Source organism: Paenalicyclobacillus cellulosilyticus (assembly GCF_014647315.1).
Taxonomy (GTDB): Bacteria; Bacillota; Bacilli; order Alicyclobacillales; family Alicyclobacillaceae; genus Alicyclobacillus_J; species Alicyclobacillus_J cellulosilyticus.
Genome location: NZ_BMOY01000003.1, coordinates 55,709 through 113,379 on the forward strand (window position 1 = coordinate 55,709; position 57,671 = coordinate 113,379).

General features: G+C 64.8%; 53 protein-coding genes and 1 pseudogene (1 of these 54 cut by a window edge). 44 read left to right on the forward strand and 10 right to left on the reverse strand.

Features of this window, described 5'->3' with window-relative positions; genetic code table 11:
- Nucleotides 1-16 precede the first annotated feature (16 nt).
- From bshC to murA, 13 genes are all read left to right on the forward strand, one after another.
- Nucleotides 17-1,654: a bacillithiol biosynthesis cysteine-adding enzyme BshC gene (gene bshC, locus IEX97_RS01705; RefSeq protein WP_188880771.1), complete on the forward strand. Its 1,638-nt coding sequence runs from the start codon at nt 17-19 to the stop codon at nt 1,652-1,654.
- Nucleotides 1,655-1,879: 225 nt separating this feature from the next.
- Nucleotides 1,880-2,311: a division/cell wall cluster transcriptional repressor MraZ gene (mraZ, locus tag IEX97_RS01710; RefSeq protein WP_188880772.1), complete on the forward strand. Its 432-nt coding sequence runs from the start codon at nt 1,880-1,882 to the stop codon at nt 2,309-2,311.
- A 20-nt stretch (nt 2,312-2,331) separates the two neighbouring features.
- Nucleotides 2,332-3,306: a 16S rRNA (cytosine(1402)-N(4))-methyltransferase RsmH gene (rsmH, locus tag IEX97_RS01715; protein ID WP_188880773.1), complete on the forward strand. Its 975-nt coding sequence runs from the start codon at nt 2,332-2,334 to the stop codon at nt 3,304-3,306.
- A gap of 15 nt (nt 3,307-3,321) precedes the next feature.
- A complete protein-coding gene (locus tag IEX97_RS01720; RefSeq protein ID WP_188880774.1) occupies nt 3,322-3,699 on the forward strand; it encodes a septum formation inhibitor in 378 nt (125 codons plus the stop codon).
- Between the two features lie 18 nt (nt 3,700-3,717).
- Nucleotides 3,718-5,928: a PASTA domain-containing penicillin-binding protein gene (locus IEX97_RS01725; protein ID WP_188880775.1), complete on the forward strand. Its 2,211-nt coding sequence runs from the start codon at nt 3,718-3,720 to the stop codon at nt 5,926-5,928.
- 156 nt (nt 5,929-6,084) lie between these two features.
- Nucleotides 6,085-8,049 (forward strand): stage V sporulation protein D, encoded by a 1,965-nt coding sequence (locus tag IEX97_RS01730; RefSeq protein ID WP_444541803.1) that lies wholly within the window; start codon nt 6,085-6,087, stop codon nt 8,047-8,049.
- A gap of 34 nt (nt 8,050-8,083) precedes the next feature.
- Nucleotides 8,084-9,586 carry a UDP-N-acetylmuramoyl-L-alanyl-D-glutamate--2,6-diaminopimelate ligase gene (locus IEX97_RS01735; protein ID WP_229776226.1) on the forward strand — a complete coding sequence of 501 codons (1,503 nt, stop codon included), beginning with the start codon at nt 8,084-8,086 and terminating at the stop codon, nt 9,584-9,586.
- Between the two features lie 11 nt (nt 9,587-9,597).
- Nucleotides 9,598-10,563, forward strand: coding sequence for a phospho-N-acetylmuramoyl-pentapeptide-transferase (mraY, locus tag IEX97_RS01740; protein ID WP_188880776.1), 966 nt, complete (start codon nt 9,598-9,600; stop codon nt 10,561-10,563).
- Between the two features lie 61 nt (nt 10,564-10,624).
- Nucleotides 10,625-11,989 (forward strand): UDP-N-acetylmuramoyl-L-alanine--D-glutamate ligase, encoded by a 1,365-nt coding sequence (murD, locus tag IEX97_RS01745; protein ID WP_188880778.1) that lies wholly within the window; start codon nt 10,625-10,627, stop codon nt 11,987-11,989.
- A 30-nt stretch (nt 11,990-12,019) separates the two neighbouring features.
- Complete coding sequence (gene spoVE, locus IEX97_RS01750; RefSeq protein ID WP_188880779.1) at nt 12,020-13,129, forward strand: stage V sporulation protein E; 1,110 nt, start codon at nt 12,020-12,022, stop codon at nt 13,127-13,129.
- A 20-nt stretch (nt 13,130-13,149) separates the two neighbouring features.
- Nucleotides 13,150-14,250, forward strand: a complete 1,101-nt coding sequence (gene murG / locus IEX97_RS01755) for an undecaprenyldiphospho-muramoylpentapeptide beta-N-acetylglucosaminyltransferase (protein ID WP_188880781.1) — start codon at nt 13,150-13,152, stop codon at nt 14,248-14,250.
- A 182-nt stretch (nt 14,251-14,432) separates the two neighbouring features.
- Nucleotides 14,433-15,356: a UDP-N-acetylmuramate dehydrogenase gene (gene murB, locus IEX97_RS01760; RefSeq protein ID WP_188880782.1), complete on the forward strand. Its 924-nt coding sequence runs from the start codon at nt 14,433-14,435 to the stop codon at nt 15,354-15,356.
- A gap of 4 nt (nt 15,357-15,360) precedes the next feature.
- A complete protein-coding gene (murA, locus tag IEX97_RS01765; protein WP_188880783.1) occupies nt 15,361-16,614 on the forward strand; it encodes a UDP-N-acetylglucosamine 1-carboxyvinyltransferase in 1,254 nt (417 codons plus the stop codon).
- Nucleotides 16,615-16,710: 96 nt separating this feature from the next.
- On the opposite strand, the gene IEX97_RS01770 is transcribed toward murA, so the two are convergent.
- The 6 genes from IEX97_RS01770 to IEX97_RS13890 all read right to left on the reverse strand — a co-directional run bounded on the left by IEX97_RS01770 (nt 16,711) and on the right by IEX97_RS13890 (nt 21,273).
- Nucleotides 16,711-17,058: an IDEAL domain-containing protein gene (locus tag IEX97_RS01770; protein WP_188880784.1), complete on the reverse strand. Its 348-nt coding sequence runs from the start codon at nt 17,056-17,058 to the stop codon at nt 16,711-16,713.
- An 86-nt stretch (nt 17,059-17,144) separates the two neighbouring features.
- Nucleotides 17,145-17,471 carry a cytochrome o ubiquinol oxidase subunit IV gene (locus IEX97_RS01775; protein WP_188880785.1) on the reverse strand — a complete coding sequence of 109 codons (327 nt, stop codon included), beginning with the start codon at nt 17,469-17,471 and terminating at the stop codon, nt 17,145-17,147.
- 1 nt (nt 17,472) lies between these two features.
- Nucleotides 17,473-18,093: a cytochrome (ubi)quinol oxidase subunit III gene (locus IEX97_RS01780; protein WP_188880787.1), complete on the reverse strand. Its 621-nt coding sequence runs from the start codon at nt 18,091-18,093 to the stop codon at nt 17,473-17,475.
- 3 nt (nt 18,094-18,096) lie between these two features.
- Nucleotides 18,097-20,061, reverse strand: a complete 1,965-nt coding sequence (qoxB, locus tag IEX97_RS01785) for a cytochrome aa3 quinol oxidase subunit I (protein WP_188880788.1) — start codon at nt 20,059-20,061, stop codon at nt 18,097-18,099.
- A gap of 64 nt (nt 20,062-20,125) precedes the next feature.
- Entirely contained in the window at nt 20,126-21,007 is an 882-nt protein-coding gene (locus IEX97_RS01790; RefSeq protein WP_188880789.1) for a cytochrome c oxidase subunit II, read from the reverse strand.
- 143 nt (nt 21,008-21,150) lie between these two features.
- On the reverse strand, nt 21,151-21,273 hold the full coding sequence (locus tag IEX97_RS13890) for a hypothetical protein (protein WP_268238302.1): 123 nt from the start codon (nt 21,271-21,273) through the stop codon (nt 21,151-21,153).
- Between the two features lie 244 nt (nt 21,274-21,517).
- Between IEX97_RS13890 and IEX97_RS01795 the strand changes: the two genes are divergently transcribed.
- From IEX97_RS01795 to IEX97_RS01880, 19 genes and pseudogenes are all read left to right on the forward strand, one after another.
- Nucleotides 21,518-22,303 carry a cell division protein FtsQ/DivIB gene (locus tag IEX97_RS01795; protein WP_188880791.1) on the forward strand — a complete coding sequence of 262 codons (786 nt, stop codon included), beginning with the start codon at nt 21,518-21,520 and terminating at the stop codon, nt 22,301-22,303.
- Entirely contained in the window at nt 22,300-23,022 is a 723-nt protein-coding gene (locus tag IEX97_RS01800; RefSeq protein WP_188880792.1) for a DUF881 domain-containing protein, read from the forward strand. Before IEX97_RS01795 ends, IEX97_RS01800 begins: the two co-directional genes overlap by 4 nt.
- An 11-nt stretch (nt 23,023-23,033) precedes the next feature.
- Complete coding sequence (locus tag IEX97_RS01805) at nt 23,034-23,774, forward strand: DUF881 domain-containing protein (RefSeq protein ID WP_229776228.1); 741 nt, start codon at nt 23,034-23,036, stop codon at nt 23,772-23,774.
- A 60-nt stretch (nt 23,775-23,834) separates the two neighbouring features.
- Entirely contained in the window at nt 23,835-24,194 is a 360-nt protein-coding gene (locus tag IEX97_RS01810; protein ID WP_188880837.1) for a small basic family protein, read from the forward strand.
- 140 nt (nt 24,195-24,334) lie between these two features.
- Nucleotides 24,335-25,564, forward strand: a complete 1,230-nt coding sequence (gene ftsA / locus IEX97_RS01815; RefSeq protein WP_188880793.1) for a cell division protein FtsA — start codon at nt 24,335-24,337, stop codon at nt 25,562-25,564.
- 94 nt (nt 25,565-25,658) lie between these two features.
- On the forward strand, nt 25,659-26,738 hold the full coding sequence (ftsZ, locus tag IEX97_RS01820; RefSeq protein WP_188880794.1) for a cell division protein FtsZ: 1,080 nt from the start codon (nt 25,659-25,661) through the stop codon (nt 26,736-26,738).
- 230 nt (nt 26,739-26,968) lie between these two features.
- Nucleotides 26,969-27,853, forward strand: a pseudogene (gene spoIIGA / locus IEX97_RS13475) (sigma-E processing peptidase SpoIIGA); the annotation flags it as partial.
- Nucleotides 27,854-27,935: 82 nt separating this feature from the next.
- Nucleotides 27,936-28,625 carry an RNA polymerase sporulation sigma factor SigE gene (sigE, locus tag IEX97_RS01825; protein WP_373289363.1) on the forward strand — a complete coding sequence of 230 codons (690 nt, stop codon included), beginning with the start codon at nt 27,936-27,938 and terminating at the stop codon, nt 28,623-28,625.
- Between the two features lie 245 nt (nt 28,626-28,870).
- Nucleotides 28,871-29,650 carry an RNA polymerase sporulation sigma factor SigG gene (gene sigG, locus IEX97_RS01830; RefSeq protein ID WP_188880796.1) on the forward strand — a complete coding sequence of 260 codons (780 nt, stop codon included), beginning with the start codon at nt 28,871-28,873 and terminating at the stop codon, nt 29,648-29,650.
- Between the two features lie 148 nt (nt 29,651-29,798).
- Entirely contained in the window at nt 29,799-30,098 is a 300-nt protein-coding gene (locus IEX97_RS01835) for a YlmC/YmxH family sporulation protein (RefSeq protein WP_188880798.1), read from the forward strand.
- A 17-nt stretch (nt 30,099-30,115) separates the two neighbouring features.
- A complete protein-coding gene (gene pgeF / locus IEX97_RS01840; RefSeq protein ID WP_188880800.1) occupies nt 30,116-30,928 on the forward strand; it encodes a peptidoglycan editing factor PgeF in 813 nt (270 codons plus the stop codon).
- A gap of 183 nt (nt 30,929-31,111) precedes the next feature.
- A complete protein-coding gene (locus tag IEX97_RS01845) occupies nt 31,112-31,801 on the forward strand; it encodes a YggS family pyridoxal phosphate-dependent enzyme (protein WP_229776230.1) in 690 nt (229 codons plus the stop codon).
- A gap of 10 nt (nt 31,802-31,811) precedes the next feature.
- Nucleotides 31,812-32,105, forward strand: coding sequence for a YggT family protein (locus IEX97_RS01850; RefSeq protein ID WP_188880802.1), 294 nt, complete (start codon nt 31,812-31,814; stop codon nt 32,103-32,105).
- Nucleotides 32,106-32,109: 4 nt separating this feature from the next.
- On the forward strand, nt 32,110-32,895 hold the full coding sequence (locus tag IEX97_RS01855) for a YlmH family RNA-binding protein (RefSeq protein ID WP_188880803.1): 786 nt from the start codon (nt 32,110-32,112) through the stop codon (nt 32,893-32,895).
- Between the two features lie 142 nt (nt 32,896-33,037).
- Nucleotides 33,038-33,535 (forward strand): DivIVA domain-containing protein, encoded by a 498-nt coding sequence (locus IEX97_RS01860; protein ID WP_188880804.1) that lies wholly within the window; start codon nt 33,038-33,040, stop codon nt 33,533-33,535.
- A 188-nt stretch (nt 33,536-33,723) separates the two neighbouring features.
- Complete coding sequence (locus IEX97_RS01865) at nt 33,724-34,992, forward strand: extracellular solute-binding protein (RefSeq protein WP_188880806.1); 1,269 nt, start codon at nt 33,724-33,726, stop codon at nt 34,990-34,992.
- Entirely contained in the window at nt 34,992-36,449 is a 1,458-nt protein-coding gene (locus IEX97_RS01870) for a GGDEF domain-containing protein (protein WP_229776240.1), read from the forward strand. The genes IEX97_RS01865 and IEX97_RS01870 overlap by 1 nt, the downstream gene beginning before the upstream one ends.
- A gap of 82 nt (nt 36,450-36,531) precedes the next feature.
- A complete protein-coding gene (locus IEX97_RS01875; protein WP_188880808.1) occupies nt 36,532-36,840 on the forward strand; it encodes a DUF5665 domain-containing protein in 309 nt (102 codons plus the stop codon).
- A gap of 77 nt (nt 36,841-36,917) precedes the next feature.
- Nucleotides 36,918-37,472 (forward strand): TraR/DksA C4-type zinc finger protein, encoded by a 555-nt coding sequence (locus IEX97_RS01880; protein WP_188880809.1) that lies wholly within the window; start codon nt 36,918-36,920, stop codon nt 37,470-37,472.
- Here the strand turns inward: IEX97_RS01880 and comA are convergent.
- Nucleotides 37,424-38,314: a phosphosulfolactate synthase gene (comA, locus tag IEX97_RS01885; protein WP_229776232.1), complete on the reverse strand. Its 891-nt coding sequence runs from the start codon at nt 38,312-38,314 to the stop codon at nt 37,424-37,426. The genes IEX97_RS01880 and comA overlap by 49 nt on opposite strands.
- Here comA and lspA point away from each other — a divergent pair.
- The 9 genes from lspA to pyrE all read left to right on the forward strand — a co-directional run bounded on the left by lspA (nt 38,274) and on the right by pyrE (nt 48,803).
- Nucleotides 38,274-39,008 (forward strand): signal peptidase II, encoded by a 735-nt coding sequence (gene lspA / locus IEX97_RS13480; RefSeq protein WP_229776234.1) that lies wholly within the window; start codon nt 38,274-38,276, stop codon nt 39,006-39,008. The genes comA and lspA overlap by 41 nt on opposite strands.
- Entirely contained in the window at nt 39,005-39,967 is a 963-nt protein-coding gene (locus IEX97_RS01895; protein ID WP_373289365.1) for an RluA family pseudouridine synthase, read from the forward strand. The genes lspA and IEX97_RS01895 overlap by 4 nt, the downstream gene beginning before the upstream one ends.
- Nucleotides 39,968-40,185: 218 nt before the next feature.
- A complete protein-coding gene (pyrR, locus tag IEX97_RS01900; RefSeq protein WP_268238303.1) occupies nt 40,186-40,743 on the forward strand; it encodes a bifunctional pyr operon transcriptional regulator/uracil phosphoribosyltransferase PyrR in 558 nt (185 codons plus the stop codon).
- Nucleotide 40,744: 1 nt separating this feature from the next.
- A complete protein-coding gene (pyrB, locus tag IEX97_RS01905; protein ID WP_188880811.1) occupies nt 40,745-41,665 on the forward strand; it encodes an aspartate carbamoyltransferase in 921 nt (306 codons plus the stop codon).
- Complete coding sequence (locus tag IEX97_RS01910; RefSeq protein ID WP_188880812.1) at nt 41,662-42,954, forward strand: dihydroorotase; 1,293 nt, start codon at nt 41,662-41,664, stop codon at nt 42,952-42,954. The genes pyrB and IEX97_RS01910 overlap by 4 nt, the downstream gene beginning before the upstream one ends.
- Nucleotides 42,947-44,071 (forward strand): carbamoyl phosphate synthase small subunit, encoded by a 1,125-nt coding sequence (locus IEX97_RS01915; protein WP_188880814.1) that lies wholly within the window; start codon nt 42,947-42,949, stop codon nt 44,069-44,071. Before IEX97_RS01910 ends, IEX97_RS01915 begins: the two co-directional genes overlap by 8 nt.
- Nucleotides 44,055-47,312 (forward strand): carbamoyl-phosphate synthase large subunit, encoded by a 3,258-nt coding sequence (gene carB / locus IEX97_RS01920; protein WP_188880816.1) that lies wholly within the window; start codon nt 44,055-44,057, stop codon nt 47,310-47,312. Before IEX97_RS01915 ends, carB begins: the two co-directional genes overlap by 17 nt.
- On the forward strand, nt 47,312-48,115 hold the full coding sequence (gene pyrF / locus IEX97_RS01925) for an orotidine-5'-phosphate decarboxylase (protein ID WP_188880817.1): 804 nt from the start codon (nt 47,312-47,314) through the stop codon (nt 48,113-48,115). Before carB ends, pyrF begins: the two co-directional genes overlap by 1 nt.
- A gap of 7 nt (nt 48,116-48,122) precedes the next feature.
- Nucleotides 48,123-48,803 (forward strand): orotate phosphoribosyltransferase, encoded by a 681-nt coding sequence (gene pyrE / locus IEX97_RS01930; protein WP_229776236.1) that lies wholly within the window; start codon nt 48,123-48,125, stop codon nt 48,801-48,803.
- Between the two features lie 131 nt (nt 48,804-48,934).
- Here the strand turns inward: pyrE and IEX97_RS01935 are convergent, their stop codons facing one another.
- Both IEX97_RS01935 and IEX97_RS01940 read right to left on the reverse strand, forming a co-directional pair.
- Nucleotides 48,935-49,558 (reverse strand): Rieske (2Fe-2S) protein, encoded by a 624-nt coding sequence (locus IEX97_RS01935; protein WP_188880818.1) that lies wholly within the window; start codon nt 49,556-49,558, stop codon nt 48,935-48,937.
- Between the two features lie 183 nt (nt 49,559-49,741).
- Complete coding sequence (locus IEX97_RS01940) at nt 49,742-50,989, reverse strand: Glu/Leu/Phe/Val family dehydrogenase (RefSeq protein ID WP_188880843.1); 1,248 nt, start codon at nt 50,987-50,989, stop codon at nt 49,742-49,744.
- A 175-nt stretch (nt 50,990-51,164) separates the two neighbouring features.
- Between IEX97_RS01940 and IEX97_RS01945 the strand changes: the two genes are divergently transcribed.
- Complete coding sequence (locus IEX97_RS01945; RefSeq protein ID WP_188880819.1) at nt 51,165-52,619, forward strand: DUF2254 family protein; 1,455 nt, start codon at nt 51,165-51,167, stop codon at nt 52,617-52,619.
- 9 nt (nt 52,620-52,628) lie between these two features.
- On the opposite strand, the gene IEX97_RS01950 is transcribed toward IEX97_RS01945, so the two are convergent.
- Nucleotides 52,629-54,485: an Rqc2 family fibronectin-binding protein gene (locus tag IEX97_RS01950; protein ID WP_188880820.1), complete on the reverse strand. Its 1,857-nt coding sequence runs from the start codon at nt 54,483-54,485 to the stop codon at nt 52,629-52,631.
- A 185-nt stretch (nt 54,486-54,670) separates the two neighbouring features.
- Here IEX97_RS01950 and IEX97_RS01955 point away from each other — a divergent pair, with 185 nt between their 5' ends.
- Nucleotides 54,671-57,400 (forward strand): calcium-translocating P-type ATPase, SERCA-type, encoded by a 2,730-nt coding sequence (locus IEX97_RS01955; protein ID WP_188880821.1) that lies wholly within the window; start codon nt 54,671-54,673, stop codon nt 57,398-57,400.
- A gap of 143 nt (nt 57,401-57,543) precedes the next feature.
- Nucleotides 57,544-57,671 carry the 5' end (the start) of a YicC/YloC family endoribonuclease gene (locus tag IEX97_RS01960; RefSeq protein WP_188880822.1) on the forward strand. Its footprint extends 751 nt past the window's final position, so 128 of the gene's 879 nt are visible here — the first part of the coding sequence; its start codon is at nt 57,544-57,546; its stop codon lies off the right edge, out of view.

Below are 57,671 nucleotides of genomic sequence, written 5' to 3' on the forward strand. Positions count from 1 at the left end.
AGGAGGGGGCTTCCCTTTGCAGTGGCGTGTGCGGACCGAACCGACCGGCAATGCGCTCACCGATATGCATGCGGCCTCGTTCGCGAGTGTCGCGCACCTGTACGACGGACAGGACCCCAAGCGGCGGGAGACGTACGCCCGGCGCGCTGAGGAGATTGCCCCCTGGTTCTCGGCCGCCCATCGGGCGGCGCTCGCCGATGCGGTCTCGGGTTACCTGCGGGAACTGGGCGCCGGGCCGGCTGCTTTGGCGCAAGCCGAGAAACTGCGCCATCCGGAAGCGGTGGCGGTCGTGACGGGCCAGCAGGCCGGGTTGTTCACCGGGCCGCTGTACTCCCTGTACAAAGCGCTCTCCGCCGTGGGGCTGGCGGAGCGCCTGGAACAGGAACTCGGCCGGCCGGTGGTGCCGGTGTTCTGGGTGGCCTCCGAGGATCACGACTGGGCGGAAGTCAACCACGCCTATGTGATCGACAGCCAAGACGAGGTGTGCCGCATCCGCCTGCGTCCCGATCCGCCGCTGCACCAGATGGTCTATCACACACCGCTCACCGAGGCGATGGTCGACGAGGTGTTGTGTGAACTAAGGCGCCGTCTTCCGGCGGGGGAGGAGGCCATCGAAGCGGCGGAGTGGCTGCGTGCGGCTTGGCGGCCGGGGGAGTCGCTTGCCCCGTGGTTTGCCCGGGTGTTGCTGCATCTTACCGGCGACCGGGGATTGGTGGTGCTCGACCCGTGTCTGCCGCCGTTGCGGCGGCTCATCGGATCGGTCTGGGTGCAAACCTTGTTGCGATGTGATGACGTCATCGCGGATGTGGACGAAGCGTACGCGGAAGTGGCGCGCGCCGGTTTCCAGCCGAACGTGGTGCGGGACGTGTCCCACTCGATGCTGTTCTACGTCCACCATGGCCAGCGCTTCGCCCTGGAGCGTGTGCGATCCGGCGTCTTGCGCGCGCGCGGCCTGGGCATGGAACAATCGGTGGACGCCTGGGCCAAGCTGGCGGAGGCTGACCCCACCGCCTTCAGCGCCAATGTGCTGTTGCGGCCGGTGGTGCAAGACCATCTCATACCCACCCTGGCGTATGTCGGCGGCCCGGCGGAGATTGCGTATCACACGCTGGCGCGCGGCGTGTTCCACGCGCACGGGCGGCGCCTGCCTCCCTTGCTGCACCGGCAGCGGATGGTGCTCTTGCCGCCGACGGTGGTGCGGAACGCGCGCAAACTCGGCCTTCGCTTGGACCGTTTGTTGGAACCGCGGGACCTGGTCGCGCCGGCGTTGGCCGACCTGGGTTTGCGGGACGTGACGGAGGCGCTGGCGCGCATGCGCCGGGAGACGGAAGCGCGCTGGCAGCGCTTTGGCGAGGCGTTCGCTCATCTCGGGCCGCAGATGCGCGATATGGCGGCGCATCAGATGCGCAGCGAGTTGTACCTGGTCAACCGCATGGAAAGCCGGAGCGCTCGCCTCATCCAACAGCGCCACGACGCGTATCTGCGGCAGTACCGGCACATCGAGCGTTGGCTGTGGACGGACGGACAACCGCAGGAGCGCCGGTTGTGTCCGGTGGCGGTCTGGGCGCGGTACGGCCTGCGTTCATTGACCGGGTTGCCGGCATGGGGAGATTACGACCTGCCCTGTCCCGTCTATGAAGTGGAGTTGCCGTGATGAACCGGCCGGATGCATGCCATCGCCCAGCCGGTGGCATGGGACGCGAAGGCGGACGGCGCCGGCCTGAACCCCGCCTTGCGGGTTCAGGCCGGCGCATTTTTTGTGACAAGTGGCAGGAACATGGTCCCCCGGAGCAGGAGTTTGCCCATGCGGCGCGAATTGTAAGTCACGTGGTGGAAAGTGGTGTGAAGTGGGGGAAAGTGGGGCAGGGGGTGAGGCCGCATGTTCATGGGGGAGTACCAGCACGCCCTCGACGACAAAGGCCGCCTCACCATTCCGGCCCGCTTTCGGGATGGCCTCGGTGCCACGTTTGTGATGACGCGCGGCCTTGACCCCTGCCTGTTCGTATACCCGCTGCCGGAGTGGCAGACGCTAGCGGCCAAGTTGAAGCAGCTGCCGTTGACCCGCGCGGATGCGCGCGCATTCGTCCGGTTCTTCTTTTCCGGCGCGACGGAGTGCGAGCTGGATCGGCAGGGGCGTGTGCTCATCCCGCCCGGTCTGCGGGAGTACGCCCAGCTGGAAAAAGAGTGTGTCGTGCTCGGGGTGTCGAACCGGGTCGAAATCTGGAGCCAGCGCTTATGGGCTTCCCAACAGGCGGAGGCTGCCGCCAACTTCGCCGCCCTCGCCGAGGGCTTGGTCGATCTTGATCTGTGATGAAGGAGCGATGACGGGGCGTGTCATCCTTCGCGCACACGAGCGTGCTGTTGGCGGAGACCATCGCGGGCATCGCGCCGCGCGACGGCGGCACCTACATCGACTGCACCCTCGGCGGCGGGGGGCACAGCGAGCGCCTGCTCGAGGCGAGCGCCCCGTCCGGGCGGTTGTTGGCCATCGATCTCGATGCCACCGCCATCACCCACGCCCGGCAGCGCCTCGCCCGCTTCGGAAACCGCGTGACGTTCGTGCAGGGCAACTTTCGCCTGGTGGCAGCGTACGCGGCCGCTGCGGGATTTGTCCCGGCGGACGGGATCGTCTTCGATCTCGGCGTCTCCTCGCCCCAGTTCGACGAGCCGGAGCGGGGGTTCAGCTACCGCTTCGACGCCCCGCTCGACATGCGGATGGACCCGCGGCAACCGGTGACCGCGGCTGAATTGGTGCAGACGCTGCCGGAAACGGAACTGGCGCGCATATTTGCAGAGTACGGCGAGGAGCGGTTCGCACGCCGGATTGCCCGCGCCATTGTGGTCCGGCGGCAACGCCGGCCCATCACGACGACCGGCGAGTTGGCGGAGTTGATTAAGTCGGTCGTGCCCGCTCCGGCCCGCCGCAGCGGGCCGCACCCGGCGCGGCGCGTGTTTCAAGCCTTGCGGATTGCGGTCAACGACGAACTCGGAGCGCTCCGCGAGGCGTTGTCCGGCGCGTTTTCCATTTTGGCGCCGGGCGGCCGGATGGCCGTCATCTCGTTTCACTCGCTGGAGGACCGGATGGTCAAGCAGGCGTTTGCGTCGTGGTGCCAGGGTTGCGTCTGCCCGCCGGACTTTCCCGTCTGCCGGTGCGGCCGAACGCCGCAAGCCCGATGGGTGGTACGCCGGCCTGTGACGCCGACGCCGGCGGAGGTGGCAGCCAATCCGCGTGCCCGCTCGGCGAAGTTGCGGATTGTGGAAAAGCTGACGGCCAGCCCGCCACCGGCCCAAGGTGACGTTGGCTAGAGAGGGGTTTTGGACATGCTTGCGACCAGACCGCGCTGGACCGAAGGGACAGCGGCGGAACGCGCTGTGGACATCGCGCCGCAAAGGCGCAGCCAATCCCAGACGGAACCAGAGCGGCGTTTCGGCCGTGTGTCGATGTTCTTGTGCATCGGCGGGGCGACGGCGGCGCTTTGGTTTCTCGCCGTCAACGGCGCGCGCATCGACGCGCTGAACGACCACATCGCGGCGCTGAAGGCGCAAAAGGCAAATCTGGCGGCGGTCAACGCGGCCCTCACCGCCCAGGCGGACACGCTCGCCCAGCCGTCGCGCATCCTCGATGTGGCCATGCATCGCCTGCACATGCACTACGCGACGCCCATCGCCATTCAGGCGGGCACGCATGCGGCCCGCTGACGAGGCGGTGACCCGTCGGTGAAGCGCGGACAGGTGATTCGCGCGGCGCGGCCGAGCCGCCACCGCGGGCGCGTGCGCTTGCTGCAAGGCGCGCTCTTGCTCGGTTTCGCGGCCGTCGTCGCGCGCCTGATCCAGGTGCAGTACGCGTTCGGGCCGGTGTTGTTGACCCACGCGCGCGAGGCGGAGACAGCGACCGACGTCCTGCTCGCCCCACGCGGGGCCATCCTGGACGCGGCAGGTCATCCGCTTGCCTACGACATCCCCGCGTTCATGCTCGACATCAAGTCGGGCGCGTTTCCCGACAAGCTGGCGTTGGCAGAGCGGCTCGCGCCTGCGCTCGGCGTGGCGCCGAAAGACCTCGTCCCGTTGCTGAGCACGCCGTACGCCTGGGTGCGTTGGCCGCATCCGGTGTTGGAGCCGGTGAAGGCAAAGGTCCTCGCGTCGCTCAAGGGCTGGCGTGACGGTGAGGGGCATTTGGCGGAACAGGACGTGACGTTCACGCCCACCGAGCAGCGGTTCTATCCGAACGGCTCCTTCGCAGCCAACGTGATTGGCTACGTGAATGCGGACGGCCGCGGTGCAGGCGGGATTGAAGCGGAATACGACCGGTACCTCGCGGGCCGCAACGGGTTGTATACGTACACGCGCGACGGGGACGGCTTTCCCATTGCGTCGAGCGTGCGGATCCTTGCGCCGGCGGAGCCGGGCAAGGACGTGCAATTGACCATTGATCCCGTCATCCAAGGATTCGTGGAATACGAGATGGACGAGTTGGTGCGCAAGTATCATCCTGCCCACGCCGCCATCATCGTCACGAATCCGAACACGGGGGCCGTCCTCGGCATGGCGAGCCGGCCGACGTTCGATCCGAACCGCTACGCGGCCGCGAACCCGGTGGCGCTGTCGAACAACTGGGCGGTCAACACCGCGTTCGAACCCGGTTCGACGTTCAAGGTCCTCACCCTGGCGGCGGCGCTCGCCACCCACACCATTTCTCTCAACGAGACGTTCCAGTCGGGTCACATGACGGTGCTCGGCCATCGCATCAATGACTGGAACTATACCGGTTGGGGCGTCATTAACTTCCAGCAGGCACTGGAATATTCGAGCAACGTGGGGTTTGCGACCATCGCCCTGCGGCTCGGTTGGAACAACCTGCTCCATTACATGAAGGTGTTCGGGTACCTGGACAAGACCGGGATTGACCTGCCGGCGGAGGCGAGTTCGCTCGTCTTTCCGCCGCAAGAGCGGGGTTTGGTCCAACTGGCCACCTCCGGGTTCGGGCAGGGCATCGCCGTCACGCCGATGCAACAGGTGGCGGCCATCGGCGCCATTGCGAACGGCGGACGGCTGATGCGGCCGTACGTGATGCAAAAGGTGATCGATCCGAAGACGGGCAGGGTGGTGGCGGAGAACCGGCCGACGGTGGTCAATCCGCAGGTGGTGCCGCCCGACGTCATCCGCGCGTTGCAAAAGACGCTTGTCCTCGACGTGTCGGACGGGATCGACAAGACCGGGTACCTGCCCGGGTACGACGTGGCGGGCAAGACCGGCACGGCCAACGTGGTCGATCCGAAGACCGGAACGTATTATAAGGACCGTTTCATCGTCTCGTTCATCGGCTACGCCCCCGGCTGGGACCCGAAGGTGGAGGTGTTTGTGACCGTCTATTGGCCGAAGACGGCGGCGTGGAACGAATGGGGCAGCACCATTGCCACGCCGGTGGCGAGAAAGCTGCTCCAGGAGTGTCTGCAGTACTACCGCATCCCGCCGCGGGGCAAAGCGGGCGTGGCAGCGGCGACACCTGCGGGCAGCGCGATCAAGTACGTGCAGACACCGAACCTCGTCGGGCAGAGCACGAGCGCCGCGCAGGCGGTCGGCAAACGCCTCGGGCTCGCGGTGGAACCCATCGACGGGCCCGGGACGGTGATCCGGCAGTGGCCGGCGCCCGGCGTCGAGGTGGAACAGGGCAGCAAGATGTACGTGGCGACGGCGGACGGTCCGGGGCACCGCCTGCTGATGCCCGACCTGACCGGACTGTCGATGCGGGACGCGGCAAACGTCTTGGCGACCATCGGCGTGCGGCTTGCTGCGCACGGCCAAGGCTTCGCCGTGCAACAGGCGGTCGCACCCGGTGCGGTGGTGTCGCCCGGTGAGACGGTGGCCGTGACGTTTGCGCCGTTTGCGCCCGCGCAAACCGGTCAAACCAAGGGGAAGGGCCACGGTTGACCGCAGAAGCGGTCGCGCGGCTTTTTGGCGCAGCGCGGCTTTTTGGCGCAGCACAGCGCGCTTGGCCCCGTGCGCGGCCCGCTCAGTCTACGCGGGACGCCCGTTGCATAGGATGGTCCTGGACAGGGATGGACAACGGGCGTGGAGGCGAGAGCGGTGCGGGTGACGCGGGGAATGATGCGGCGGCGGGTGGTGCTGCTGTTGTTCTGCCTCCTCGGGGCCATTGGGGGGCTCATCGGCCGCTTGGCGTACATCCAGGTCTTGCAAGCGCCGTGGCTGCAGGGTCGGGCGCACCGGCTGTGGAGTCGGCAGATCCCGCTGCAGCCGGTACGGGGCAGCATCCTCGATGCCGAAGGGCATGTCCTGGTCTACACGGCGACGGCACCTTCGGTCATCGTCATCCCGGCGCAGGTCAAGGACAAGGAGAAAACGGCGCGGCAGCTCGCCGACGTGTTGCGCATGCCGTACGATAAGGTGTTGGCGCTGGTGCGCAAGCGCACGCTCATGGTCTACGTGTCCCCGGGCGGGCGGCGCATCCGCGACGAACAGCTTGCCGCCATCCGGCGACTCAACCTGCCGGGCGTCTACATCACGGAAGAGGGGAAGCGGGCTTACCCGTACGGCGCGCTCGCCGCGCAGGTGCTCGGTGTCACGGGAGCCGACAACCAAGGGTTGACGGGCGTGGAGAAGCAGTACGACCGGCAACTGCGGGGCCAGCCAGGCTCCATCACCTTCTTTGCCAACGCCAAGGGCGAGCGGATGCCTGGTGTCGGCGAGGACTACGTGCCGCCTGTGGACGGCGAGGACGTGGAGTTGACCATCAACGCGGCCATCCAGCAGTTCGTGGAGCGGGAGATTGAGCGTGCGGTGGCGGTCTATCACCCGGACCATGTGACGGCCATCGTCGAAGACCCACAGACGGGCGCCATTCTGGCGATGGCCAACTACCCGAGTTTCAATCCCGCCGACTGGCAAGCGTATCCGCAGGAAACCTACAACCGCAACCTGGCGATCTGGCAGACGTTCGAACCTGGGTCCACGTTCAAGGTCATCACCCTCTCCGCCGCGCTCCAAGAGGGAAAGGTCAACCTGAATGACCGGTTTTACGATCCCGGTTACTACGAGGTGGCCGGGCGGCGCATTCGCTGCTGGAAAGCGGGCGGTCACGGGTCGCAGTCGTTTCTGAACGTGGTGGAAAACTCGTGCAACCCGGGGTTCATCGCGTTGGGAGAGCGGCTGGGCAAGACGGCCCTGTTCCAGTACATCAAGGCGTTCGGGTTCGGGCAGAAGACCGGGATTGACCTGCCGGGGGAAGGCAACGGCATCCTGTTTCCCTTAAACCGCGTCGGGCCGTTGGAGCTTGCGACCACCTCCTTCGGACAGGGGGTATCGGTCACGCCGATTCAACAGGTGATGGCCATCGGCGCGGTGGCCAACGGGGGCCTGCTGATGAAGCCGCACGTGGTGCAGGCGTTTCTCGATCACGACACCGGCCGCGTGGTCGGGCGCGTCCAACCGACGGTCGTCCGCCGCGTGATCTCGGAGCAGACGGCCGCAGAGGTGCGAAGTGCGCTCGAGAGCGTGGTGGCGCAGGGCAGTGGCGGCAACGCGTACCTCGACGGTTACCGGGTCGCGGGGAAGACGGGTACGGCGCAGGTGGCGAAAAACGGACGGTATGAACCCAACCACTACATCGTCTCGTTCATCGGGATGGCACCGGCGGACCACCCGCGGCTCGTGGCGTACGTGGCGGTCGACCACCCGCGCCCCAAGGACAACGTGGTGTTCGGCGGCACCATCGCCGCCCCCATCGTCGGCAACATCTTACGCGACAGCCTCACTTACCTCGGCGTGCCGAAGCGCGCAGGCGGCATTCCGAAGAAGGTGCGCTGGGGCGACGTGGTCATGGTCCAGGTGCCCGACTTCGTGGGCATGACCATCGGCGATGCGCAAAGGACGGCCATCGAGAGCGGCGCCCAGTTGCGCACTCAGGTGTTGGGGACGGGAAAGTACGTGGTGGCACAGTCGCCCCAAAGCGGCACCAAGGTTCCGGCAGGATCTGTCATTCGGTTGTATCTGGGCAATACGCCGGTCGTTGACAATGGTGTGCGAAAGCAATAGATTGGGCATGATGAATGGCTAGGAGGTCTGGGCGGTGCTACTCTCGCAACTTACGCGCGGCCTGTTGTGCTGCCGGATGGTCCACGCACGGGACGTGGAAGTCACATCTCTGGCAGACGACTCCCGTTTGGTCCAACCTGGTGCCTTGTTCATCGCCCTGCGCGGCGGCGGGATCGCCGACAGGCACCTGTTCTTGCGCGACGCCGCGGCGCGCGGCGCGGTGGCGGCCGTCGTGGAGGAGCCGCAAGCGGACATCCTGATGCCGCAACTGGTGGTGCCGGACACCCGCGGCGTGGCGGGCATCCTCGCCAGCCGTTTCTACGGCCATCCCTCCCGCCGCCTGCGGGTCATCGGCGTGACCGGGACCAACGGCAAGACCACCACCACGCACCTCATCGAACGGGTGCTGACGAAAGCCGGCTACACGGTCGGGCTGCGGGGCACGGTGGGCAAGCGGATCGCCGGGGTGACGACCGAGGTGGGGACGACGACGCCCGAGGCGGTCGAGATGCAGGCGACCCTGGCCGAGATGGTCGCCGCCGGCTGCCAATACGGGGTGTTCGAGGTCTCATCGCAAGCCCTCGACCTGAAGCGGGACGCCGGCACCCGCTACCGCACGGCGGTGTTCACGAACCTCACCCAGGACCACCTCGACTACCACGGCACGATGGAGGCGTACAAAGAGGCCAAGGGCAAGCTGTTCGCCCGGCTCGGCAACACCTACAGCGACGATCCGGCGCAGATGGCGTACGCGGTCGTAAACGTGGACGACCCGCACGCCGACTTCTTCATCGGGCAGACGGTCGCCGAGTGCATCCGCTTCGGGATGCGCGCCGATGCGGACGTGCGCGCGCAGGATGTCGTCATCCGACCGGACGGCGTGTCGTTTCACGTCGTCACGTTCGCGGGCGAGGCGGACGTCCGGATGCGCTTGACCGGCCGTTTCAACGTCTACAACGCCCTGGCCGCCATCGCGGCCGGGTTGGCGGAGGGCGTGCCGCTCGACGTCATCGCGGCGGCGCTGGCGGAAGTGGAAGGGGTACCGGGCCGGTTGGAGCCGGTGGATGCGGGCCAGCCGTTCACGGTGCTCGTCGACTACGCCCATACCCCGGACAGCCTGGAGAACGCCCTGCAGACGGTGCGGGAATTCGCGCAAGGGCGGGTGATCACCGTCGTCGGGTGCGGCGGCGACCGCGACCGGACCAAGCGGCCCGTCATGGCGCGCATCGCCTGCGCCTACAGCGATTTCGTCGTGTTCACGAGCGACAACCCGCGCACGGAAGACCCGGAAGCCATCCTGGACGACATGGTGGCGGGTCTGTCCGTGCCGGACGCCGGCCCGTTGCGGGGGACATGGGTGCGGATGGCCGACCGGCGCCAGGCCATCGCCTGCGCCCTCACGGCCGCCCGGCCCGGGGACGTCGTCCTCATCGCAGGCAAGGGGCATGAGACGTACCAAATCATCGGGCACACCAAACACCACTTCGACGACCGCGAGGTGGCGCGGGACGTGTTGCAGTCCCGGCAGTCGCGGTAGGAGGTGTCCCGGTGGACGCACAGGCGTTGTGGATCACGTCGCTCGTGGCGTTCGTCATCGGCGCGCTGTTAGGCCCTGTCTGCATCCCCGTGTTGCGGCGGCTTCGGTTTGGGCAAAGCATCCGCGACGAGGGCCCGCAGCATCACAAGAAGAAGGCGGGCACCCCGACGATGGGGGGTGTGATGATCATCCTGGCGGTGGGGTTGACCACCGCGAAGTTCGCCCTCACCAGCGTCGAGACGGCCATCCTGCTTTTGGCGACGGTGGGGTTCGGTCTCATCGGCTTCGCAGACGATTTCATCAAAGTCGTGAAGAAGCGCAACCTGGGTCTGACGGCGAAACAGAAGCTGTTCTGGCAGGCGGTGGTCACCGCGCTGTTGTTCGGCCTCTTGTGGTGGCACAACGGCGGCCGTCCCTTTACGGTCGACGTGCCGTTCTTCCACTTCGCGGTGTCTCTGGGCGGGGCATATTTGTTATTTCTCTTTCTCGTCCTGCTCGGGACGACCAACGCCGTCAACCTGACGGACGGCTTGGACGGGCTGTTGTCCGGCACGGCAGCCATCGTGTTCACCGCGTACGGCATTTTCGCGTATTGGCGCACGGAGTACGACGTGGCGTTGTTCTGCGCGGCGATGGTCGGCGCATTGCTCGCGTTTCTCTTGTACAACCGTCATCCGGCGAAGGTGTTCATGGGTGATACCGGATCGCTCGCCATTGGCGGCGCGCTCGCCATGGTGGCGGTATTGACCCACAGCGAACTTGGCCTCATCCTCTTTGGATTGGTGTACGTGTGTGAAGCGTTGTCGGTCATCATCCAGGTGGTGTCGTTCCAGGCGTTCGGGCGGCGGGTGTTCCGCATGAGCCCGCTTCATCACCACTTTGAACTTGGCGGTTGGTCGGAGTGGGAAGTGGTGTGGTTGTTCTGGATGGCGGCGTTTCTCAGCGCGTTTGGGGCGCTCATCCTGTTGTCGCGTTGACGGCGGGCGTCGTGCGCCTGCGGGCGGCGCACGGCCCTGGCGCAGGTCCGGGAAAGGGAGGATGAACATGCGGCCGGTGGCTGGCGAGCGGATCCTGGTGATGGGCTGGGGCAAGAGCGGTGAAGCGGCGGCCAGGCTGCTGCTTGCGCACGGCGCGCGCGTGACGGTGACCGAGCAGCGGCCGCGGCAAGCGGACGATCACGCCGCGAACGAGCTGGAGGCGCTCGGCGCCCAACTGGTGTTCGGCGAACACCCTTTGTCGTTGTTGTCTCCACCGCCTGCGTTCCTGGTGAAAAACCCTGGCATCCCGTACCATATCCCGTTTGTCCAAGAGGCGATGCGCCGCGGGATCCCGGTGGTCACCGAGGTGGAGGTGGCGTCCTGGTTCTTGGCGAATCCCATCTACGCCATCACAGGATCCAACGGGAAGACGACCACCACCACGCTCGTCGGCGAGATCCTTACGGCGGCCGGGCTGGAACCGGTGGTCGCCGGCAACATCGGGCGCGCGCTCTGCTCGGTGGTGGGCGAGGTACGCCCTTGGCAACCGCTGGTCGTCGAGGTCTCGAGCTTTCAATTGGCCGGCACGGAGACGTTCCATCCGCGCATTGGCGCCCTGCTCAATCTGTACCCTGCACACCTGGATTACCACGGGACGTTCGAACAGTACGCGGAAGCGAAGCGGCGCTTGTTTCGAAACATGGGCCCGGACGACGTGGCGGTGCTCAATGCGGATCAACCCCGTGTTGCGAACGAAGCGGATCGCCTGCAAGCGCGGGTGGTCTGGTTCGGCCGCCACCGCGATCCCGGCGCCGACGGTGTGTATCTGCACGGGGAAACGCTGGTCGTCCGCCGCGGCGGGGTTCTGGAATCCGTGCTGCCGGTCACCGCGTTGGCGTTGCCGGGTGCGCACAATCTGGAGAACGCGCTCGCCGCGACCGCCATCGCCGTCTGGGCGGGGGCGCCGCTGGCGGCGGTTCGCCATGTCCTCACACGCTTTCGCGGCGTCGAGCACCGTTTGGAATTTGTACGCACGGTGCGCGGCATCGATTTTTACAACGATTCGAAGGCCACCAACCCGTCCGCCGCGCTGCCGGCCTTGCGGTCGTTCCAAAGCGGCGTCGTCTGGATCGCGGGCGGGTTGGACCGTGGGGATGATTTCAGCGCGCTGCTCCCCGAGCTTTCGCGCGTGAAGGCGGCCATCCTGCTCGGGCAGGCGGCGCCCCGGCTCGCCGCAGTGTGCCGGGCGGCCGGCGTCCCGGCGGTCGAGGAGGTCCCGAGCCTCGAGGCGGCGGTGCACAGGGCCATGCGCCACGCCATGCCCGGGGACGTGGTGTTGCTCTCCCCCGCCTGCGCCAGCTGGGACATGTTTCCCTCGTTTGAGGTGCGTGGGCGCATGTTCAAAGACCTGGTGCATACATTGTAGCGTCACGTCGTGGGACAGGGGGGACGCGTCTTGTACGCCAAGGTCCGGCAGTCCCCGGATTGGGTCATCCTGTGGGCCACACTCGTGCTTTTGTCCATCGGCGTCGTGATGGTCCACAGCGCCAGCTCGGTGCTCTCGCAGCAAAAGTTCGGCGATGCGTTTTACTACGCCAAGCGTCAGGTGTTGTGGGCGGCGCTCGGGGTCGGGTTGATGTGGTGGATGTCGCGGGTGGATTACCACCGGCTGCGCGCATGGGCACCGTACCTGGCGGGCGCCAGTTTTCTCTTGTTGACGGTGGTGCTTGTGCCCGGCGTCGGGGTGAACCGCAACGGATCGCAGGCGTGGCTCGGCGTGGGCCCGTTCGGCATCCAACCGTCGGAGTTCGCGAAGCTGGCGCTCGTCGTGTTTTTGGCGCACTATCTGGCGGATGCGGGCGAGCGTGTGCAATCCTTGACCCGGGGCTTTCTCCCGCCGTTGATGATGGCGCTGACCGCGGTCGGGCTCATCATGTTGGAGCCTGACCTGGGGCAGAGCGTGGTCATCGTCGGGGCGACGGTCATCCTGTTGTTCGCGGCGGGTGCGCGGGTCGGGCACCTGTTGGGCCTGGCCGGGACGGGAGCCGTGGCGTTCGCGGTCCTGGTGGCGATGGCGCCCTACCGGATGGCCCGCATCACCTCGTTCCTCAATCCGTGGCAGGACCCGCTCGGCTCAGGGTATCAGGTGATTCAGTCGTTGTACGCGCTCGGATCCGGCGGTTTGCTTGGGTTGGGGCTGGGTCACAGCCGCCAGAAGTACCTGTACCTGCCGGAACCCCAGACCGACTTTGTCTACGCCATCCTCGGCGAGGAGCTCGGGTTTTTGGGGGCGGCGGCGGTGTTGACCTTGTTTGCTGTCTTGGTCTGGCGCGGATTCCGGACGGCGGCGCTTGCGCCCGACGAGTTCGGGACACTGCTTGCGGCGGGCATCACCGGCATCCTTGCCGTCCAAGTCTTGGTCAACGTCGGTGTGGTCACGGGCAGCATCCCGGCGACCGGCGTGACGCTCCCGTTTCTCAGCTACGGCGGGTCCTCGTTGACGCTGATGTTGACAGGCGTCGGCATTTTGCTCAACATTTCCCGTCAGGCGCGGGGCGTGGGTTGACGCGCGGAGGTGGCAGCGACATGCGGTTGGTCCTCACCGGCGGCGGCACGGGCGGGCACATCTTCCCGGCGCTCGCCTTGTGGCGGTACCTGCACCAACACCATCCGGACGCAGAGGTGTTGTACGTCGGCGGCGAACAAGGGCTGGAGCGGGACATCGTGCCGCGGGAGGGATTGCCGTTTGTGACGGTGCCGGCCGCACCCCTGCGCCGGCAGATGAGCCCCTCGGTGCTGCGGACGGTGGCGGTGACCTACCGCGGCTACCGGGAAGCGAGACGGTTGTTGCAGTCGTTTCACCCGGACGTCGTGCTCGGCACCGGCGGCTACGTGACGCTGCCGGTGGTGTGGGCGGCGCAGCGGCTGGGCATTCCGACCGTCATCTGGGAAGGGAATGCCGCGCCCGGTTTGTCCAACCGGCTGTGCGCACGGCGGGCCGACGCGGTGGCGTTGGCATTCCCCGGGGCGGAAGCGGCGTTTCGCGGCGCGGGGCGGGTGATTGTCACCGGGAACCCGCGCGCCAGCGAGGTGATGGCCGCCTCGCCCGAACGGTTGGCGCAAGCCCGCGCCATGTACCGGATTGACCCGGACAAGCGGTTGGTCGTGTGTTACACCGGCAGCCGCGGTTCGGAGACGGTGAACGGCGTGATTGCCCAGGTGGTGCCGCGTTTTGCCGAGGTGCCGCGGTGGCAACTCCTGTTTGTCACCGGGGAGGCGCACTTCGCGCGCGTGATGGAACGCCTGGGTGCGGTCCCGGACAACGTGACGGTCGTGCCGTTCATCCACGACATGCCGGCGGTCTTGCCGCAGGCGAGCGCGGTGGTGACGAGGGCCGGCAGTTCCACGCTCGCGGAGATCTGCGCCCTCGGCGTACCGTCCGTGCTCATTCCCTCTCCGTACGTGACCGCGAACCACCAGGAACACAACGCGCGCCGCCTTGCCGAGCAGGGGGCGGCGTGGATGATCCGGGAGGCGGAGTTGACACCGTCCGCGTTGTGGCAAGCGTTGGCGACGGTACTCCATCCGGAGCGGGCCGCTCGCATGCGCGAGGCTGCCCGCCGCTTGGGCACACCGGATGCCGTCGCGCGTTTGTACGAGGTGGTCCTGTCGGTCGCGAGGCGGTGACGATTTGACCCGTTCCTGCACTGCCGCGCCCGGATGGTGCGCGCTGCGGTGCTCACGGCCGCGGCGCGGCGGATGGGAGGTGCACGGACAGTGGCCGATGCACCGATGCCCACGTCTCACCATAGGATGCCATGCGGGCCCAGGCATAGGCACGGTCGGATGTACGCGATGGGAGGTTGGCCATGAACCTGGATTCCGTCCGGCGAGTGTTTGCGGCGCACGGGGTGGGCGAGGTGGCGTTTCACGAGCCGCTCGCCAAACATACCACGTGGCGGATCGGCGGGCCGGCTGATGTGTTCGTCTGTCCGCGCACGGTCGAGGAATTGCGCGGCGCGGTGCAGGCCGCCAAGGCGCTCGCCATGCCTTGGACGGTGATTGGCCGCGGTTCCAACCTGCTTGTGCTCGACGGGGGAATCCGGGGTTTGGTGATCAAGCTGGCGGACCAGTTTGCGGACATCGACGTGGAAGGGACGCGCTTAACGGCGCTCGCCGGTCGCTCGTACGTCTCCGCGGCGCATATCGCGATCCGCCACCACCTCGCGGGCCTGGAGTTTGCCACCGGCATTCCGGGCACCGTCGGCGGCGCGGTGATGATGAACGCAGGGGCGCACGGCGGCGAGACGAAAGACGTCTTGCTGTGGGCGGACGTGATGGATGGCGACGGGGACATCCACCGTTACACGAATGCGGACCTGCGCTTCGGCTACCGGTACAGCATCCTCAAGGACCGGCCGGGGATTGTGGTGCAGGCCGCTTTTCAACTCCGCCCGGGAGATCCGGAAGAGCTCATGGCCAAGGTGCGCGCCTGGTCGGCGCGCCGCAACAGCACCCAGCCCCTCTCTCTCCCGAACTGCGGTTCGGTCTTTCGCAACCCGGCGGGGATGCACGCAGGGCGTTTGATTGAAGAGGCGGGGCTCAAGGGTTTCCGGCGCAACGACGCGCAAATCAGCGAGAAACACGCCAACTTCATCGTGAATCTCGGCCACGCCACCGCGGAGGATGTGCTCTGGCTGATGCAGTATGCCCGGGACGCCGTGTGGAGACAGTTTGGAGTCTGGCTGGAGACTGAGGTGCGCATCCTCGGGGAGCCCGCTCCAAGGGGGTGAAGACGTGGACGCGTTCGCGATTCGCGGCGGACGCCCGCTGGCCGGGCGAACCCGCGTCTACGGAGCGAAGAACGCGGCCCTGCCCATCCTGGCGGCGACCGTCATGGTGGAAGGTATCAGCGTCATCCAAGGTGTGCCCAACCTGGAAGACGTGCATGTGATGATTCAGATTCTGGAAGCTCTCGGTGCCGACGTGGTGTTTGAACGGGACGAGGTGCGGGTGGATTGCCGGCACCTGGCGAACACGAGCGTGCCTGCCGATTTGATGCGGCGTATGCGCTCTTCCATTTTCCTTATGGGCCCGCTGTTGGCGCGGTTCGGCGAGGTGGTGGTCTCCAAACCGGGGGGATGCGTGATTGGTCAGCGGCCCATCGACTACCACCTGCGCGGCATGCGTGCGCTCGGTGCGACGATTGAAGAGAAGCACGGCTACATCCGTTGCACCGCCAACCGGTTGTACGGATCGAGTATCACCTTGGACTTTCCGAGCGTCGGCGCGACGGAAAACCTGATCATGGCCGCGGTGCTCGCCGACGGGGTGACCGTGATTGAAAACGCAGCACGCGAGCCGGAAATTGTCGATCTGGTGGCGTTCCTGCGCAAGTGCGGTGCGGACATCGAAGGCGCGGGGACGCCTGTGATCCGCGTGCGCGGGGTGCACCACCTGCGCGAAGCAGAACACCGCATCATTCCTGACCGCATCGTCGCCGGCACCCTCCTCATCGCCGGAGCGGCGACCGGAGGCTGTGTCGCGGTGGAGGGCGCCGTCCCCGAGCACCTCGGCGCCGTGCTGCAGAAGCTGCGCGACGCCGGAATCCGTGTGGACGTCGATGGATCGGTCATCGCGGTCGACGGACGGGATGGATACAAGGCCATGGACGTCCGTACCGATCCGTATCCTGGCTTCCCCACCGATTTGCAGGCGCCGCTGATGGCCATGTTGACCACGGCGGCGGGCACCAGCGTGATCCGGGAGAACGTATTTGAGGCGCGCTTTCGCCACGTGAACGACCTGTTGCGCATGGGGGCGGACATCACGGTCGACCTGCGTACCGCCATCGTCCGCGGCGTGCCGCGCCTGTACGGGGCTGCGGTGGAAGCCACCGATTTGCGCGGCGGTGCCGCGTTGGTCATCGCGGGTCTGATGGCCGACGGGACGACCCGGATTGAGGGCTTGCATCACATCGACCGCGGCTACGAGCAGATTGACGTGTACCTGCGCGATCTCGGTGCCGACATCGCGCGCATCCGGATCTGAGTGGAACCGTGGCCGCCAGAGCGGGCGGCCTCGGTTCCATGACCTTTTTCTTTCCGCACCTTCTTCTCCATCACCGGTATGCCGGAAGACCGCCCGTTATATCACCACAAACAGCAGGGACGCCAGGGTCAAGAACAACGCCAAAAACAGGTTGTCACGCTGTTTGTGCGCCCGCCGGCGGCCCATCAACTCGCGGAACCATGCTTCATCCTTGAGATCGAGCGAAAGGTCGATGAGCGCCCGCAAGTCTTCGGGTTGCAGCGAGACATCGGCTGGTGTGACGTCGTACAGGGAAACGGCCATGGTCCGCTGTTCCGCAGGGACGTAGACCATACATACTTTCGTATATTTCGGTATATTTAAGATAAAACCGGTCAACACCCGCCGTTTGGCGGGGGAATAAAACGACACCCAGTCGCCCACCTCGGGCAAGGTCGTGCTCATCGCCATCCCACCCGCGCGCAGGGTCGCTGATGAAATCATCTGACTATCCATGATTATATACCTATTTGTCAAGAAAATGTCACAACTCAATACGCTTCGGTGCCGAACGACATGATCCAGATGGAACCTGCGACGATGGCGACGACAAACACGAACCCGAGCATCAGCATCCACGCATGCCAAGGCGGACCTTCGCTCTCCGTGATATGCATGAAGAAAAACAACTGGACGACAATCTGGAGCACGCCCAGCACGAGGATGAACGTCGTTAACGGGCCCGGGTGCAGGGCGCGGGCGAGCACAGCCCAGAGCGCGGCCACGGTGAGCACGATGGAGAGGATGAACCCGACCATGTGCGACCAAGGGAACGGACGCTTTCCGCCGTGCGGCGCGGAGGATGGATGCAGGGCCATGTCAACGCATCACTCCCATCAGATAGACGACTGTGAAAATAAAGACCCATACCACGTCGAGGAAGTGCCAGTAGAGGCCGACGATGAACACCTTGCCCGGGATCTCGCCCGCCAGCCCTTTTCGCCAGGCCTGGATGAGGATGCTTGTCATCCACAGGATGCCGAATGAGACGTGGCAGCCGTGGGTGCCGACAAGGGTGTAGAACGCCGACAAAAACGCGCTTCGTTGCATGGTGGCGCCGGCGAGCGCGTTGCGTGTGAACTCGGACGCCTCCAGACCGACAAACGCCAGGCCGAGCAAAAGGGTGACGATGAGCCAGGTGAGCATCAGCCCGCGGCGGCCGTGGTGCATGGCGAAGGTGGCCAAGCCGCAGGTGAAACTGCTGGTGAGCAGGATGATGGTCTCTGCCGTAAAGGCCGGCACGTCGAACATGTCCGCCGGCGTGGGACCGCTGCCGGTGTGGTTGGACAGGATGACGTACGTCGCAAACAGACACGCGAAGAGGATGAGGTCACTGGTCAGGAAGATCCAGAACCCGAAGATGCGCAGCGCGTCTTCATCGTGATGGTGTCCGTGTTCGCGCACGTTGAATGCATCACTCGCCTCGTGCACCACCGCCATGCGTCACACCCTCCCGAGCGCCGCTTCGGTGCGCGCAATCTCTTCCACAGGGATGAAATACGCCTTGTCTTCCGCGAACGAGCGCAGCAACAAGCACAGGCCGACGCCAAGGAATCCGGCCACCGCCAGCATGTACCAGTTGAACACCAGGCCGAACCCGGCGACGAAGAAGGAGAGCGACAGCAAAAACGGCAAGCCGGAGTTTTTGGGCATGTGGATGGGGGCAAGCGGCCTTGCGTCCGGCAGCGCTTCCCCCCGCTTGCGCGCTTCCTTCATGGCCCACCACGCGTCGCGCGCGGTGACGACAGGGATGCGCGCAAAGTTATAGTGCGGTGCGGGTGACGGCAGCGACCATTCGAGGGTGCGGCCGTCCCAGATGTCGCCGGTAACGTCCCGTTCGCCGTGACGGATGCTGTACAGAATGTCGGCGACCAGCAGGAGGAACCCGACACCCATCATGAACGCGCCGAGGGTCGAGATGAAGTTCCATTCCGTCCACCCCATGTGCGCAGGGTAGACGTAGATACGGCGCGTCATGCCCATGAAGCCGAGCACATACTGGGGCAGAAAGCAGACGTAAAACCCTGCGTTGAACCACCAGAACGCCCAGCGCCCGAGGCGTTCGTCCAGCATGAATCCGAACATCTTCGGCCACCAGTAGTACATCCCGGCCAACATGCCGAACACCGTGCCGCCGATGAGAACTTGATGAAAGTGGGCGATGAGAAAATAGCTGTTGTGGTACTGATAGTCAGCCGGGGCGACCGAGAGCATGACGCCGCTCGCACCGCCGATGGCGAAGTTGGGGATGAAGCCGACCGTCCAGAGCATCGGCACCGTCATCCGGATGCGGCCGCGGTACATCGTCATCAACCAATTGAACACCTTGACACCGGTCGGGATGGCGATGATCATGGTCGAGACGGCAAAAAAACTGTTGACGCCCGGTCCTGCGCCCATGGTGAAGAAGTGGTGAACCCAGGTGAAGTAGCTGATGATGGCGATGGCCATCATCGAAGCGACCATCGAAGCATATCCGAAGATGCGTTTGCGAGAGAAGGTGGCCACCACCTCGGAAAAAATGCCGAATGCAGGAAGGACGACGATGTACACCTCGGGATGGCCCCACATCCAGAAGAGATTGACGTACATCATCGGATTGCCCCCGTCGAAGATGGAGAAGAAGTGCGCACCCGCAATCCGGTCGATGAGCAGGAGCGCGAGGGCGACGGTGAGGACGGGGAATGCGAAGATGATGAGGATGGTTGTCGCCAATACCGACCAGCAAAACAGCGGCATCCGCATCAGCGTCATGCCGGGCGCCCGCATCTTGAGGATGGTGACGAAAAAGTTGATCCCTGTGGCGATGCTGCCGATGCCGGAGATCTGCAAACCGAGCAGGTAGAAGTTCTCCCCTGGCCCGGGCGAGAACGGAACTTCCGCGAGCGGTGGATAGCTCGTCCAGCCCGCGTCCGGCGATCCGCCGATGACAAACGACAGATTGAACAACAGCGCGCCAAAAAAGAACAGCCAAAAGCTGACGGCGTTCAGATACGGGAAGGCCACGTCGCGGGCGCCGATCTGCAGGGGTACGGCGATGTTCATCATGGCGAAGATGAACGGCATCGCCATGAAGAGGATCATCAAGGTGCCGTGGGTGGTGAAGATCTGGTTGTAATGCTCAGGTTGCAAAAAGTGCATGTTCGGGAGCGCCAACTGCGTCCGCATCAAGAGCGCATCGACGCCGCCGCGAAACAGCATCAACAGCGCCGCGATCATGTACATGATCCCGATTTTTTTGTGGTCGACCGTGGTCAGCCATTCCCGCCACAGCCATCCCCATTTTTTGAAGTAGGTGAGCACGAACACGATGGCCGCACTGACCAACAAAATGGACACATCGGCAGCGTAGATCATCGGATCGCCGGTGACAAAGAAGTGGGTGGCGTAGGTTGGTTCGAGGTTCATGGCTTCACCTGCTTTCCTGGTGCATGGGTGAGAGTTGGTCCGCCGGGCATGCGTCCGCCGCGGCTCAATCCGTTCCGTACGCCGGGTGTTTCATGTACATGCCGCCTTCTTGCTCCACGAGGTGCGCAAAGATGCCGGGCGGATATGAAGAATATGCGGTCTCCCGGGCGAGCCCTGGCTGAACGAGCCGCTGGTAACCTGCCCAGGTGAGCGCCGGCGCGTGCGCCTGAACCTCCCGCGCCCAGCGGGCGAAAGCCGGTTGCGGCACCGCGATGACACGGAAATGCATGTGGGCGAACCCCTGTCCGCTGAAGTTGGCACCATGGCCGTAATACGTTCCGGGTTTGTCCGCCTGCAACCACAGCCGCATCGCCATACCGGCCATGGTGTACTCTTGGCCGCCCAACTGGGGCACCCAGAACGAATTCATCGGCGCGTTGCTGGTCAGGACGAATTCGACCGGCCTGCCCACCGGGATCTCGCAGTAGTTCACGGTGGCGATGCCATGTTCGGGATACTGGAACAACCACTTCCAATTGAGCGACGTCACCTGGACGGTGAGCGGCGGCCCGGACGCTGCGGGCGGACGGGTCAGCGCGAACGTCTGCCGTACCGTCGCCACGGCCAAGATGCCGATGATCACGATGGGGATGCCCCACCAGACCACCTCGAGCCAAGGACTTTCCGACCAGTCCGGCTGATAAGGGGCGTCATTGCCAGGCCGGTCGCGAAAACGCCGGACGATGTACCCGAGCAGGACGATGACCGGCACCACGACGATGGATACCAAACCGATGCTCAACAGGATGATGTCTCGTTCGGTGCGGGCGACCGGGCCGGCCGGATGGAGCAACAGGACCTGCTCAGGCGTGCAACCGCCTGCGCACCCGAGGGTGGTCAGCGCGGCAATCCACCTGCGCGCATGGCGCAGCAGGGCATGGCGCATCGGTCATCACCTCGTGACAATATGAACCGCGAACACGCGCGCCTCCCACAACAGGATGAGCACCCCCGCCAGGATGAGGATGGTCACGCCGACGGCGAGACGGCGCCGGGTTGGTCTGGTGCGCAATCGGATCCCTTCCCCTCTCAGCGGTACAACCATTCGGCGTCGTACCACCACAGTACGGCACCGAGTCCTATCAACAAGATGACCACGATGGCGATGGCCCAATACACCTTGCGCAGTCCTTCGTTCGGATGGGTCTTCATCGCATGACCTCCGTCCCTTCCTGCGGCGCGGACACCGGTTCGTACATGGGATGGCTTCCGCCTGGATAGCATGCGCAGCACGAGGAAATCGATGCATGCCAAGGGGGGCCTGTCCATTCATGCAAGCACCAGGCGCGGAATGATATAATGAAGCCGCAACAGACCTCGCGTGTCCGCCGGACGGGTGGTGGGGGTCCTCGCACCGCCCGTTCGCTGTAGGTACATCATCTTGGAGGGACGTTGGGTGGCATATCCGCAGCTCCGCCGGCCTGACGAGGACCGCCACCGCAGGCGGCGACGCCAACGCCGCCTGGTCATCAGCTTTTTCCTGTTCATCGCCTTGGTGGTGTTCTTGGAATCCCCGTTGACACGCATCCGCCACCTGGTGGTGAGCGGCAACCGCGATGTTCCGGCAGACCGGGTGGTGCGCGCTTCCGGCCTGCGGCCCGGCATGAGCTTGTGGCAAGTCAACGGTTCGGCCGTGTCCGCACAGATCGCGGCGGCGCTGCCTTTGGTCGAGCGCGTGCAGGTGACGGTCCGTCCGCTGCGGGGGGAGGTCGATCTGCGTGTCGAGGAGAAGCACGTGGTCGCCATCGCGCGGCAGGGCGGACGTTACTTCCGGGTTTTGAACGATGGCACGGTCTACGACGAGATCACGCCGGAGGACGGGTTCCGTTGGCCGGTGCTCACCGTGGCCGGACTTGCGTCCGTCACCCCCGGGAGAACGCTGGGCGACGGGGACGCGGTGTCGGTCTGCCGCCAGTTGGCGCGCCTGCATGAAGCGGACGTATCCCGGGTGTCGGAGATCGATATCGACAGGTTCGGCGTCGCCACGATTTACTTGATCGACGGGTTCGCCGGCCAGGTGGCTGCACGTCAGCTGGCGGCAAGGTTCTCCACGCTGCTTGCGGCCGTCTCGTACTTCGCCCAGCATGGTTACCGGCCCGGGGTGGTCGACTTGACGGGGCAACCGCCGTATCGCTATACGCCGTTTCGCCCATCCGGCACAGGGGGGGTTGGAGGGGGATGACAGGACGAGCACAGTGGGCTGTGTCGCTCACCTTGGCGTCGTTGGTCCTCGGTTTCATGATGGCCCTCCAGTATCGCCAGACACAGACGGGGCGCTTGGATGCCATTTCGGTTCATGCGTACGGGACGGAGGAGAAACGCCTGCAGAACGAACTGGCCGCCCTGAAGGAAGCCAACGCGCGCGCAGAACAGCAGCTCGCCCGTCTCACCGCGCAACTTGCCGCGTATGAGAAAGAGATGGCGGGGTCCAACAGCCAGCTGGCGCGATTGCAACAACGCTTGCAGCAAGAACGCATCCTCGCGGGATTGACGCCGGTGGAAGGGCCGGGCGTAAGCGTGGTCCTGATGGACGGGATTGCCGTCAACTCCGACACGGAACAGGTCTTGACGCATGACTGGGACGTGCGCAGCGTCATCAATGAACTGTTCACAGCCGGGGCGGAGGCGGTGTCCATCAACGGTTACCGGGTCGTGGCCACGTCCGGGATCTTCTGCACCGGCCCGGTGGTGCGGATCAACGGGCATCGCATCGGTGCGCCGTTTACCATCGAGGCCATCGGCGATCCGCACACCCTCAAGTCGGCGCTCGAAATCCAAGGCGGCATCCTCGACGCACTGCGGGCGCGCGGCGTCAACGTGTCGGCGCCGACGATGGAAGATGACATCAAGATGCCTGCGTTCACGGGCAACGCCACCGCGGGCGCAGTGGGTGCGGACTGAGGTGAGCGGGGATGCAGCGCCGGACGTTCATGTGGTCATTGACCGGAATCAGCAGCCTCTTGGGTTTTATGCTCACCCTGCAGCTGACCTCGCGCCCGCCGTCGGCCACCACCATCTCCAGTTATATCGACCTGAGGACCCAGGTGGAAGAACAACTCGCGGAGCACCGGACGTTGCTGCAGGACATCGCGAAGCTCAATGCACAACTCGCACAGTTCAAAGCGTCGGAAGGAAACCAGCAGGCGATGCGCGCGGCGCTGATGCGCGACGCGGCGACCGTGGCGGCGGAGGCGGGTTTGACGCCGGTGACAGGGCCGGGCATCGTGATCCGCATCCAGGATGACCCCAAGTTGCCGTTCGACCCACAGTTCGCCGGCCAGTTCAGCAAGGTGGCCGACCAGGAGATCTCCCAGATTGTCAACGACCTGTTCTCCAACGGGGCGAAGGCCATCAGCATCAACGACCAGCGCTTGGTCACGACATCGTCCATTCGGCTGGTGACCGGCCTTGGCGGCGGTACCACGCTGCAAGTGAACGGATATCCCGTCGCGATGCCGTACGTGATCAAAGCCGTGGGTGACATCGAGCAGATGCGGGCGGTCCTGACCGTCGATAATGTGGTGCCGCTGCTCAATTTGATGCAGGAGGATTGCCTCATCACTTCTCACCCCGGAGCGCACGGCGTGACGGTGCCGGGGTACAACGGGCCCCTGCCCGGAACGTGGGCGAAGGAGGTCGCGGCCAACCCGTGATGACCGGGAAGACAAGGCCGCGGCACGGGATGTGCGGGAATGACAGGGGGGAGCGTCGTGATTTGGCTGCCTGTGCTCGGTTTGATCCTCGGTGCGGCCATCGGCCTTGTCGCCAATGTGAGCATCCCGGTGGCGTATTCGAGTTATCTCTCCATCGCCATCTTGGCCGCGCTCGACACGGTGTTCGGGGGGATCCGGGCGACGCTGGAGAAGTCGTTCGACAGCACGGTGTTTCTCTCCGGGTTTATTGTCAATACGCTGTTGGCCGCCCTGTTGGCGTTCCTCGGCGAGCAACTGGGCGTCGACCTGTACCTCGCGGCCGTGGTCGCGTTCGGCGTCCGCTTGTTTCAAAACTTGGCGGTCATCCGCCGGATCGCGTTTCGCCGCTGGAAGGAACGGAGCGGGAAACCCATGGGCTGAGCGTCTCGTCTGGGGGAGGGGCGCGCCGGCGGACGAGTATTTCCCGAAAAAAGTTTCAGCGCAGAAGAGGATCGGCGGCGCGCTTGTGGAAATAGATCGGCTGAACAGGGAACAGGCGCACGCAAGGAGGTGCCCAACGCTTGGCCAAGGGAGATTACATTGTCAGCCTGGACATCGGGACGTCGAAGGTACGCGCCATCATCGGCGAGCCGGCTGGCAACAGCATCAACGTCATCGGCGTGGGATCGGCGGATGGCGAAGGCATCCGGCACGGATCCATCGTTGATATAGACTTGACGGTCGAGTCCATCCGCCAAGCGGTGGACCACGCGGAGCGGATGGTCGGCATTCACATCACGTCCGCGTACGTCGGGATATCCGGGAATCATATCCAGTTGCAGAACAGCCACGGGGTCGTGGCGGTTTCATCGCCAGACCGGGAGATCAGCGAGGAGGATGTCGATCGCGTCCTGCAGCAAGCGCGGGTGGTGGCGCTGCCGCCGGAGCGCGAGATCATCGACGTGGTGGCTCGGGAGTTCATCGTCGACGGCTTGCGGGGCATCGTCGACCCCCGCGGCATGCTCGGCGTGCGCCTGGAAGTGGAAGCCTATCTCATCACCGGCAGCCGGACCGCTGTCCACAACGTCGTCCGGTGCGTGGAAAAGGCCGGCATCGAGGTGGCGAACCTGGTGTTGTTGCCCTTGGCCGCAAGCCAGATTGCGTTGTCGAACGACGAGCGCAAACTCGGCGTGGCGCTGGTGGACGTCGGTGCGGGCGCGACCTCGGTGTCGGTGTTCGACAACGGGGTTTTGGTCGGGACGAGCATCATCCCGATGGGCGGTGACTATGTCACGAACGACATCGCCATCGGCCTCCGCACCCAGACGTCGGTGGCGGAACAGATCAAGTTGCGCCACGGTTGCGCATCGGTGGAACTGGCGTCCGAACATGAGCGGTTCAAGGTGCCGCGCATCGGAAGCAACCAGGAGATGGAATACTCGCAATACGATTTGGCGACCATCATTGAACCGCGCATGCAGGAGATCTTCTCCTTGGTGCGGAAAGAGATAGAGAAAATGGGGTACTCCCCCGACCTGCCATCCGGGTACGTCTTGCACGGCGGAGTGATGTCGATGCAGGGTGCCAGCGAGGTGGCGGCACAAGAGTTGAATGCGCCGGTCAGGGTCGCCATCCCTGAATTCCTCGGCGTCCGGGATCCGTCTTTCGTGAACGGTGTGGGTATGATTGCGTATGCGGTGCGTTCGCAGTTCCGCAATGCTTCGTCGGAAGCAGCGTCGTACGGGCGACCGGTCAAGACCGGCGGCGGCTTGTTCGTTCGTTTCAAGGATTGGCTGCGCGATTTCATCTGACGGCGTGCGCGCGCGATTTCGCGCAGGGCGGCCGCTCTGCGGCGGTTTCGGCCGACTCGCCGCGACAACGACCGGAGATGTGGGAGGAACAGCGATGTTGGATTTTGAGTTGGACGTGGAGCCGCTGGCCAAAATCAAAGTGATCGGTGTGGGCGGCGGCGGGTGCAACGCCGTGAACCGGATGATTGAATCGGGGGTCCAGGGCGTGGAGTTCATCGTGGTCAACACCGACGCCCAGGCCCTGCAGATGTCCAAGGCGCAGACGCGTGTCCAGATTGGAGAAAAGCTGACGCGAGGTCTCGGTGCCGGCGCCAACCCGGAGATAGGGAAAAAAGCCGCGGAGGAATCGCGGGAAATTCTGACACACGTCCTGCAAGGCGCCGATATGGTGTTTGTGACGGCGGGGATGGGCGGCGGAACCGGCACGGGGGCTGCGCCCATCATCGCCGAGATCGCCAAGGAGTTGGGCGCATTGACGGTCGGCGTGGTGACGAAGCCCTTCCGGTTTGAGCAGAAGCGCCGCATGCAACAGGCGGAAATGGGTATCGCCAATTTGAAGGAGAAAGTGGACACGCTCATCGTCATCCCGAACGACCGCCTGTTGGAGATTGTGGACCGCAACACCCCGATGCTCGACGCGTTCCGTGAGGCAGACAACGTGTTGCGGCAAGGGGTCGCCGGGATCTCGGACCTGATTGCGGTCCCCGGGCTCATCAACGTCGACTTTGCGGACGTCAAGGCCATCATGGTGGAGCGCGGATCGGCGTTGATGGGCATCGGCGTGGCAAGTGGAGAAAACCGGGCGACGGAAGCGGCGAAAAAGGCCATCTCGAGCCCGTTGCTGGAGACGTCCATCGACGGTGCGCGCGGCGTGTTGATGCATATCGCCGGCGGTCCGAGCCTGAGTTTGTGGGAGGTCAACGAAGCGGCGGACCACGTATCCACCGCGGCCGACCCGGATGTCAACATGATCTTCGGCGCACACATCGACCCGGACCTCGGCGATGAAATCGTCGTGACGGTCATCGCCACGGGCTTCGAAAACCGGCCGCAGTCGTCCCAGCCGCCGCGGCGCTCGGCCGTGCTGGAAGATGTGCCGCTGAGTGCAAACACCAGCAACTGGGAAGTGCCCGCCTTCTTACGCAAGGGAGGGCGCTTCGGCCGGGATCGCTGACACTTTGCGGATGGCGGACGGGAAAACGGCTTGCCCGCGTCGCCAGGTGATGCGGGCCCGTCCTGGTTTGTGTGTCTTCCCGGTGTGTGACCTCACTGCACCCACGCGTGTGCCAGGTGGCGCACGCTTTTTTCTTTTTCACAAAACTTGCCCCGCCTGACCGTCAAGTTCCGACAAGCTTTGTAATAGATATTCAGTATACTGTGAGCAAAACCGTCCGGGGTGGTGCCGTGCCGGTCGTCTACATCGACGTCGTCTGGCTCGTCAACTTCGCGATGGACGCCGTGCTGCTGGCGGTGACGGGTTGGATCCTGCGGCGGACTGTGCGGCCGTGGCGGGTGTTGCTCGGGGCACTGGCAGGTTCCGTCTATGCGCTCTCCGTCTTTTTCCCCACCCTCTCTCTGCTCACCACATGGCCTGGCAAGGCTGCCGCATCCCTGCTGATGGTGGCCATTGCTCTGCCTTGGCGCCGCAGCCTGGATCTGGCCCGGAATGCAGCTGTGTTCTACATGGTCAGTTTCCTCTGCGCCGGGGCCGCCATCGCCATCCACTTTGCGCTCCCGGCGGTCTCCGTGGCCCAAGGCACGGTGGTTGCAGCCAACCGCCTGGCTTTTTTGACCAGCCTCGGCAGCCTCAGCCTCATCGTGGCGTGTCCTGTCGCTTGGGCGGGGATTCGACTCTTGGTGCGCCACTTGCGGATGCGGGCATGGTTGCAAGCGACAGCGTGCACCGTGCACGTGGTGGTCGCCGGCAAGGAGGTGGTGTTCACCGGACTGCTGGATACAGGCAACCGGCTTTACGATCCCATCTCACGCCGGCCGGTCTGTCTGGTGGAGGCGGAAGCGCTCGCGCCTGTCTTGCCGCCCGCGCTGGCCGCCGCGGAGACGGAGCGATGGCTGGAGGCGCTCAGCCGCGTGGACGATGCAGCGTGGCGTCGCCGCCTTGCTGTCGTGCCGTACCGAGGGGCGGGCGGGACGCAACAGGTGACGGTGGCGGTACGGCCGGACGAGGTCCGCATCACCTGCGAAGGGCGCTCGGTTCGCGCCGGACCGTGCCTGCTCGCGCTCCATCCGAACGGCCTGTCGCTCGACCGCCACTTTCAAGCGATTCTGCATACCGATCTCATCATGGGAGATGACGGGATTGAAGATGCCGTGGAGCAACACGAGGATGATGTGGCGCCTGCGCTGGCAACTGATGTGGATTCGTCTGCGGCGGAAGCTCGCGGGCGGCAGCGAAGAGGTTTACTACGTCGGCGGGGGAGAAGCGCTGCCGCCGCCCCTGACCCGGGAGGAGGAGGAGTATCTCCTCAGCCGCCTGCCGGAAGGCGATGAAGCGGTCCGGACCATGCTCATTGAACGGAATCTGCGCCTGGTTGTGTACATCGCCCGCAAGTTCGAGAACACGGGGGTGCACATCGAGGACTTGGTTTCCATTGGGACGATTGGCTTGATCAAGGCGGTCAATACGTTTGATCCGTCGAAAAAAATCAAGCTCGCGACGTACGCGTCGCGTTGCATCGAAAATGAGATTCTGATGTTTCTTCGCCGCAACAACAAGGTGCGGGCCGAGGTGTCGTTCGATGAACCGCTCAACGTGGATTGGGACGGCAACGAGCTCTTGCTCTCCGACGTGATGGGCACAGATCCGGATACCATATACCGTAATCTGGAAGAAGAAGTCGATCGCGCCTTGTTGTACGACGCCCTGGATAAACTGTCCGAACGCGAACGAACCATCATGGAACTGCGCTTCGGGTTGCGCACAGGCCAGGAGATGACCCAGAAGGATGTCGCCGACCGCCTGGGCATTTCCCAGTCTTACATCTCACGTTTGGAAAAACGGATCATCAAACGGCTGCGCAAGGAATTCAACCGCATGATGTGACGGGATGGCATACGGGGAACGGGTTGCCGAAGCATGGGTTGCCGAAGTTCACATGGTTGGCCGCCGAATCAAGCCGTGTCGTTTTGCCGCGTGGGGCCGGTCCTTTCTCGTCGGGAAGGGGCCGGCCTCGGTGCATAACGCCGGATCGCGGGCGGACATACTACAGTTGGCAGATCGGTCGGAGGCTTGCTGTCCGGTTGCCTCACCGCAACACATCTTGGTCCAGTCACCTAGGGGGGCGCGCCATGAAACGCAACAAGGTCGAGATCTGCGGCGTCAACACCTCGCAGTTGCCGGTTCTGACCAACGCCGAGATGCGGGAGTTGTTCGCCCAGTTGCAACAGGGTGACCGGCGGGCGCGCGAGAAGTTGGTGAATGGCAACCTGCGGCTGGTGTTGTCGGTCATCCAGCGCTTCAACAACCGCGGCGAAAACGTGGATGACTTGTTTCAAGTGGGATGCATCGGACTCATGAAGGCCATCGATAACTTCGACCTGTCTCAGAATGTACGCTTTTCCACGTACGCGGTCCCGATGATTGTCGGGGAAATCCGCCGTTACCTCCGCGACAACAACCCGGTCCGCGTCAGCCGCTCCCTGCGCGACATCGCCTACAAGGCGCTCCAGGTCAGGGATCAGCTCACCAATCAGAATCTCCGGGAACCGACCATCCAAGAGATCTCGAACTACATGGACGTGCCCAAAGAGGAAGTCGTGTTTGCGTTGGATGCCATCCAAGACCCTGTTTCGTTGTTTGAACCCATCTATCATGACGGCGGCGATCCGATTTATGTCATGGACCAGATCCACGACGAGAAAAACCTGGATGCCCATTGGGTAGAGGGCATTGCCATCCGTGAGGCGATGCGCCGGTTGTCGGATCGCGAAAAGAAAATCCTGTCCATGCGCTTTTACGAAGGAAAGACCCAGATGGAGGTGGCGGAAGAGATCGGGATCTCGCAGGCTCAGGTGTCTCGCCTGGAAAAAGCAGCCATACAGCGCATGCAGAAACACATCCAATCCTAGGGCACGCGGGCATCGATCTTGGAGTGCTGCCGCCTTCCTCGGGCAAGTTCCGCAGCTGCCGCGAATATGGCATGGCCGGCTCGTGTCTCGTCATAAGATGGAACAAGGTACACGTGCTGCAGGGTGGCAGGAAGGCAGGGGCCTCCACATGACGCGGATTTCTGATCTACAATCAAAAGACGTGGTGAACATCAGCGACGGCAAGCGGCTGGGGACCATCGGCGACTTGGAGATCGATATCGAAAACGGGCTTATCCATGCCATCGTGGTACCTGGCCAAGGCCGTTTTTTTGGCATGGTCGGCGGTGGACCGGAGGTCGTCGTTCCCTGGAACCGGATTGTGAAAATCGGATCCGATGTCATCCTCGTCGACCTTCGGCCCAACCGCGACGCAAGCTACTACTTGCCCGCCGGCAAGCCGGGCAAACCGGGGACGGGCGGATACTGAACGGGTGTGAGAAGCGAATGCTCACCACGTGGTCAGGCGGGGTGGACAGCCCCATCTGGTGGCAACCGCGTTGGTCGGACGACGGAGCGCGCGGTTTGTTCTCGTTTCGTGTGCACGGGATGAGCCGGTTTCCCTATGCTTCGCTCAACGTGGGTCTTCATGTCGGAGACCGGACGGAGCACGTCGTGGCCAACCGGAACCGGTGCGCGCAAGCGCTCGGCGTCCCGCTCACGCACTGGGTGTTTGCCGAACAGGTGCACGGGACGCAGGTCGCCGTCGTCGGCCGGGCGGACTGCGGGGCGGGCAGCGACGGACACGTGCCGCCCATCCCGGGGGCCGATGCCCTCATCACGGGTGAACCCGGGGTGGTCATCGCGGTTATGGCCGCAGATTGTGTGCCGGTGCTCCTCTATGACCGGCGAAACCGTGTGGTGGCGGCGGTGCATTCTGGATGGCGCGGCACGGTGGGGCATATCGTGGTGAAGACGCTGGCGCGGATGCGCGAGGTGTTTGGCACCGCAACCACGGATGTGGAAGCGTGGCTTGGCCCGTCCATCCGCCGCTGCTGCTATGAGGTGGACCGGGCGGTGGCTTCTCAGGTGGCGGCGGCGTTTGGCGAGCGGTTCGTGATGCGGCGCCGTGGCCGGGCGGACCGGTTTCTGGTCGGCTTGGCGCAATGCATTCGTGCCGATTTGACGCGCGCCGGCGTCCCCGGGGAGCAGGTCCGGGACAGCGGGGTCTGCACATCATGCCGGGTGGACGTCCTGTTTTCCCACCGTGCGGAAGGGGGACGGACAGGCCGCCAGTTGGCCGCCGTCTGTCTGTTTTGATTCTTGAAGGTCAAGAACCATACCTGCGGGCAGCAGGAATTTGCACGCTCGAGATGGAATTTCAACTTGGTTCGTGACGCGGTTCGACAACCACATGCCGCGTTCATGCCATGCGCACGGCGTGTAGGCAGACAGGGAGTGGGAAGGCAGGGGCTGCAGGTGGAGACCATGGAGAAAGAAGCCGTGGATTGGGCGACAACCTACCGGAAGCGCCTCGCCGAGGTAGAGGATGCCATCGCGGCGGCGTGCCGGCGAGCTGGGCGCGCACCGCAAGAGGTGCGGGTCATCGCCGTCACCAAGTATGTGGGTCCGGAACGGTTGGGTGACCTGTTGGCCGCGGGACTGCGTGAATTGGGAGAAAACCGCTGGCAGCAGGCGCGAGAGAAGCTGATGCGGCCGGAAGCCGGCGCGGCGACCTGGCATTTCATCGGCCGTCTGCAAAAGAACAAGGTGAAAGCGGTGGTCCGCCATTTTGCCTGGATTCATTCCATAGACAGCGTGGAACTGGGAACATTCGTCGCCGCGCAGGCAGCCGCGGCCGGCCGCGAGGTGAATTGTCTTCTCCAGGTGAACGTCTCGGGTGAGGCGACCAAGGCGGGGTTGCCTCCGGAAGAGGTCAGCGCCGCGGCGCAGGCGTTGGTCCGCCTGGAGGGCATCCGCTTGCGCGGCCTCATGACCATGGCGCCGGTGACCGACGACCCGGAGTCGGTGCGGCCGGTGTTCGCCGCGTTGCGGCAATTGCGGGACGAGGTGAGGCAGCAACTGGGCGATCCCGCTTTTTCCGAGTTGTCGATGGGGATGTCGGACGATTTTCCCGCCGCTGTGGCGGAAGGCGCGACGATGGTACGGATAGGGCGCCGGCTCGTAGGGTGAGATGACACACATGGACCTGTACACCGTCTTGTTTGCCGTGGTACAAACCGGATTGACTGTATATGGATACCTGCTCATCGCGACGGCGCTCGTGTCGTGGTTGCCGGACATCGCGGACACCAAGGTCGGCCAATGGCTCGATCGCCTGACCGGTCCGTACCTGCGCTTGTTCAAATTTATTCCTCCGCTGCAGTTTGGGGGCGTCGGTTTGGATGTCTCGTTCATCGTGGCGGTGATCGTCTACTTTTTCGTCGAACAGGGTGTGTTGACCATCCTGGATGCGGTGGTGAGGAGCCTCGCGTGACTTCATGACGAGTTCGCGCACAGGGTGGGTGCGACCGGCGGAACGGCCGTTTGTACAGCGGGCAACGGAGTGGGTCGAGCGTGTGCTTACCCGCGGCCGCTGGCAGTTGACCGATTTTTTGTCTCCGCGCGAGGTGTATCTGCTGGAGGCGATTGCGCGCCGGGAAGGGATGGTGGTCCGCACCGACGGCGGGTACGACGCGGCGGAGCGCCGGCGGGCATTGGTGCTGCCGGAAGATTGGCCTTTGGCACGAGAAGACTTTCGCATCGCGGTGTTGGCCGCTGTCGGAATGACCCCGGGGTTTGCACCGGAACACGGCCACGTGTTGGGCAGCATTCTCGGCACCGGGATTGAACGGCGGTTGATTGGGGACATTGCCGTCACGGACGACAAGGTGCTGGTGGCGGTGTGTAAAGAAATGGAAAGTTATTTGCTGCAGAACTGGCGGCAGGTGGGACGGGATCCGGTGCGTGTGGATGTGGTCACCGGTTCGGTCGCGTGGCCCCTGCCGGCTTATGAAACCCAGGTCATCACCGTGTCCAGCTTGCGCGTGGACGCGGTGCTCGCACAGGCGTGCCGCCTGTCGCGCGCACGGGCCCAAGAAGCCGTCGCCGGCGGGAAGGTGTCGCTCAACTTCGCGCCGTGCAGCCACCCGGATGAAGAAGTCGGGCCGGGGGACCTTCTCTCGCTCCGCGGCTTCGGCCGGGTATGGGTCCGGGACGTCAAGGGCGTGTCGCGGCGGGACCGCATGGTGATCGAGGTCGGCGTATTGAAATCGCGATCGCGATGAAGGAATTTTGGCGATTCGCGTCGAACATGTCTATACCGTATCCAATACGCACGGCTGTGAGCGGCCGGCGACCAAAACGGCGTGCGGCAAAGTCCGTCCTTTCATTCCCGTCGTGTTGGTTCGGCCAGAGGAGGTGCCTGGGGTGCCGCTGTCCCCGTTGGACATTCATAATAAGGAATTTAGCCGTGCATTTCGCGGTTACGATGAAGACGAGGTGGATGATTTCCTGGAGCGCGTCATCCAGGACTACGAGGCGCTGATTCGGCAAAACAAGGAGCTTGAGGCACAGATTGAGGCGCTCAACGAACGCTTGCGCCACTTCGAGAACCTCGAAGAGAGTTTGAGCAAAGCCATCCTGGTCGCGCAGGAGACGGCGGAAGAGGTCAAGGCCAACGCCCGCAAAGAGGCGCAACTCATCATCAAAGAGGCGGAGAAGAACGCGGACCGGATTGTCGCGGAGGCGCTGAACCGTTCGCGGAAAATTGCCCAAGAAATCGAGGATGTCCAACGCAATGCCGCCATCTTTCGCGCTCGTTTTCGGTCGCTGCTGCAGGCTCAGCTCGAAATGCTCGACTCGGCAGATTGGGAATGGTTTGACCGCGAGACGAAAGACTTGACGTCTGTGGAGAGCAATCTGTGATCAAGGCCTGTGACAAGGCGACGCAACTGCCCGGGTGTGCGGAGTGCCCGCTGTTGTCCGGGCGGAGCGGGTGAGGGAGCAACAAGAGATGAGACAGCGACGAGGCACGGGCCCGCTCGGGTGAGTGTCTCGTTTTTGTTTTGGCTCCATCCGTTTGGTTCCATCCGAAAAAGGACAGGGGACAACCATTGGAAACCGACATGTTGCGGGTTTGGATCATTGCGTCCTACGACCGTCTGCAGCTCATCAGCCGCTTGAACGGGCTGTTGCAGCCGTTTTTGGACCGCCACCCTTCGGTGCGCGTGGAGTGGCGGGCCTTGTCGTGGACCAACGGGTTTCAGGAATTGCTGCGCGCATGGAAAGAAGGCCATCCTCCCGATGTGTTCGAAGTGGGGACGACCTGGATCGGGATGTTGGCCCATCTGGGGGTCCTCGCAGAAGTACCTGCCGCATTGACGACCGCCCCCTTGGTTGCACCATGGATGGAGGACGTGCTCACGGTGCGGGGCACCCGGTTCGGCGTGCCGTGGACGCTGGACTGCACATGTTTTTACGCTCGTGCGGACGTCTTGACCGCGTTCGGCGTGCCGCCGGGCACCCGGCTCACCTGGGAGGAACTCGCCGAGATCTGCACACGGATTGCAGAACGACCGCATCGTTTCCCGACCGTCGATCGTGGTCGGATGCGCCCGTTTGCGGTACCGGTGAGCCCGGAGCTCGGTTCACTGCACCGGATCATGCCGTGGCTGTGGGGCGGCGGATGGGATTTCCCGGATTTCCGGCAACGGCCGCTGCGCCTGCTCAGTCATGCGGATTTGCAGGAGGGGCTGGCATTTCTCTGGTGGTTGATGCGCATGGATGCGGAAGAGGAGGAGCCTTACGCGCGCGGACTGCAGACGCTGCAGACCGAGTTTTTCAGCGATGGCCGGTACGCGTTTCTGACGGGCGGTTGGTGGGAGGTCATCCACGGCATCGTGGCCGGGGTACCTCATTACGGCGGGCGCTGGCCGGTGACGGTCTTGCCGCAGCCATTGGGACCCAAAGGCGCGTGGCCGTACGGAGGCGGCTCCGCCATCGCGGTGGCAGCAACCTCTCCGAACAAGGACGTCGCATGGGAGATGCTCGCCTACCTGCTGCGACCGGATGTGGCCGCAGAGCGGGCGCGGTCCAGCTACGCCGTCCTGCCGTACGCCGGCCCGTTTTGGGATGAATACGCGCACCACGACGAGGTGCAGCTCTTGTTATCCGCGGTGCAATCGGCCCGCCATTATCCGGTGCATCCGCTGTGGCGAACCATTGAATACTCGTTGGCGCGCGGGATGAGCGACCTGTTCTGGTATCTTCGCCAGACCCCTGACCTCGCGATGGCGGGGCGCATGCTCGAGGTGATGGATGAGCAATTGAGCCGTTGGTTTGACCTCGCGTGGGAACTTGAAGCAACAGGGGCGACTGGGTGATGACACAACAAGCGTGGACTGCCTTTTGGCAAGATGGATTCGCAGCAGCGCACATCTTGTTCGACCGTTCGCCGAGCGAGGGCACGCTGTTCCGCTTGGCCACCCATCTGTGGGCGTCGTTGTCCCGCCATGGTCCGGTGCGGCGGTTCAGCCTGTACGTTCGCACTCATGAGGGTGAACTGCGCGAAGTCGTCCTGGTCGAAGACGGGCAAGTGATTGTCGGCGACGAAGTGATGCGTCTCTCCCAGTTGCCTGAAACGTTGCGGCAAGGTACAAGGCCTTGGCGGGTCTACCGCGGCCGGCAATATGAGACGTGGGTTCCCTGCAGCCATGCGGGTGAAGTGTTCGGCATGCTCGTGTTGGCGACCGAGGCGGAACCGCTGTTTCTCCCGGATGAAGGGATGACATGCTTGGGCGAAGCGCTGGCCATCGGCTTGCGCCATTATTTGGCGATGGCGCTCGAAAAAGGGAGACGGCACTTGCTTGAATCCTTGACCAAGTTGTCGCACCGGTTGGCGGAAGCGACGAGCGAGCAGGAGATTGTGTCGGCGGTGGTGGAGATGGCCGTCCGCTTGCTCGGGTTCGACCGGGCCGTCCTGTTCCTCTTTGAGGAAAACGGGATTTTGGTGCGCGACGCCGTGTATGCGCGCACCGGCCGGCAGGCTGAACGGTTTGCCCGCCTGCCCGCCCCGCCGGTCGACTCGTGGGAACCGGTGGCGGTGGAGGAGGTTCCCGGAGGCATGTGGGTGCCGTTGCTCGCGGGCTCCCGCCGGATCGCGGCGCTGTGGGTCGACAACCTGTATTCCCAGGAGCCGGCGCCGCCCGGAGCGTTGTCTGTGCTGGTCGACCTCGGTCGGCAAGCGGTGGTGGCGTTGGAGCGGGCGCAATTGATTGAAAAGTTGAACGTGCGTGCGCACCTCGATGACCTGACGGGTGTCCATCGCGTCAAGTACTTTTACGAACAGGTCGAGCAGTGGCTCGCCTATCTCGAGCGCGAGAACCGGCCGGCGGCGACGGTATTGTGCGATCTCGACCATTTCAAACAGGTGAACGACACGTACGGTCATCCGGCCGGGGATGCCGTCTTGGTGCAGGTGGCGATCATCCTCAAGAGCCAATGCCGGGCGAGCGATATCGTGGGACGCATCGGCGGCGACGAGTTCGTCTTGTTTTTGCCCGGGTGCAGCATGGCTGCGGCCAAAGTGTTCGCGGAACGGCTGACGGAGACGGTGGCACAGCACCCGTTCCGCCTCCCCGACGGGCGGGTGCTCGCACTGTCGCTGAGCGTCGGCACAGCGGTCTACCCGGACGATGGCCGCACGGTGCAGGAGTTGATCCATCTCGCCGACAGGGCGCTGTACGTATCGAAACGCACCGGACGCAACCGCGCATCGATGGCGAGCAGCATGGGGATGAGGTTTGAACCGTTCGGAGACGGAACCCCGTGTGATATCTGAACCACGTCTGACCCTTGTGCATAAGCCGCCGCGGCGGCCTGCATCCTAACGGAGAGCCGGGGCGACACGGGAGGGGCAGCGCGTGGCGGAAGGAAAGCGGACGGTGCACGAATGGACAGCCGCCGAGGCACAACGGCTGGCCGCCTATTTGGAACGGGCCAATTTCGCGGCTTACGCGGACTTGTTGCAGCGTCCTTGGCGGTTGGCGTTCCTGAATTGGTTCGGCGGTTTGTTCCGCGGCTTCGGCATCGGCATCGGATTCACCATCGTGGCGGCGCTCGTCATCATGCTCCTGCAGTGGTTGGAGATCCTCAATCTCCCGGTGATTGGCCGTTTCATCGCCGAGTTGGTCAGAATCGTGCAGGCCCAGTTGCGCGTTCCCACGATTTGACGGGAACGCGGGTTTGCGGTGGTCACGGACAGGGTTACGACAAAAGCAGGCGGTGGTCACGAAGGGAGGGAGCGGGATTGGCACCCTGGGAAGCACAGCGCCGGCGGCTCGCCGCTCAAAGAGATGCCATCCGCGGCCGGCTCGAACGGTCGGGACAATACGGGTTGAATGATTCGATGCAGGACCAGCTCGGCGAGCTTTCCCTGTACGACAACCATCCGGCGGACATCGGCGATGAGCTGTTCGAGCGCAGCAAAGACCTGGCCTTGCGCGACCGGGATAAACTGGTGCTGCAAGAAATTGAGCGGGCCCTCGCCGCCATCGAGGATGGTTCGTACGGGCGGTGTGCCGCGTGCGGCCAGGCCATCCCTGCCGAGCGGCTCGAGGCCTATCCGGCGGCGACGCTGTGCGTCGTTTGCAAGCAGGCGGAAGAGGCGCAGCGCCCGGATGCACAACGGCCGGTGGAAGAGTCCTTCTTATGGCCCGGCTTTGGGCGTACCGACCTGGATCGCCGGGATGCCGCGGCGTTTGACGGCGAGGACGCTTGGCAGGCGGTGGCGCGGTTCAACGAACGGCGGTTTGACTATGAAAGCGAAGGGCTGGACGATGAACCGGGGTATCCTTTTTCCTGACGCCGGCCGTCCGGAGAGAATGGGTGCAGGCGGCCGGCTGACGGGAAAGCAAAGACAAGCGTATCGCCGCGCAAACCTTGGCGAAGTGACTCGAGCGCCAACACGTCGGCCGGCGGAATGTTCCCGAGGTTGACATCGCAGCCGAACCGCTCCAACAACCGGACCTGCTGCGATTTTTTGGGCGCCTCCCAAATGATCCGCGGCCAGACCTCACGCGGCAACCTCGCCAGCCATGCGTCGAGCACGTCTTCGGCGATCTCGCCGGTTGCTCCGTATATGCCCACGTTTTCGCCGGTTTCCCGGCCTTCGATGACCACGTACGAAGCGCCTGCCTCCAGGTCGGCCAGTACCTGCTGCACCACGTCGGCCGGAGCAGGAAACGCCGCCAGCTTCTTGCCCACCTCGCTGATGGCCACGGCGCGCTCAGCCACGTAGCGGATGGCGCGCCGGCGTTCCGGCGGGGTTACGGGCAGTGTTCCGTCGGACACCTCGATGGCCGTGAAACCAAGGCGCAGACACGTGTCGACCATCCGTTCGAACTTCCCTTGCGCAATGGCGATTTCGGCCAGCGTGCCGCCTGTACACGTGCGCACCGCGTACCGGTGGCACAGGTCGAGCTTGCGCTGCAACGACTCCGCAGGGTACAGACAACTGCTGCCAAAGGCGAGTTTGAGATAGTCGATGTACGGCCCCGCGGTCGTGAGCAGGTCCTCGAGCGCGTGGGAACCAAGCCCCTTGTCCATCACCATCGTGATCCCGGCAAAGCGGGGTTTCGGCCGCCGCGATCCCCACGGCGGTGAGATGAGCTGGGCAATCCGGTTCTTCGTGCGTCCGTCCGTCACGGCGACGCCTCCTTCCGTCTGCATATCCTATGGAGCAGGTGTTCGCCCGCCAGGTCCCATCCGCTTCGTCGATGCGCAGGCGATGCGCTTCGCGGCAGGCGATGGGTGGCGGTCATGGGTCGCCACGAAGGGATTCGCTGCAGCATATGCGCGCCCGCTCTGGCACGGCACATGCCGGTTGGCGAAGGACGCGGCGGGTGTGGTATGCTGGCGGCGGGGAGGAATGGGCATGATGTACGTGGTGGCGCTGGCCGTCTACTTGGCGGACCTTGGCGTCAAATGGTGGGTGCGCACGCACCTGCCCGCGGGTCAGCCAATCTCCGTCTGGCCAGGGGTATTGGAGATAGATTACATACAGAATCCGGGCGGCGCGTTCGGCATCCTGCCGGACGCGCGCTGGCTGTTCATCACGGTGGCTGTGCTCGTCCTTGCCGCGGCGGTCACCTTGGAGCGCAGGCTGCGCCCGTCCGCGTGGTCCCGGTTCGCGTTGGGGTGCTTGCTCGGTGGCGCCGTCGGCAACATGACGGACCGCGTCGTCTGGGGAAACGTAATTGACTACGTGTACGTGCGCGCCATCCACTTCCCTGTCTTCAACCTGGCCGACGTGGCCATCGACGTGGGCGTGGGCTTGCTGGTCCTCGCCAGCCTGCGCCGGGATGGTTTCTCGCGGCGGACGGAGGCGGACCGCAGGTGACCACGTCCATCCCGATGGAAGGCACGCCCGCCGGCGGGGTTGCGGCGTACCTGACCGTCGGACCGGAGGACGCGGGGACGCGGCTCGACAAGTGGCTGACGGAAGCCTTGGCAGAACTGGATTTCGACGTCTCCCGCAGCCAGGTGCAACAATGGATCCGCGCCGGGTACGTCAAGGGGCGGGAAAGACTCAAGCCGTCCAATCCGGTGATCCCCGGAGATTCGTACCAGGTGGCGGTGCCGCCGCCCGAACCGATTGTCCTCGTCCCGGATGATATCCCGCTCGATGTGGTGTACGAGGACGACGACGTGGTGGTCGTCAACAAACCGCGCGGCTTGGTGGTCCACCCAGGCGCGGGCCATCTGCGCGGCACGGTGGTCAACGCGCTCCTCGCGCGCGGGTGTCCGCTCTCACCGCTCGGAGGCAGCCTCCGGCCCGGGGTGGTGCACCGGATTGACAAGGATACATCCGGGCTCGTGATGTTCGCCAAGACGGACGCGGCGTACTACGGGCTGACGCGGCAACTGGCGGCGCACACGGTGGAACGGGCGTACACGGCGGTGGTGGTCGGGCGCGTGGGACCCGACACAGGGACCATCGATGCGCCCATCGGCAGGGACCCGCATCACCGCCAGCGCATGGCGGTGGTGGCCCACGGGAAGCGGGCCGTCACCCACTTCACGGTGCGGGAGCGCCTGCCGCGCCATACCCACCTTGACCTTCGGCTCGAGACGGGCCGCACGCATCAGATCCGCGTGCACCTGGCGTACATCGGCCATCCGTTGGTGGGCGATCCGGTCTACGGCCGCCCGCACCCGGCCATCCAGGGCCAGGCGCTGCACGCGCGGACGCTGGGTTTTGTCCACCCGCGCACGGGCGCGTGGTTGCGCTTTGCCGCTCCTCTGCCCGCTGATTTGCAGGGCTTGCTTGACGAGTTGGGTGCAACCCTGTTAGAGTAAAGGAAACCTGCACAGCCTTTAAACCAGTCCCGTGAGATTGGTAAGGAGTCGGAATGCAGAGCTGCCGTGCCGGTTGCGGACGGTTTATCGTGCCGTGCCGGCATAGGGCGACGACGGCTGCCGCTCACGCGGCAGCCTTTTTATGTGCCACCCTGGGGTCAAGGTGGCAACAAGGTGCCACCTTGACCGCGTGCCACCCATGACGAGGGGGGATTCGGGTGTCGGAGCGGAGGCGGTACGCACAGGCGCAGATCATGGACGCGGAAGGCATGCGCCGGTCCATCACCCGCATGGCACACGAGGTCCTCGAGCGCAACAAGGGCTTGACGGGCGTGGTGTTGGTGGGAATCAAGACGCGCGGGGCCGTGCTTGCAGCGCGGATGGCGGAGCGGTTGCAGCAGATTGAAGGCGAGCGGCCGCCGGTGTTCAGCCTGGATGCGAGGCCCTACCGGGATGACCTGGATGTCGCGCGGGTGGAACGCTTGCCTGTGCCCGGATTGGATGTGCGGGAGCGGACGGTGGTCCTCGTCGACGACGTCCTCTTCACGGGACGCACGGTCCGCGCCGCCCTCGACGCGGTGATGGCAAGCGGGCGGGCGCGCATGGTGCAACTGGCGGTGCTCATCGACAGGGGCCACCGGGAGCTGCCCATCCGGCCGGATTTTGTGGGCAAAAACGTGCCGACGTCCCGCGACGAGTCCATCGCGGTGTGCTTCGTGGAGACCGACGCGGAAGACGGCGTGTGGATCTTGCGCCGCCGGCAAAGGGGGATGTGACGTGCACCACGTGCTGTCGACCGACGATTTCACGCGCGAAGAGGTTCTCTACCTCATCGAGCGGGCGGAGCACCTGCGCCGCCTGTCACGCCCTGAACTGGCCGTGCGTCTGCGCGGGGCCGTGGTGGCCACTTTGTTTTACGAGCCGAGCACGCGCACCCGGCTCTCGTTCGAAGCGGCGGTGGCCAAGCTCGGCGGCCGGGTGCTGGCAGCGGAAAACGCCCGGGAAAACACCTCGGCGAAGAAAGGGGAGCGGCTCGAGGACACGTTCCGCGTCGTCGGGTGCTATGCCGACGCCATCGTCATCCGTCACCACGACGAGCAGGAGATGGTGCGGGCGGCTGGCAAAAGCCCGGTGCCCATCGTCAACGCCGGGGCGGGGGCGGGGGAGCACCCGACGCAGGCGTTGCTCGACGTCTACACCCTCTGGCGGGAACTGGGCCGCATCGACGGGTTGCGGGTCTGCATCATGGGCGACCTGAAGTACGGGCGCACCGTGCACTCCCTGCTCAAGATGTTGACGTATTTCCGCGACATCGACGTGACGTTGGTCCACCCCGATTCGCTCGCCCTGCCCGCAGACCTGGAGGCATGGCTGCGCGAGCGCGGCCTGAAGATGGCGCGCGAACGGGACATGGCTGCCGCGCTGCGCCGGTCTGACGCCATCTACCAGACGCGGATTCAGACGGAACGCGTCCGGTCGCTGGATGAGGTCCAAGAGGCGTCGGCATACGTCATCCGGCCGGAGCACCTGTCGCTCCTGCAGCCGGGGGCGCGCATCCTGCACCCTCTGCCACGGGTGAACGAAATCGATATGGAAGTGGATGAGGACGAACGCGCAGCGTACTTCCGCCAGGCGGAGAACGGACTATACATCCGCATGGCGCTGTTGGAGGAGCTGCTCAAGGAGGTGGTCCGGTGAGGCTGCGGATTGACGGAGGCCGGCTGCTCGATTTGGTGGACGAGAATTTGGCGGAGGCGAGCGTGCTCGTGGATGATGCATCGGGTGAGGTCCTGGCGGTCGGACGAGACCTGCCGGAAGCAGACCGGGTCATCCGGCTCGCGGGCGAGGTGCTCTTGCCCGGGCTCATCGACGTCCACGTCCACCTGCGCGAACCGGGATTTGAAGCAAAGGAGACCATCGCCTCCGGGGCAGCGGCGGCGGCGGCCGGCGGTTTTACGCAGATTGCCTGTATGCCGAACACCAAGCCGCCCATCGATGACCCGGAGCGGGTGCGCTACGTGTTGCGCCAGGCAAAGGCCGCCGGGGCGGCGCGCGTGTGGCCCATCGCCTGCATCACGAAGGGACAGGCCGGCAAAGAACTCACCGATGCGGCGGCGCTCAAGGCGGCGGGTGCGGTGGCGCTCTCGGACGACGGCAAAGGCGTGCAGGACGGCGGGCTGATGCGGCGGGCCCTCGCGCAGGCCGCGGCGGCGGGGTTGCCGGTCGCCGTCCACGCGGAGGATGAGACCATCGCGGGTGGCGGCGTGCTCCATGCCGGCGCGGCGCGGCGGCTCGGATTGCCCGAGATCCCGCCCGAGGCGGAGGCGGCGATGATCGCCCGCGACATCCTGCTTGCGGAGCAGACGGGTGCCCATCTGCACGTCTGCCATGTGAGCACGGCCCAGTCGGTCGACCTCATTCGCTGGGCGAAGCAGCGCGGCGTGCGCATCACGGCGGAAGTGGCGCCGCACCACCTGCTGTTGGCGGACGACGCCATCACCGCGGACGATGCGGTGTACAAGGTGAATCCGCCGCTGCGCAGTGAGCGCGATCGCCAGGCATGCGTGGCGGGATTCCTCGACGGCACGCTCGATATGATCGCGACCGATCACGCCCCGCACACGGCAGAGGAGAAGCAAAAGCCCATCGCCGAGGCGCCGTTTGGCATGGTGGGCATCGAGATCGCCTTCCCGCTGCTGTATACCCACTTCGTGGCCGCAGGGCGCTTGCGCCTGGCCGAGTTGGTGCGGCGGATGTCCACGCGCCCGGCGCAGGCGTTCGGCTTGGCGGGGGGCGTCATCCGGCCGGGCGGACCGGCCGACCTGGTGGCGGTGCGCCTCGGCGAGGAGCGGGTCATCCGCCCGGAGGCGTTTCGATCCAAGGGCCGCAACACGCCGTTTGCGGGTTGGCCCGTTTGCGGCTGGCCGGTCCTCACGGTCGCCCAAGGCCGCGTGATCTTCGACGAAAGGGGCGAGCCGCATGTTTGACAGCCATTCACGACGTCCCGTGGCCCGGCTGGTGTTGGAGAACGGGGATGTGTATACCGGCGTCGGCTTTGGCGCCACCGGCGAGTCGTTCGGTGAAGTCGTGTTCAACACCGGCATGACCGGATACCAGGAGATCTTGACCGATCCGTCCTATTGCGGTCAGATTGTCACGATGACGTACCCGCTCATCGGCAACTACGGCGTCAACGTGGATGACGTCGAATCGCGCCGGCCTTACGTGAAAGGCTTTGTCGTGCGCGAGTTTTCGCCGGAACCGAGCCATTTCAAGGCGACGGGGAACATCGAGGCGTACCTGAAGCAGCATGGCATCATCGGGATCGCCGGGGTGGACACCCGAAAGCTCACCAAGACCATCCGCAGCCGCGGCACGATGAAGGGCATCCTCACCACGCTCGACACGCCGCTTTCCGCCTTGATGGAAAAGCTTGCGGCGCCGTTGCCGACCGACCAGATTGACCAGGTGACGCCGCCTGCGATCTACCGCTGCCCGGGCGAGGGCCGGCGCGTGGTGGCGATGGACTTCGGCATGAAGGCGGGCGTCCTGCGCTCGCTCTTGGCCCGCCGGTGTGACGTGATTGTCGTCCCGGCCCGGACAAAGGCGGAGGAAATCCTGCGCTGGCAGCCGCACGGGGTGATGCTCAGCAACGGTCCGGGCGATCCGATGGACGCCTGGTACGCGGTGGAGACGGTACGGGAACTCATCGGGCGCGTGCCTATCTTCGGCATCTGCCTCGGCCTGCAGCTCATCGCGCTGGCCTGTGGGGCGCGCACGGAGAAGATGCGGTTCGGCCATCGCGGGGTCAACCATCCGGTCAAGGACCTGCGGACGGGGAGGATTGCCATCACGTCCCAGAACCACGGCTACGTGGTGAGCCCGGATTCGCTTCGCGGCACGGACCTGGTGGTCAGCCACATCAACCAAAACGACGGCACCATCGAGGGTTTGGTCCACACCAAACATCCGGTGTTCTGCGTGCAGTACCATCCGGAGGCACGACCGGGTCCCGATGACTCGGACGACCTGTTCGACCAATTCATGGACATGATGGACCGTGTGCGGGAAGGGAGTTGGGTGCCCCATGCCGAAACGAACTGACATCAAGAAGATCATGGTCATCGGGTCGGGGCCCATCGTCATCGGCCAGGCGGCCGAGTTTGACTACGCGGGGACCCAGGCGTGCCGGGCGCTGCGCGAAGAGGGCTTCGAGGTTGTGCTCGTGAACTCCAACCCTGCGACCATCATGACGGACCCGGACATGGCGGACAAGGTGTATATCGAACCGCTGCACCCGGAATTCGTCGCCCAGATTGTGCGCAAGGAGCGCCCGGATGGCCTGGTGGCGACGCTCGGCGGACAGACGGGCCTCAACATGGCGGTTCAGCTCGACGAAATGGGCGTGCTCGCCGAGTGCGGCGTGCAATTGCTCGGCACGCCGCTCTCCGCCATCCGCAAGGCGGAAGACCGGGAGGAGTTCCGCCGTCTGATGCACGAGCTGGGCCAGCCGGTGCCGGAGAGCGAGACGGTGACCGACTACGCGCAGGCCAAGGCGTTCGCGGAGCGGATTGGCTTTCCCATCATCATTCGGCCGGCGTACACCCTGGGCGGCACGGGCGGCGGGATCGCCCACAACTGGGAGGAGTACGAGGAGATTGTCGAGCAAGGCCTGCTGATGTCGCCCATCCACCAGGTGTTGGTGGAGAAGAGCATCGCCGGTTTCAAGGAGATTGAATACGAGGTCATCCGCGACGGGGCGGACAACTGCATCATCGTCTGCAACATGGAGAACGTCGATCCGGTCGGCGTACACACCGGGGACAGCATCGTCGTGGCGCCGAGCCAGACGCTCACCGACACGGAGTACCAGATGCTGCGCAGCGCGAGCATCAAGATTGTGCGCGCGCTCGGTATCGAGGGCGGGTGCAACGTGCAGTTCGCCCTCGACCCGTACAGCGAGCAGTACTACGTGATTGAAGTCAACCCGCGCGTCAGCCGTTCGAGCGCGCTGGCGTCGAAAGCGACCGGTTACCCTATCGCCAAGGTGGCGGCGAAGATTGCGGCGGGTTACCGGTTGGACGAGATCAAAAACCCGGTGACGGGCGAGACGTACGCGTGCTTTGAGCCGGCGCTCGACTATGTGGTGACGAAGATCCCACGCTGGCCGTTCGACAAGTTCCAGAGCGCGAACCGTCGCCTCGGCACGCAGATGAAGGCGACCGGCGAAGTGATGGCCATCGGCCGCAGTTTCGAAGAGTCGCTCATGAAGGCGGTGCGTTCGCTGGAATCCGGTGTCGACTCGCTGATGTTGGGCAAAGCCCGCACCTTGGCAGACGAGGAGCTGGCGCGCCGGTTGCGCGAGCCGGACGACGAGCGGCTGTTCATCGTGGCGGAGGCGCTGCGCCGCGGCTGGAGCGTGGATCGCCTGTACGAGCTGACGCGGATTGACCGCTGGTTCCTGCGCAAGGTGCGGCGGATCGTCGACATGGAAGCGAGGCTGGCGGAGCCGGCGGTCCGCGCGATGTTCGTGCAAGGCGAGCCGGCATCCGCCTGTCCGGTGTTCGTCGAAGCGAAGCGCATGGGCTATCCGGATGCGGTCATCGCCCGCATCTGGGGTGTCGAGGAACGTGATGTGCGCGCATGGCGCCTGGCGTCCGGGGTGAGACCGGTCTACAAGATGGTCGATACGTGCGCGGGCGAGTTCGAGGCGGCGACGCCGTACTATTACAGCACGTACGACGAAGAGGACGAGGTTATGGAAAGTGATGGGAAAAAGATCGTCGTCCTCGGCTCGGGACCCATCCGCATCGGACAGGGGATTGAGTTCGACTACTGTTCGGTGCACGCGGTGTGGGCCATCCGCCGCGCCGGCTTTGAAGCCATCATCATCAACAACAACCCGGAGACCGTATCCACCGACTTCGATACCGCGAACCGGTTGTACTTCGAGCCGCTCTACCCGGAAGACGTGTTGAACGTCATCGAGCGCGAACAGCCGGAAGGGGTCATCGTCCAGTTCGGCGGCCAGACGGCCATCAACCTGGCCGAACCGCTGCACAAGGCGGGCGTGCGCATCCTGGGTACGGCGATGGAGGACATCGACCGGGCGGAAGACCGTGAGCGGTTCGACGCCCTGTTGGCCAAGCTCGACATCCGCCGTCCGGAAGGCTGCACGGTGACTTCCGTCGAAGCCGCGTTCGCGGCTGCGCACCGACTCGGCTATCCGGTCCTGGTGCGCCCGTCGTATGTGTTGGGCGGCCGGGCGATGCAGATCATCGAATCGGATGACGAACTGCAACGCTACATGGAGGAAGCGGTGACGGTCTCCCAGCGCCATCCGGTGTTGATTGACCGTTACGTGCAGGGCATCGAACTGGAGGTCGACGCCATATCCGACGGGGAGACGGTCGTCATCCCGGGCATCATGGAGCACATCGAGCGCGCGGGCGTCCACTCCGGCGATTCCATCGCGGTCTATCCCACGCAGTCGGTCTCCGACCAGGTGAAGGAGAAGCTGGTCGATTATACCACCCGCCTGGCGCGGGCCCTCCGTGTGCGCGGGCTGGTCAACATCCAATTCGTGGTCCATGGTGACGACGTGTACGTCATCGAGGTGAACCCGCGCTCGTCACGCACGGTGCCGTTCCTCTCCAAGGTCACCGGCGTGCCGATGGTGGAGCTTGGCATGCAGGCGGTGCTTGGCCGGCGCTTGGCCGATCTCGGTTATCCGAACGGCCTGGTGCCGGAGCAGCCGTTCGTGTCGGTCAAGGTGCCGGTGTTCTCGTTCGCCAAGCTGCGCCAGGTGGACATTACGCTCGGCCCGGAGATGAAGTCGACCGGTGAGGTGATGGGCAGCGAGCGAACACTCGAGAAGGCGTTGTACAAAGGCCTGCTCGCGGCCGGCATGGCCATCCCGACGCACGGCACGGTGCTCGCCACCATCGCGGATAAAGATAAGGAGGAGGCGTGGCCCATTCTGCGCGGGTTTGCGGACCTTGGCTTCCGCATCGCCGCCACGGAAGGCACGGCCCGTTTCCTGCGTGAAAAGGGGCTCGACGTGACGGTGGTGAACAAGCTGGCACAGGGGACGCCGAACCTGGCGGACGACATTCGCGAAGGGCGCATTCAACTGGTCATCAATACGCTGACGAAAGGGCAGCAGCCGGCGCGGGACGGTTTCCGTATCCGGCGCACGGCGGTGGAGCACGGGGTCCCGTGCCTTACCTCCCTCGACACGGCGCGGTCGGTGTTGGAGGTGCTCTCCACCATCCGGTTCCAGACCGCGCCGCTCGGCGGGTATCAAGATGTCCGGGTGGCGGCGGGCAAGGTGAGGGTGCGTTGATGGAAAAAGACGCGGCGCTGCTCACCCATCCGCGCTACGATTGGGCGCGGCGGCACAGTTACGTGGCGCTCGACGTACCGGACGGGCGAGCGGCTTTGGCGTGGGTCCGCCGCCTGGGTCCGGGCGTGACGGGTTATAAGGTGGGGATGGAGCTGTTTTACGCGGAAGGGCCGCGGTTCCTGACCCGCCTTGTCTCCCTGGGCAAGCGGGTATTCCTCGACCTGAAGCTGCACGACATCCCCACCACCGTCGCGCGCGCGCTCAAGGTCCTGGCTCCCCTCGGCGTGGAGATGGTCAACGTGCATGCGTCCGCCGGACGCAAGGCGCTCGCCGCGGCCTGCGAGGCGGTCGCTGTGCTGCCGGATCGCCCGCTGCTCATCGCGGTGACGGTGTTGACAAGCCTCGACGCGGCCGCATGCACGGAATTGGGCTGGTCTGCGCCGGAAGAAACGGCCGTCCGCTTGGCGCGGATGGCCGCCGAGACGGGATGCGACGGTGTGGTGGCGTCCGCGCACGATGTGCCGCGCCTCACCGGTCATATGCCCGCAGGTTTTGAGTTCGTGGTGCCCGGTATTCGTCCCCCTGGGGTTGCCCGCGATGATCAAGCGCGTGCGGCCACGCCGGGGGAGGCGGTGTCGCTCGGGGCCACGCGCCTGGTGCTCGGCCGGGCTGTGACGCGTGCGGCCGATCCGGTCGCGGCGCTGCTCGCCATATGGGATGAGATGACCGCGGCGCACACAAGCCGGACCGCGGCGCAAGAGGGCTCGTCAAGCAAGGGTTCGTTTGAGCCGGACACGGGATGAGAGGAAGATGGGGATGCGTGACGAGATGACGGGTTTTTACAGCGGGCCGCCGGAGGTGGCGGTGGCGTTGGCGCGCGGACTGCTCCAAGTCGGTGCCGTGGAGATCCGCCCGCGGGAACCGTTCACCTGGTCGTCCGGTTGGCTTGCGCCCATGTACTGCGACAATCGCATGATCCTCGCTTATCCTGTCTTGCGCAACCTGGTGGCGGACGCGTTTCTGGCCATCGTCCGCAGGGAGTACCCGGGTGTCGACGTCATCGCCGGCACCGCGACCGCCGGCATCCCGCACGCGGCCGTATTGGCCGACCGATTGGGGATTGCGGGGGCTTATGTGCGCAGCAGCGCCAAGGACCACGGCAAACAAAAGCAGGTCGAAGGCAGGGTGCGGGCGGGAGACCGGGTGGTCGTCGTGGAGGACACGGTGTCGACGGGCCAATCGGTCCTCCGCGCGGTCGCCGCGTTGCGCGGGCAAGGGGCAAACGTCTTGGCGGTGTTGGCCATTTATTCGTACGATTTCCCGCAAGCCGCGGCAGCGTTGACCGGCGCGCAGGTTCCCCTCTACCGGTTGGTTCATTACGACGCACTCATCGCCCAAGCGCGTGCCCTGGGCATGGTGGCGGAAGCAGACATGGCGGCGCTGCGGGTGTGGCGACAAGACCCTGCACATTACCGCATTCCGGAAACCTGAACACGGCGCGGACATCCTCCGCGCCGTGCGCATGGACGGCCAGAGCCGGCGGTTGCGGTCTTTTCGAGGTTGTGCTGCCTTGTTTGCTGGCTTGGCCGTTTCCGTTCCCTGCGTTGGCGTGAACCGTGCGCTCAAATCTCCGGGTTGGGATTGTAATCCCAATTCTCCTTTGTCCGTTGGAAGGACGGCCCGATGGAAATGGTGCCGTCCGGCTCGATGCGGTAGGTGTAGAGGTCGAGCGGACGGGGGGCCGGCGACGTCGGCGTCGGGACACCGTAGATGTTGTACAGGCTGTTGTGGCACGGGCACTGAAACCAGTCCTGGCCGTTGTTGTACTTGGGCGCGACCGACTTGCCGTTGACCTCCGATCCGTTGACGTGACAGCCCAAGTGGGTACAGGTGTGGGACATGATCATCAATTTTTTCTGATAAATGATGACGTAGACGTCGTTGGGTACGTCGTGCGAGTTCCAGCCGTCGTCGATGTGCTGGGTAAACCGCACGTGGGTCGGCAGCTTGTCGTTGAAGTCGGACGGCTTGAGGGTGGTTTTGAAAAACTGCTGGCCCGCGCTGCGGTGAATGGGATCGAACGCGGCGACGATGAGCGGCGCTGCGATGAGCGTGCCCATGAACGCGCCGGTACCGCCGAGGACGTACGTCAGGAACTGACGGCGCGTGAGCCGCGTTTCGTCCAGGTCTTCCGGCGTCAGACGCCAGGGCGTGTATTGGGATGGTGGATTGGAATGTGCGTCCATCTCCCGGGCTGCCCCCTTCCTTTGCGGCGACGAGATTCTGCCCTCCACCGTTTCCTATGATAGCGTGTCTCGCCCGTGTGCACCAGAGATTTGCGGTCGCAATTTGCATTTTTCTGTGCCGTCCGGCACAGCGGACGGCCTGGGTTCACACCCCTGGCCGTCGCCTGGCGTCAACCCCGGGTCCTATACCCAGCCGCGCCAACGCATCGCTTCCGCAAACGGCCGGATGCCCACCATGTACGCCGCGAGCCGGAGACCGACGTGGTACGTCTTCGCCGTGTGGAAAATGGTCTGCAGCGACTGGACCATCCATGCCTCCAGGCGGCGGTTCACTTCTTCCTCTGTCCAATACCATCCCTGCAGATTCTGCACCCACTCGAAATACGACACGGTGACACCGCCCGCGTTCGCCAAGACGTCCGGTACCACCAATACCCCGCGGCGCTCCAGGATGGTGTCGGCTTCCGGCGTGGTCGGGCCGTTGGCCGCTTCGACCAGCACGGACGCCTGGATCTGCTCCGCGTTGTCCGCGGTGATCTGGTTCTCCAGCGCAGCGGGGATCAACACGTCACAGGGTTGGAGCAAAAATTGCTCGTTCGGCATCACATCGCGGAAGTGCGGGGTGACCATACCGAACGAGTCGCGCTGTTCGAGCAGGCGCGGGATGTCGAGTCCGCGTTCGTCGTACAGGCCGCCGCCCGCGTCGCTGACACCGACCACCTTGACGCCCATATCGTGCAGGATGGAGGCGACGTTGCTGCCGACGTTGCCAAATCCTTGGATGAGGACGCGGCAATCTTTCAGTTCGCGCCCCAACTGCCGGACGGCCTCCCGGGCCGCGATGCACACGCCGAGCGCGGTGGCGCGCTCGCGCCCTTTGGACCCGCCGAGGACAACGGGCTTGCCGGTGATGAACCCTGGCGAGTCGTATTCCCGGATGCGGCTGTACTCATCGTACATCCAGGCCATGATCTGGGCGTTGGTGTAGACGTCGGGGGCCGGGATGTCCTTCGTCGGGCCGACAATCTGGCTCACGGCACGCACATAGCCGCGGGCCAACCGCTCCTGTTCGCCGAGCGACATCTTCCGCGGGTCACAGACGATGCCTCCCTTCGCGCCGCCGTAAGGCAGGTTGAAGATGCCGCACTTGAGGCTCATCCAAATGGAGAGCGCTTTGACCTCTTCCAGCGTGACGTCCGGATGAAAGCGGATGCCTCCTTTGGTGGGACCTATCGCGTCGTTGTGCTGGGCCCGGTACCCCGTGAAGACTTCCACGTGTCCGTCGTCCATTTTGACCGGGATGCGGACGGTGAGGACGCGGATGGGTTCCTTCAACAGTTCGTACACCTCGTCCGGATACCCGAGCTTGCGCAACGCCTGGTGGACGGCCTCCTGCGTATGTTCCAAAATCTTTGCACCTGCCGCAGGCATGTTTGCCCCTTGCAGCAACCGTTTGTTCACAAGCACTTGTTGATCGGAAGCGCTCAATCGTGGTCGGCCTCCTTTGCCGCGTCGTGGTTGTGTTTCATCATATACCAGTTCGGACAGGATGGAAAGTACAGGTGGGCTCGTCTTGCCCTTGGCCCAGGTCCGAGGAGGGATGGCGTTGACGTTGCGGTGGGATGGCTTTCGGCACCGCGCAGCGGCGGTCACCTCGTCGTGGCTGTTCCATCTGTTGTTTTCTGCCGTGGTGATGCTCGTCGTCTTCCTCCGGCCGCCGAGCGTGTTCTTCGGCGACACGGAGACCGCGCGCAACTACCTCAACACCATCGTCTCGTCGCTCTCGACCATCCTGGCGTTGTGCATCTCCATCATTCTCGTCGCCATCCAGCTCACCGCCAGCAACTACACCCACCGCGTGCTCGACTTTTTCGTCCGCTTGCCGTACAACGCATCGTTGTTCTCGTTCTACCTCGTCACCATCATGCACAGCTTCTTCCTGATGGCCAAGATCCGCGATCCGTACCCTGATCCGATGCCAAGCCCGCTGCGTCTGAAAATGAGCGCCGACCTGGTGTTGGTCGTCATCTGCTTCATCAGCCTGCTTATCTACATGTACGCCGTGGTCAAACTCCTCAAGCCGGAGCGGATCATCGAACTCATTCTGCGCGAGTATGCGTCGGCGTTCGCGCGCGGTGAGTGGGAGAGCGCGCTGGCGAGCATCGACCAAATCTGCGACATCGGCAAGCGCGCCGCTGCGGCCAGCGACTCTGTGACCGGAGTGCGTTGCGTCGAAGCGATGTTGCAGTTGGCGAGCCGTCTGCCTTTGCCCGACCGCCGGTCCGATCCGTTGCTCCACGTCCACCAGCACCTGGTGAACCAGTGGGTGGAGATGGTCGGCGTGGCGGTCAAGGAGCGCGAGTCAGGCGTATTGTACGCGGTGTTGGGCGCGCTGTATGCGGAGGGTCACCAATGCATCGCGGCCGGCGCATGGCCTGCCGCGGAACTTGTCATCAAGGCGTACCGCCACTTGGTGTTCAGCCACCTGCTTGCGGAAGGCCAAGGCTTTTACGTGGAACGGGTGGCTGAACAGCTCTACCGCCTGGCTGCCCAAGCGGCGCAGGCGGGCGAGCGCGGCCAGTCGTTCTGCGTACGCACCTGGGAGGTCATCCTGTCCATCGGCGAGAACACCCTGCGCGCGTTGTCTGGATTCACGCCGTCGCTGCTCGACGGCTTCCTCATGGTGGCCGACGTCCCGCACTCACTCGCTCGTATGCAGGATGACTTGGTGCGAGAGGCGCTCTGCGGGTATTTCGAGCTGTGGAAGGCGTTCATGGCCACTGCGTCGATGCGGGATGCCGCCCGCTGGGCGGTGTGGTGGGCGGATGCTGTGGCCGAGGATGCGGTGCGCCGCACGGGTCAAGCGTACGCCGTCATGTTGGCCAGGCACCTGGGGCGCTCCGACCTGGCGGAGACGGTCTGCCACATCTGGGGGATGGATCCGTGCCTGCGGACAACCGGCCCGGCGCCGCTCGCACCGGACGACCGCATCCGCTTGTTCGACGGCTGGCCGGCTGACGGGCCGCCTCCGCCGCGCCCGGCAGAGCGGCCGCACGCCTAAAGCGTGCGGCTAAGGCGTGCGGCCGTCACGGCGCGTATCGAACAAGGGTGCCAGCAATCGCCGGTCGGGCGTCACGTAGAGCGTCCGGTGGTGCTCGTACAACACATGGCCCGGCCGGGCACCATGGGGCTTCCACACGTGCTTGACGAGGGTGTAGTCGACCGGGACGTTCGCGGAATCACGCGCCTTGCTGAAATATGCGGCCAAAAGCGCGGCTTCCTCCAGTGTGCGCTGGGGCACCTCTTGGCGCCTGGTCTCGATGACCACGTGCGATCCCGGCTGATCCTTGACGTGAAGCCAGACGTCGTGGGGCTGGCTGGAGCGCAGGGTCAGGCGGTCGTTCTGGCGGTTGTTGCGTCCGACGCGGATCACGAAGCCATCCGAGCTGATGTACTGGTCCGGCTTGTCGGATTCCCGTTCGTTCCGCTGCACCCGTTGGCTGCGCCGCGTGCGCACAAACCCTTGGTCCTCCAACTCCTGGCGAATCTGGGCCACAATCGACGCGTCCGCGTCGCGCAGGTGGACCAACACCCCTTCCAGATACGCGATGTCCGCCTCCACCTGTTGGAGTTGTTCGGTCAGGGCCGGGATGGCCCGCTTGTGCCGGCTCGCTTCCTTGAAATAACGCTGGGCGTTCTCAATGGCGCCGAGCGCAGGGTCGAGCTCCACCAGCAAGGGCTGTCCTTCGTCGTAGTAGTTGGGCAATTCGACCGCGCGCATGCCCTTCTGGACCTGGGCGGCGAAGGCGGTCAACAGCTCGCCCTTGATCCGCCACGTTTCATGCTGCTGGCTGGCGGCCAGTTCCTCGCGCAGGCTGGCGGCTTTCCCGCGCAGTTTGTCGATCCGCTCCTCCACCACGCGGATGAGTTCGGAAGCCGCCTGGGCGGACGCGGCCCGGGTCGTCACCTCCGTGTACAGTTGCTCCAGTGCCTCGGATAAAGAAGCGGTCGGCATGTGGGAAGCCGTGTGCCTCAGTTGGTGTGGTGCGGCGGCCACGGGCCGGCTGAGTTCGTCGAGCCCCAGGTGCGGCCCTTCCCGGCCGTCGAGCGCCGCTTGGCACACTTCGCGCAGGGCGGCGAGCAGGTTCTCCGGCGTCGGCACGCCGGCAAGGGCGGCCGGGGGCATGGGTGGAGCGGCGGGCGGCGTCTCCGCGGCGGTCGGCGTCTCCGCGGCGGCGGGCGCAAAGACGGGCGCATCCATCCGGCTGGCGCGGAAGATGACCTCCGCGGCGGTCACGGGCCCAAGCCCGAGGACCAAACTGCACATCGCCCGCGCTTGCGCTTTGGGCGCGAGGGAGGCCAAGTTGAGCCTCGCCAGATGGGATGCCGACACCTCGTTCCACATCGTTTTTGCCTGCGCGGGCGGCGGTACATACGGCATACCCGGAAGCACGGGGCGGACACGGCTCATCTCCGGGGTGACGTGGACGATGCTGTCGATGACCTGCACCGGTCGGCCGGACGTGTCGGCGCGGCAGAGGATGAGGTTGCTGTGCTTGCCCATGATTTCCAAAATCAGCACGGTGTGTTCCACATCTCCCACGTCATCCAGGTGTTCCGCCCATACCTCGAGGACGCGGTCGAATCCTTGTTGCCGGACGGCGAGGATGCGCCCGCCCTCCAGGTGCTTGCGCAGCCGCATACAGAACATCGGCGGCTCTTCCGGATTGACGAGTCGGGTGCGGGCCAATGCGTGGGCGCGCGGGTATTGGCGATGGGCCGACAACAGAAGCCGCGCGGTGCCGTCGCGGGTGCGGACGGTGAGCACGACGTCGCGATCGGACGGTTGATGAATCCTGTCGATGCGGGCGCGCTGAAATCGCGCCTGCCACTCGCGGCAAAGCGCGGCGACGGCGAACGCGTCCATGGTTTCTCCCCCTCTCGCGCGGACGGCACGCGCCTTGGCGCTGACGAACTGAGTATACGGGCGGCGCGCGCGCGGATCAACGCACCATCCCCGTCGCATCATCTGTCCAAACAAGGCATAGACATTACGGACAAGAACGGAGGCCCGGCCGCACGTCCGGCCTCTGTAGCGGGGGAGTGGCTCCAGTGGAGAAAAACTGGCATTCGCTGGCTGCCCAAGACTGTCTCGCGTTGCTTTCGACCACGCCGGAAGGCCTGACCCCGGAGGAGGCGGAGGCGCGCCGCAGACGGTACGGCAGCAATCAATTGATGGAGGGCGAGAAGCTGTCGCTGCTCACTGTCTTCTTCAATCAGTTCCGGGACTTTATGATCCTGGTGCTCATCGCGGCGACCCTCATCTCCGGGCTGCTCCAGGAGTACACCGATGCGGTGACCATCCTCGCCATCATCCTGCTCAACGGCATCCTCGGTTTTCTGCAGGAGGTGCGGGCGGAGCGGTCGCTGGCCGCTTTGAAGGAGCTCACCGCACCGACGGCGAAGGTGCGGCGGGCCGGGCGGGTGGAAGTGGTCCCGGCGCGCGACCTGGTGCCGGGGGACATCGTCATCCTGGAAGGCGGAGACCGCATCCCTGCGGACGGCCGGCTCCTGGTGACGCACGGGTTCGACGTGGAGGAGTCGGCGCTGACCGGCGAGTCGTTGCCGGTGCACAAACAGGCGAATCTCTACGTCGATCCCGTCGCCAGTCTCGGCGACCGCCGCAACATGGTGTACATGGGGACAATGGCGACGCGCGGCAAGGCGGAGATGGTCGTCACCGAGACCGGGATGAACACCGAAATGGGCAAGATTGCCGGGTTGATGCAGCAGTCGGAGGAGATGCTCACGCCGCTGCAGCGCCGGCTCGACCAGCTCGGCAGGGTGCTTGTCTGGGTGGCGCTCGCCATCACGGTACTGGTGGTCATCACCGGGGTTCTGCACGGCCAGGACGTGTACCAGATGTTTCTGGCCGGCGTGAGCCTGGCGGTGGCGGCCATCCCGGAAGGGCTGCCCGCCATCGTGACCATCGCCCTCGCCCTCGGTGTGCAGCGCATGATCAAGCGCAACGCGATTGTCCGCAAGCTGCCTTCGGTGGAGACCCTGGGTTGCGCGACGGTCATCTGTTCGGACAAGACGGGCACCTTGACGCAAAACCGGATGACGGTGCAGCGCGTGTGGGCGGACGGCCAGTGGTACCGGGTATCCGGATCCGGATACAACCCGGTGGGGGAATTCGTCATCGACGACCACCCGATTCAACCGCTGCGGCGGCCGGTCCTGCGGCGGCTCGTCGAGATTGCGCAGGTGTGCAACAACGCGCAGCTGGTGGAGACATCCGGCGCGGACGGGGGGCCTGCCTGGGAGGTGCAGGGTGACCCGACCGAAGGCGCGCTCTTGGTCATGGCGCGCAAAGCCGGATGGCAGGAAGGGGACGGGCCGTACCGGCGGATCGACGAGATCCCGTTTGATTCGGAGCGCAAGCTGATGTCGGTGTTGGTGCAGGCGGGCGACGAAGTGTACCTGTTCACGAAAGGGGCGCCCGACGTGTTGTTGGCCCGTTCGAAGTTCATCTTGACGGACGGGCGGGAGGAGCCGATGTCGAACCACCTGCGCCGCCAGGTGGCGGCGGCCAACCAACAAATGGCTGCAGCCGCGCTGCGCAACCTCGGTTTCGCGTACCGCCGGTTCAAGAGCGTCGAAGCGGCGAAAGCGCACCGGAATCCAGAGGATGACCTGGTGTTCGTCGGGCTGGCGGGGATGATGGACCCGCCGCGGGAAGAGGTGTACGACGCCATTGCCCGCTGCCATCAAGCAGGCATCCGCACGGTGATGATCACCGGCGACCATCAGGAGACGGCGACCGCCATCGCCAGGCAACTGCACATCCTCCCTGAAGACGGGCTGGTGGTCAGCGGGCAGGAGCTCGACGACATGCGCGACGAGGAGCTTGAGGAACGGATTGACCGTGTGTACGTGTTTGCGCGGGTGTCGCCGGAGCACAAGCTGCGCATCGTCAAGGCGCTGCAGGCCCGGGGCGAGGTGGTGGCGATGACAGGTGACGGAGTGAACGACGCCCCGGCCATCAAGCAAGCGGACATCGGGATCGCGATGGGCAAAAGCGGCACCGATGTGGCGAAGGAGGCCTCCGCGCTCATCCTGGCCGACGACAACTTTGCCACCATCGTCGCGGCCGTCGAGGAGGGACGCGGCATCTACGACAACATTAAGAAGTTCATCCGCTACCTGCTCGCAAGCAACGTCGGCGAAATCCTCACGATGTTCGCGGCGATGCTCGCCGGGTTGCCGCTGCCGTTGTTGCCGATTCAAATCCTGTGGGTCAACCTGGTCACGGACGGATTGCCTGCCATCGCCCTCGGGGTCGATCCGGCGGAAGCCGACATCATGAACCGACCTCCGCGCAGGGTGGACGAAGGCATCTTCGCGCAAGGGCTCGGCGTCAAGATCCTCAGCCGCGGCGTGCTCATCGGGCTCGTCACCCTCGGGGTGTTCATCTGGTCGCTGCGCGTCCAATCCGGCAGCCTTGCGCGCGCCCAGACGTTGGCGTACATCACCTTGACCCTGGCCCAGTTCATCCTGGTGTTCGACTGCCGCAGCGTCCACGGCGGGATCTTCAAACGCAACCTGTTTGAAAACCGTTGGCTCATCTTGGCGGTCGCCTCCTCGCTCGCGCTGTTCTTGCTCACCATCTACGTGCCGCCCATCGCCAAGGTGTTCGGCACGGTGCGACCCACAAGCGTCGAATGGCTGGTGGCGCTCGGCGCGGCAGCCCTGCCGACCTTCACGCTCTCTGCCCGCCGCGCCGGCCGCAAGGCCCTGCGCCCGAAGCTCGGCGCGCGTGCACTCACTTGGTCGCGCTGAGCACTCCCTGTCCTTTCACCGCGGACGCGGGCGGATGCCTGCGTCCGCAAGCGAAAACAAGCCCGTTTTGAACGTGCGGAGAAGATAACTTGTCTCAACCGGTTGTCTGGAGTAGAATAGTGTCACGTTCAAGGGGGCATTCGATGGCTTGCTGCAGCATGACCGGGTATGGACAAGCCGTGGCGGAAGGCGCCGGGATGCGGGTGAGCGCCGAGGTCCGCACGGTGAATCACCGTTTTCTCGAGGTCGCCGTCCGCCTGCCGAGGGAGTG

Excerpts from the sequence above, each read along its gene's own strand:
- murG (WP_188880781.1), top strand. The coding sequence starts at position 13,150 with ATGCGGTTGGTCCTCACCGGCGGCGGCACGGGCGGGCACATCTTCCCG.
- murD (WP_188880778.1), top strand. The coding sequence starts at position 10,625 with ATGAACATGCGGCCGGTGGCTGGCGAGCGGATCCTGGTGATGGGCTGG.
- pyrE (WP_229776236.1), top strand. The coding sequence starts at position 48,123 with ATGGGGATGCGTGACGAGATGACGGGTTTTTACAGCGGGCCGCCGGAG.
- lspA (WP_229776234.1), top strand. The coding sequence starts at position 38,274 with ATGAGCTGGGCAATCCGGTTCTTCGTGCGTCCGTCCGTCACGGCGACG.
- IEX97_RS01950 (WP_188880820.1), bottom strand. The coding sequence starts at position 54,485 with ATGGACGCGTTCGCCGTCGCCGCGCTTTGCCGCGAGTGGCAGGCGCGA.
- sigG (WP_188880796.1), top strand. The coding sequence starts at position 28,871 with ATGAAACGCAACAAGGTCGAGATCTGCGGCGTCAACACCTCGCAGTTG.
- pyrF (WP_188880817.1), top strand. The coding sequence starts at position 47,312 with ATGGAAAAAGACGCGGCGCTGCTCACCCATCCGCGCTACGATTGGGCG.
- IEX97_RS01770 (WP_188880784.1), bottom strand. The coding sequence starts at position 17,058 with ATGAGCACGACCTTGCCCGAGGTGGGCGACTGGGTGTCGTTTTATTCC.
- IEX97_RS01800 (WP_188880792.1), top strand. The coding sequence starts at position 22,300 with ATGACAGGACGAGCACAGTGGGCTGTGTCGCTCACCTTGGCGTCGTTG.
- IEX97_RS01935 (WP_188880818.1), bottom strand. The coding sequence starts at position 49,558 with ATGGACGCACATTCCAATCCACCATCCCAATACACGCCCTGGCGTCTG.
- carB (WP_188880816.1), top strand. The coding sequence starts at position 44,055 with ATGCCGAAACGAACTGACATCAAGAAGATCATGGTCATCGGGTCGGGG.
- mraZ (WP_188880772.1), top strand. The coding sequence starts at position 1,880 with ATGTTCATGGGGGAGTACCAGCACGCCCTCGACGACAAAGGCCGCCTC.
- IEX97_RS13890 (WP_268238302.1), bottom strand. The coding sequence starts at position 21,273 with ATGAAGACCCATCCGAACGAAGGACTGCGCAAGGTGTATTGGGCCATC.
- murB (WP_188880782.1), top strand. The coding sequence starts at position 14,433 with ATGAACCTGGATTCCGTCCGGCGAGTGTTTGCGGCGCACGGGGTGGGC.
- IEX97_RS01855 (WP_188880803.1), top strand. The coding sequence starts at position 32,110 with ATGACGAGTTCGCGCACAGGGTGGGTGCGACCGGCGGAACGGCCGTTT.
- IEX97_RS01805 (WP_229776228.1), top strand. The coding sequence starts at position 23,034 with ATGCAGCGCCGGACGTTCATGTGGTCATTGACCGGAATCAGCAGCCTC.
- ftsZ (WP_188880794.1), top strand. The coding sequence starts at position 25,659 with ATGTTGGATTTTGAGTTGGACGTGGAGCCGCTGGCCAAAATCAAAGTG.
- sigE (WP_373289363.1), top strand. The coding sequence starts at position 27,936 with ATGTGGATTCGTCTGCGGCGGAAGCTCGCGGGCGGCAGCGAAGAGGTT.
- IEX97_RS01780 (WP_188880787.1), bottom strand. The coding sequence starts at position 18,093 with ATGGCGGTGGTGCACGAGGCGAGTGATGCATTCAACGTGCGCGAACAC.
- IEX97_RS01775 (WP_188880785.1), bottom strand. The coding sequence starts at position 17,471 with ATGGCCCTGCATCCATCCTCCGCGCCGCACGGCGGAAAGCGTCCGTTC.
- IEX97_RS01850 (WP_188880802.1), top strand. The coding sequence starts at position 31,812 with ATGGACCTGTACACCGTCTTGTTTGCCGTGGTACAAACCGGATTGACT.
- IEX97_RS01720 (WP_188880774.1), top strand. The coding sequence starts at position 3,322 with ATGCTTGCGACCAGACCGCGCTGGACCGAAGGGACAGCGGCGGAACGC.
- IEX97_RS01940 (WP_188880843.1), bottom strand. The coding sequence starts at position 50,989 with ATGCCTGCGGCAGGTGCAAAGATTTTGGAACATACGCAGGAGGCCGTC.
- IEX97_RS01870 (WP_229776240.1), top strand. The coding sequence starts at position 34,992 with ATGACACAACAAGCGTGGACTGCCTTTTGGCAAGATGGATTCGCAGCA.
- IEX97_RS01790 (WP_188880789.1), bottom strand. The coding sequence starts at position 21,007 with ATGCGCCATGCCCTGCTGCGCCATGCGCGCAGGTGGATTGCCGCGCTG.
- IEX97_RS01835 (WP_188880798.1), top strand. The coding sequence starts at position 29,799 with ATGACGCGGATTTCTGATCTACAATCAAAAGACGTGGTGAACATCAGC.
- pgeF (WP_188880800.1), top strand. The coding sequence starts at position 30,116 with ATGCTCACCACGTGGTCAGGCGGGGTGGACAGCCCCATCTGGTGGCAA.
- IEX97_RS01915 (WP_188880814.1), top strand. The coding sequence starts at position 42,947 with ATGTTTGACAGCCATTCACGACGTCCCGTGGCCCGGCTGGTGTTGGAG.
- qoxB (WP_188880788.1), bottom strand. The coding sequence starts at position 20,061 with ATGAACCTCGAACCAACCTACGCCACCCACTTCTTTGTCACCGGCGAT.